Origin of the sequence: [Erwinia] mediterraneensis (assembly GCF_900604315.1) — a bacterium.
GTDB classification, from domain to species: Bacteria; Pseudomonadota; Gammaproteobacteria; order Enterobacterales; family Enterobacteriaceae; genus Pantoea; species Pantoea mediterraneensis_A.
Genome location: NZ_LR026978.1, coordinates 3,808,518 through 3,864,823, shown reverse-complemented (window position 1 = coordinate 3,864,823; position 56,306 = coordinate 3,808,518). Strand labels below are relative to the sequence as shown.

Below are 56,306 nucleotides of genomic sequence, written 5' to 3'. Positions count from 1 at the left end.
GATGTCCTCATGTGGCTTATGAAGACATTACTAACATCGCGGTGTATTAATCAACGGGGAGCAGGTCAGTGCCGGGATTGGAACCCTGAGAAATGTTACAGGCGGCATACGACGCGCCCGCGTCTTTTTTTATGTCGTGCGCTCGGCTATACCTCAATGGTGGGCTGGGCGGGGGCACCGAAAGGTGCGCCGGTTGCCTGTAACGCCGGTAGTTCCAACCCCGTTCAGTCCACCACCATGAGATTGGAACCTCTGGTGGTGGGTTTTTAACCCGTTACAGGAGGATGCCTTTATGGCTACGATCCCCACTCAAGCACACCCGTCACTTGCTGTTCCTTTCAGTGCCACTACGGATTTCACCATACTCGCCAGTCATTGCGAAACCTTTGCCGAAACCCTGATTGAAAGCAACGATCCCGCGTTGAAAATGGCGCTTTGCGGCAGAATCAACACCTGTCTGACGCTGCTGCAACCCACACTGTTAGAGCCTGTTCCTCCCCAGCTGGTTGAAAGCCTGACCGTTGACACGCTTCCTGTCAGTTCTCCGCATTTCGATCCTGAATGTACTGAGCTTTGTCGTTACTGCCTTGCCCTTACGCAAACCCTCTCGGGGCTGGGATTTGCCTCTGAAACGGTGAAGTACCTTAGCTGGCTGCTGTACGACCTGATTAATTACTTCGCTGCGGAAATGAAAGCCCCGCGCTGGCTTGCGTACTGCCGGTGGCGTGAAGTTTATTGACGGTGTGGAGATCAAAGCATGATGCATTCTGACTGGCATCCTGCCGACATTATCGCCGGGCTGAAAAAACGTGGCACTTCGCTGTCAACGCTTTCCCGTCAGGCAGGGCTGGCGTCTTCTACGCTGACCAACGCCCTTAACCGCCGCTGGCCCAAAGGCGGAAGATTGATTGCTGAAGCGTTAGATGTTGCGCCTGAAAAAATCTGGCCTTCACGCTACCGCTGATGCCCGATTGGCGCAGCCCGGATACGGAAGCTGCGCCGCACTTTGTTTATTCGAGCCGCAATAATCCTTTGAGCCGCAAAAACAGTTTTCTATTATCGGCCTTCTTTGTCGCGCACTAAGCTCCCGCCTGCACAAAATGCTTCATGACCTGAAAGAAGCGCCTGATGTATCGGGATGGTCGCCGTTTTACCGGCAATGCCGCCTTTGAAAACTGCCGGATCTGTCCTTAGATGGATAAGGCTTTCTTCACGCGTTCTTACGCTAAGGAAATCACAATGAATCTGATGAATAATTGTGCATCGCCTGAAGTGGATGTTATATTAAAATATAATATTCGGAGGTGCTCTATGTATACAACTCGCCTGAAAAAGGTCGGCGGATCCATCATGTTAGCGGTTCCTCCCGCCGTGCTTAAAACGCTGGAACTGTCGACGGATAGCGAAGTGGGTATGACCATTGATAATGGCTGCCTGATTATTGAACCCCAGAAACGGCCCCGTTATTCGCTTGAGGAACTGCTGGCGCAGTGCGATCCGCACGCCGAAATGAGCGAAGAGGATCGGGAATGGATGGATGCGCCTGCGGTGGGCAAGGAGATCCTGTAAATGGACAGAGGGGAAATCTGGCTTGTTTCACTGGATCCGATTGCTGATCACGAGCAAAGCGGAAAACGTCCGGTGCTTATCGTATCGAAGGCATCGTTTAACAAGCTGACCCGGCTACCCGTTGTTGTTCCCGTCACCAGCGGCGGAAACTTCGCCCGCGCAGCCGGTTTTACCGTCTCACTGGACGGCGTGGGAACTAAAACAATGGGCGTTATTCGCTGCGACCAGCCCAGAACCATTGATATGATAGCCCGAAACGGCAAACGCCTGGAGCGTATACCTGACGCTATTGTAAATGAGGTGCTGGCAAGGCTGGACGCTATTCTGAGTTAAGCTCAACGGCCACAAAAGCAAAAAGCCTGCTTTAAAAGCAGGCTTTTCAAATCTGGCTCCTCTGACTGGACTCGAACCAGTGACATACGGATTAACAGTCCGCCGTTCTACCGACTGAACTACAGAGGAATCGTTGGAACGGAGCGAATATTAACGACGCCGCGCAGCATTGTCAAAACTCTCTTTACCCGATCGCGTTCAAATGCTCGTAAAAGCAGCGGGATGCCGGTTTTTTATCTTGTCTGGCGAGATTTCAAACTGCCAACAGGATCCCACTTTAAACGCTTTTCTCTGCAGATGTTAGAGGCGTGTCAAATTTTTGTCGTTTGCTCATTTTAAAACAAGCATTTCAGTGCTTTTATGATAAACATTCCAAATATGGATTTTTTGAAATAAATAAACTGTTTTGCTCCGTGTCGGGTACGGGTAGCAGAAATAAAAACGCGATTTCAAAAGGAAATCTTCTGAAAACAAGCGATTGCGACAGAGGAGTCAGCAGCAGAAAAAGTGTGACTTTCGTCAATCTACCCCGATAACCAGCTAAAAACCGCCGGTAATGCTGGGTGAATGTAAAAGATATTTTTCATTCGCCGTACCAGTCAGCCTGCATCAGTTAACGATGAATAAGGGTTACTCATGAACTTTAAAAAAGCGATCGTAACATCACTGTTAGCCTGTATGTTGCCTGCCGCCGCCATGGCAAAAGATATTCAGGTTGGCGTCTCTATGGCGCTGTTTGATGACAACTTCCTGACTATCGTGCGTACCGCGATTCAGAAAGAGATGCAGAAAGATGGCGTGACTGGGCAGATTGAAGATGCCAAAAACGACGTCTCACAACAGCTACAGCAGGTACAGAATTTTATCGGCCAGGGGGTAGATGCCATCATCGTTAACCCGGTGGATACCGATGCGGTCAAACCCATTATGGATCAGGCGAAAAAAGCCGGTGTCCCACTGGTCTTCGTTAACCGTCGTCCGGCGGCTGAGCTGACTGACAAAATGGCGTTTGTCGGATCCGATTCCGAGCTGGCAGGACGTTTACAGATGGAAGCGCTGGCCAAAGCGATGAACGGCAAAGGCAATGTGGCCATTTTGCTGGGCGATCTCGCCAATGAATCCACCCGCGCCCGCACCAAAGGGGTGGAAGCGGTAGTGGCAAAATATCCTGATATTAAAATTGTGCAAAAGCAGACCGCAAAGTTTATGCGTAACGATGCCGTGGACGTGGTCAGCAACTGGATGACCGCAGGCGACGACATCAACGCCATCGCCTCCAATAACGACGAGATGGCCATTGGCGCGCTGCAGGCGCTGGGCAAAAACCCCAACAATGTACTGATCGCCGGTGTGGATGGAACGCCTGACGCTCTGCAGATGATCAAAAACGGCAAAATGGTCGCCACCGTCTTCCAGGACGCGAAAGGGCAGGGCGAAGGCGCTGTACAAACCGCCATCAAACTGGCGAAAGGCGAACAGGTGCAGAAGGTTGTGGATATCCCCTTCCAGCTGATCACCAAAGAGAACTACGCGAAATTTGCCAACCTGAATCAGAAGTAACCGTTCCTGAGTCAGCCGTCTGGAGGTGATGTATGACCGCTTTTGCGCTTGAAGCTGAAGGCATCAGCAAGTTCTTCCCCGGAGTAAAAGCACTCGATAACGTGTCATTACGGGTGCGTCCCGGAACGGTACATGCCTTGATGGGCGAAAATGGCGCGGGAAAATCCACCTTAATGAAATGCCTGATCGGGATTTACCGTCCCGATCAGGGCATTATCCGCATTAAAGGAGAGCCGGTACAGTTTCAGGATACGATGGATGCGTTGCGTTCAGGCATCTCGATGATCCATCAGGAGCTGAATCTCGTGCCTTATATGACGGTGGCCGAAAATATCTGGCTGGGCCGCGAGCCGATGAAATATGGCTTTGTGGATCATGGCAAACTCAACCAGATGACGCAGGCGCTGCTGAATAAACTGAATATCCGGCTGAGCGCCGATCGGCTGGTGGGCGATCTGAGCATCGCCGCCCAGCAGATGGTGGAAATTGCCAAAGCGGTCTCCTGGAATGCTGACATTGTGATTATGGATGAGCCCACCTCGGCACTGACGGAAGGGGAAGTGGCCCATCTTTTCACCATCATTCGCGATCTGCGCCAGCAGGGGAAAGCGATCATCTATATCAGCCACAAAATGGATGAAATCTTCGCCATTACCGATGAGGTGAGTATCTTCCGTGACGGGGCCTGGGTCGGCAGCGATCACACCGCGCAATTCACGCGCCAGTCGCTGATTACCCGCATGGTCGGACGTGAGCTGACACAGCTGTTTCCGAAATTCAACAACGCCATTGGAGAGGAGGTGCTGACGGTACGCAACCTCACCCGTAAAGATCTGTTCCATGACGTCAGCTTCAGCGTACGGCGCGGTGAAATTCTCGGCGTGGCGGGCCTGGTCGGGGCCGGACGCAGCGAGGTGATGGAAAGCCTGTTCGGCATGGCCTCGTTTGACAGTGGCGAGATTCTGATTGATGGCGTACCCGCCAATATCGATTCTCCCTCTACCGCCATCGAAAAAGGCATGGCGTTTCTCACCGAAGATCGGAAAAAGTCCGGTCTGTTTCTGGTGCTCTCGGTGCTGGAGAACATGAGCATCGTCAATATGCCGGAATACAGCGGTAAAAGCGGCTTTGTCAGCCATGTGAAAATGGCGCAAGACTGTATGGAGCAAATCCGCCGGCTGAATATCAAGACGCCGACCATGGACCAAATCATCAATAACCTGAGCGGCGGCAACCAGCAGAAAGTGTTGATTGCCCGCTGGCTGCTGGCCCAGCCCAAAATTCTTATCCTTGACGAGCCGACACGCGGCATTGACGTCGGAGCCAAAGCGGAAATTTATCGTCTGATCAGCGAGCTGGCTAACCGCGGCGTCGCCATCATTATGGTCTCTTCGGAACTGCCGGAAATTATTGGCATGAGCGACAGGGTCATGGTGATGCATGAAGGACGGATAACCGGCATCCTCGATAAAGAAGACGCCGATCAGGAAACCATTTTGTCGCTGGCATCTGAGTGAGGCGAGAGAGATCCTATGAGTAATATGAAAGTGACGGCCCCACGGGCACCTGAACAGGCATCCTTCTTCAGTAATCTGCGTCATAAAATGCCAAAAGATACCGGTATTTTTATTGTCATGCTCGGCATCGCGCTGATTTTTGAAATAGCAGGCTGGTATGTGCGCGATCAGTCTTTCCTGCTCAACCCCAATCGACTGGTGCTGATTGTGCTGCAGGTGGCGATCATCGGCATCATTGCCGTGGGGGTCACCCAGGTCATCATTACCACCGGGATCGACCTCTCGTCGGGATCGGTGATCGCCCTGACCGCCGTGGTGGCCGCCAGTCTGGCGCAAACCTCTGACAGTCTTTCTCCGATGTTTCCGGCGCTGGTGGATATGCCCGCCATTGTGCCGGTGACGGCGGGGATTGGCGTCGGGTTATTGTGCGGGCTGGTGAATGGCGTACTGATTACCCGTACCGGTATCCCGCCCTTTATCGCCACGCTGGGAATGATGGTCTCGGCGCGCGGTCTGGCGCAGTACTATACCCAGGGTAATCCCATCAGCTTCCTCTCCGATGGCTTTACCGCCGTGGGCCAGGGCGCTATGCCGGTGATTATTTTTCTGGTGGTGGCACTGGTGTTTCATATTGCGCTGAAACATACCCGCTACGGCAAATATGTCTACGCCATTGGCGGTAATATCACCTCGGCCAAAGTCTCCGGCATCAAGGTGAACAAATACCTGATTATCGTCTATACCATCGCTGGTGCGCTCTCCGGACTGGCCGGGGTGGTGCTGGCGGCACGCGTCAGCAGCGGACAATCCAGTATGGGGATGTCCTACGAGCTGGATGCGATCGCCGCGGCAGTGATTGGCGGCAGCAGCCTGATGGGTGGCGTGGGACGCATTACTGGCACCCTGATCGGGGCGGTGATCCTCGGGCTGATCAAGAGCGGCTTCACCTTTGTCGGCGTCGACGCCTATATCCAGGATATTATTAAAGGCATTATTATCGTCTCGGCGGTTTCCATTGATATGCATCGTAACCGCAGCAAACGCTGATACCTGTACGATAAGCTAACCTGCTGACTCACAGGCGCGTGTGTTGCTGACCACGCGCCTGTTTGCTGCTGTGACAGGGTCCTCATCACTTTTTGCACATCTGGCTGCCATCTCTGCACCAACACAGTGCTTTTTCTGCTGTAAATATCACCACCGGACGCGTTGCGTCATCATTTATTGCCGCCCAGGTAATCAGAAAAGCTTATTTTATCGCCCTTTAGCGCATGCCGCGTAGTTGCCCGCCACAACCTGGCCTGCATATTGCAATGTTTATCCTATGACGCTCACGGGCTGAAAACAGCGCCACTATTTCTGGCATTCGGGGATCCCTGACGGAGGCAATATGAACTTAAGACGACTCAAATATTTTGTAAAAATCGTCGATATCGGCAGTCTGACCCAGGCAGCAGAAGTCCTGCACATTGCGCAGCCTGCGCTCAGTCAGCAGGTGGCCACGCTGGAGAATGAACTGGACCAGCAGCTGCTGATCCGCACCAAGCGCGGCGTCACCCCGACCGAAGCCGGAAAAATCCTCTATGCCCATGCCTGCACGATTCTGCGTCAGTGCGAACAGGCACAAATGGCGGTGATCAACGCCGGTCAGGTGCTGAGCGGCCAGGTTTCCATTGGCCTGGCACCGGGGACGGTGGCGTCCTCGCTGACCATGCCGCTACTCCAGACGGTGCGCGACCACTATCCGGATGTGCTGGTCTATCTCGATGAGAACAGCGGATCAACACTGAATGAAAAGCTGATGAGCGGTCAGCTGGATATGGCTGTGCTTTACGATCGGGGGCCAACTGCCGGGATCAACAGCATTCCGCTGATGAAAGAGGAGCTGTATCTGGTGGGCGCTACCGCCTCGCCGGGTAAAACGGTGGATCTGGCCGAGGTGGCGCAGATGAACCTGTTTCTGCCGCGTGACTACAGTGCGGTGCGCAAACGGGTGGATGAAGCCTTTTCGCTGCGGCGTCTTAGCGCGCGCATCATTGGCGAGATTGAATCCCTCGCCACCCTGACTGCCGCCGTTTCCAGCGGAATGGGCGTTACCGTACTACCGGAATCCGCCGCGCGTGCGCTGGCCAGTACCAGTAACGTCTGGATGGCACGCATCAGCAGTCCGGCGCTGCATCTGCCGCTCTCGCTGAATCTGTCGGCGCGGCTGCCGCTTTCGCCTTCAGCCCAGGCGGTAAAAAATATTCTGCTGTCGCTGCTCAATAAGCCGCTGATGGAAACCCGCGAGCTGATGCTGGTGAGCTAAGGGTGCCGGAGGGAGCCGGCCTTAAGCGGACAATACGCGCGACCAGTTAAGTCTTGCTTATCACTTTTTTGCATAACATCCCTTTTTTTATTATTTGTTGCTATCAATACGGCTTCATAACATGGAGGAAACCGGGGCTGGCAACAGGAGAGCAGGGGATGAATTTCCAGCAGCTTAAAATCATTCGCGAAGCGGCGCGCTGTGAGTTTAACCTGACAGAGGTTGCCAACACGCTATATACCTCGCAGTCGGGCGTCAGCCGTCATATCCGCGACCTGGAAGATGAGCTGGGCGTCGAAATTTTTATCCGGCGTGGCAAACGATTGCTGAGCATGACGGAGCCGGGCAAAGCACTGTTAACCATTGCTGAACGCATCCTCGATGAAGCGGGTAAAGTGCGCCGCCTCGCGGATGTGTTTACCAATGAAACCAGTGGTGTGCTCACCATCGCCACCACCCATACCCAGGCGCGCTACAGTCTGCCGCGCATTATTAAAGCCTTTCGTCAGCTCTATCCCAACGTGCGGCTCGAACTGAATCAGGGTTCGCCGCAGGAGATTGTAAATATGCTGCTGGCGGGCGAGGCGGATGTCGGCATCGCCAGTGAACAACTGGTGAACCACAGCGGTATCGCCGCCTTTCCCTGGTTCAGCTGGCACCATGCGCTGCTGGTGCCGCAAGGCCATGAACTGATACAGAGCGGGCCGGTCACGCTCAGTATGCTCAGCCGCTACCCGTTGATCACCTATCGTCAGGGGATTACCGGACGCTCCCGTGTGGATCGCGCCTTCCAGGAGGCGGACCTGAAGCCCGATATTGTACTCAGCGCCCAGGATTCCGACGTGGTCAAAACCTATGTTGAACTGGGGCTGGGGGTTGGCATCCTGGCCGACCAGGCCTGTCAGACGGAACAGCACGAACAACTGGTGCGTCTGGAGGCGCAGCACCTGTTTGCGGCCAGTACCGTCTGGCTCGGCCTGAAACGTGGACAGTTGCAGCGTAACTATGTCTGGCGGTTCCTCGAACTCTGTAATGCCAACCTCTCGCTGGAGGAGATCAAACGCCAGGCCCTCAGCCAGGAAGGCGAAGAGGAACCGACGCTCGATTTTCAGATCTGACCCGTCTGCGCCAGTACATGCCGCTTATCCTCAGCTACCCTTAAAGTTTCCATGGAAACGACGAGGGAAGATGACGATGAGCACTAAAACCAGTGATTTTTTCGTGCAGCGCCTGAAAGAGTGGGGCGTGACGCGTATTTATGGCTATCCCGGCGACGGTATCAACGGCGTGCTGGGCGCTATCCAGCGAGCCAATAAGGCGGGTGACGGCATCGAGTTCATTCAGGTGCGCCATGAAGAGATGGCGGCTTTTATGGCGGCGGGGCACGCAAAATTTACCGGTGAGCTGGGTGTTTGTCTCTCTACCGGCGGTCCGGGCGCAACCCATCTGCTGACCGGCCTCTATGACGCGAAAATGGACCATGCCCCGGTGCTGGCGATTGCAGGACAGGCAGAGACCACCGCACGCGGCGCCAGTTACCAGCAGGAGATGAATCTCGACCGGGTCTTTTCCGATGTGGCGAACTTTGTCCAGGAAGCAGCAGCACCGGCCCAGGTACGTCACCTGATTGACCGCGGCGTGCGGCTGGCGATGGCCCAGAACGGCGTGGCGGTACTGATTATCCCGAAAGATTTGCAGGATGAGCCCTGGGAAGCGCCGCAACATCTGCACGGCTTTACCCACTCTGGTCCCGGCTATCAGCGACCCCGGGTGGTGCCTTATGAGGCCGATCTGCAGCGTGCTGCGGATATCCTGAATGCCGGCAACAAGGTGGCGATCCTGATCGGCGCGGGCGCACGTGACGCGGCAGTTGAAGTGGTGCAGATCGCGAACCTGCTGGGCGCAGGGGTAGCGAAAGCGCTGCTGGGGAAAGATGTGCTGCCGGATGACGCCCCCTTTGTCACCGGCTCCATCGGCCTGCTGGGTACCAAACCCTCCTCTGAGATGATGCAGCATTGCGACACCCTGCTGATGATCGGCAGCGGCTTCCCCTGGACCGAGTTTCTGCCGAAAGAGGGTCAGGCGCGCGCGGTGCAGATTGATATCGATCCCGCGATGCTCGGCCTGCGCTACCCCAGCGAAGTGAATCTGCACGGTGATGCGGCGGAAACCCTGCGCGCGCTGATGCCGTTGCTGAACCATAAAGCGGATCGCAGCTGGCAGGAGGAGATTGCCCGCCAGGTGCGTGACTGGTGGCAGCTGATGGAAGAGCGGGCGATGGCCCCGGCGAACCCGGTAAACCCGCAGCGTGTGGTGTGGGAGATGTCGCCGCAGCTGCCGGAAGATGCCATCGTCACCTCTGACTCAGGCTCCTGCGCCAACTGGTTTGCGCGTGATTATCGCGTGAAGCAGGGACAGCGCGCCTCGCTCTCCGGCGGGCTGGCCTGTATGGGCGCAGCGGTGCCCTATGCCATCGCCGCGAAGTTTGCTCATCCGCAGAAGCCGGTGGTAGCGCTGGTGGGGGATGGCGCGATGCAGATGAATAATATGGCGGAGCTGATCACCATCCAGAAATACTGGCAGCAGTGGCAGGATCCGCGCCTTATCGTCTGCGTGTTCAACAATCAGGACCTGAATCAGGTGACCTGGGAGCAGCGCGTGATGGAGGGCAACCCGCGCTTTGAAGCGACCCAGTCGCTGCCAGATGTGCGTTACGCGCAGTTCGCCGAATCGCTGGGGCTAATGGGGATCTATGTGGATACGCCGGAGGCGCTGGCGGGTGCCTGGCAGCGCGCCCTGAGCGCCGATCGCCCGGTGGTGCTGGAAGTGAAAACCGACCCGGAGGTGGCGCCGCTGCCGCCCCATATCACCTTCAGGCAGGCGAAAGCCTTTATGAGTTCCATGATGAAAGGGGATCGCGGAGCCGCACAGATTATCGGCGATACCGCCAGCCAACTGTTCAGCAAGAAAAAAAGCTAAGCACAAAGGGATAAGTTTGCCGGGGGCAAATCACTACCCTTAAGCGACGCCTCGCCCGATCGCGTTCGCGATCGGGTTCCTGCTGTTCCGTTACACATACTACGAACTGGGAGAAGAACAATGGCTGCAGAGAAAAGCCCTGTCTGGTTTATTTCAGGATGCTCTACCGGCTTTGGCCGTGAACTGGCGCAACAGACCATTGCGCGTGGCTTTCATGTCGTCGTCACTGCCCGCGATACGGCTAAAATTAACGATCTGGTGAACGGGCAGGAAAATGCGCTGGCGCTGGCGCTGGATGTCACCGACCAGCAGAGTATCGATCAGGCAGTTCAGGCCACGCTGGAGAAATTCGGCACCATCGATGTACTGGTTAATAATGCCGGTTACGGTTATCAGAGTTCGGTGGAAGAGGGCGAAGAACAGGAAATCCGGGCGCAGTTTGATACCAATGTCTTTGGCCTGTTTGCGCTGACCCGTGCCGTGCTGCCCGCCATGCGCCAGGCGCGGCGCGGGCATATTATCAATATCACTTCAGTGGCGGGTCTGGTGGGCTTCGCCAGTTCCGGTTACTACGCCGCCAGCAAACATGCGGTGGAAGGCTGGTCCGATGCGCTGGCGGCAGAAACCGCCCCGCTGGGGATCCACGTCACCTGCGTTGAGCCGGGCCCTTTCCGCACCGACTGGGCGGGTCGTTCGCTGCATCAGACCCCGAGCCAGCTGCCGGAATATGCTGACACCGCCGCCGCACGCATGAAAGCCACCGCGGATATCAGTGGTACGCAGCAGGGCGATCCGGCGCGCGCCGCACGGGCGATGATCGAACTCAGCGAACACATGCAGCCGCCGCGCCATCTGGTGATGGGCGCCTGGGGTTATGAAGCGGTAACCAGCAAGCTGAAAGCGCGGCTGGAAGAGATGGAAGCCTGGCAAGCGGTCTCTGTGGCGACCGATTTTCCGCAGTAACGGGATAGCGGCAGCGATGCCAGGCGGTACAGGGAAAAACCGGGAATCGCGCCCGGTTTTTCTGCGCCGGAACAGCTTACAGCCCCAGCTCACTCAGGCCGGGATGATCGTCAGGACGGCGACCCAGTGGCCAGAAGAATTTACGATCCTCCGCGCGGATCGGCAGATCGTTAATGCTGGCATAACGCCGGGCCATCAGGCCGTTGTCATCAAACTCCCAGTTTTCATTGCCATAAGAGCGGAACCAGTTGCCGGAATCGTCATGCCATTCGTACGCATAGCGCACGGCGATGCGGTGGCTGTCAAAGGCCCACAACTCTTTAATCAGACGGTAATCCAGCTCCTTGCGCCATTTGCGTGTCAGAAACGCTTCCGCCTCCTCACGACTGTTAACAAACTCGGCGCGGTTGCGCCAGCGCGTATCTTTGCTGTAAGCCATGGCGACTTTCGCCGCGTCGCGTGAGTTCCAGCCATCCTCAGCCAGACGCACTTTTTCGATGGCCGTGTCACGGCTGAAAGGGGGCAACGGGGCTCTTTTTTCGGTTTGCTCTGACATCATGACTCCTGCCTGCGCGGCGAGTTAGGGGGTAGTAAGGGTGTTGAGTAAAATTTTTGCCGTTTCCCGCGCATCATCCGCCGCGTCAGGCGATCCCATGATCATCGCGACGGTAATGGCTCCATCAATCAGCAGCAGTAGTTGTCGGGCAAGCAAATCGGGATCCTGCGCGCCGGCGTCCAGCGCCAGCTGGCGGGTCAGATCAAGAATGTGCTGCTTATGCTCGCGGGCAATGACTCTTACCGGATGGGTGGCTGCCGCAGTTTCGCCGGCGCTATTAATAAAGGCGCAGCCGCGAAAGCTCTCGGTTAAAAACCAGGATTTCAGGGTGCTGAAAAGGTTCAGGATATTTTCCCTGGCATCGTCACTGGTGAGCGAGCAGGCGCTGAACCAGGCCATCCAGCGTTTATCGCGGCGCAGCAACGCCTGCGCACAGAGATCGTCTTTATTACTGAAGTAGCGGTAAAGCGTCTTACGCGCAATACCCGACTCTTTGACGATCAGCTCCATGCCTGTTGCCTGCAAGCCATACTGGTAGATCAGGGATTCGGTGACATCCAGCAGCTTTGTTCTGATTTCGGGGGAGTATTTACTGTTCATGTGGCGAGAGTAGAACGATCGTTCTACCTCGTCAACCTTTTTGTCACGGCGCGTTACTGTGCGTTGAGGATGGCGTTCTCCGGCGCGATCAGCGCGGGCAGTTGCTCCAGCGGCACCGCCTGACTGAACAGATAGCCCTGCAACTGATTGCACCCGGCATCGGCCAGTGCCGACATCTGGCTGTCCGTTTCTACGCCTTCAGCCGTCACCGTTAGCCCCATCGCATGACCGAGTTTCACCACCGATTCCACAATCGCCGTGGAGTTCTCCGCGACCCCCAGCGACTGGGTAAAGGAGCGATCGATTTTAATTTTGTCCACCGGGAAGTGGCTGAGGTAGTTGAGGCTGGAGTAGCCGGTGCCGAAATCATCCAGCGCAATGCGGAAGCCCGCCTCGCGCAACGCAATAATGATGGCGCGCGCTTCCCGTTCATCCTCAATCAGCACCCCTTCGGTGATTTCCAGTTCAATATGCTGCGGATCGCTGCCCGCCTCCTGCACAATCTCAATAGTACGCTGCACAAAGCCGCTGGCGCGAAACTGCACGGGGGAGATGTTCACCGCTACCACCAGCTGCGGATAACGCTGCGCCACCTGACAGGCTTCGTGCAGCACCCATTCGCCCAGCGGGATGATCAGACCGGTCTCTTCCGCAATGGCAATAAACTCGCCTGGCGTGATGTCACCACGCGTCGGATGCTGCCAGCGCAGCAGCGCCTCAAGCCCGACCACCTGTTGTCCGTTGATATCCATCAGCGGCTGATACCAGACCGCCAGCCCCTGGTAGTTCCTGAGTGCGTTGCGCAAATCCGCCGCAATCATCTGCCGCGTGCGCACTGACTCATCCATGGCCGCTTCAAACTGACGATACTGACCGCGCCCGCCGTTTTTAGCTTCATACAAGGCGATATCGGCCTTACGCATCAGCTCCTGGCGATCCATACCATCCTGCGGTGCCAGCGTCAGCCCGATACTGGCACCGATCCAGGCTTCGCTGCCCAGCACCACCACCGGTTGCGCCAGCGCCTCGATAATACGTTTGCTGAGCGCCTGCACCTGGGCGAGGTGTTCAACCGCTGGCATCACGATAATAAACTCATCGCCACCGATGCGGCCTACGGTATCACTGGCACGCACCAGCGCGCAGAGACGGTGACTGACTTCGATAATCAAATCGTCACCGGCCTTATGTCCGTAGGTATCGTTAATGCTCTTAAAGCGATCAAGATCAATCAGCAGCAGCGCAACCTGCTGCTGCTGACGCGTCGCCAGCGCCAGCGCCTGGGTAAGGCGATCTTCCACCAGCGCGCGATTGGGCAGACCGGTCAGCACATCATGAAACGCCAGGTGCTGCGCCTGCGCCTCGCTGGCCGCGAGCTTTAACATCGACTGCGACAGATGCAGAGACGAGGTCCAGATGCGACGCGACATATAGAGACAGAGCAGGGTGATGACCAGCACCGCCAGCGCGGTGATGGGGCCGACGGTGCGCAGCATCTGCTGACCGGGATGCACAGGCAGCCAGCTGATATACCCCACCGGCTCCCCCTGCTGCGACAACAGCTGATAATGCGCTTTATGGTCGGAGCGCATATTGCTGTCGGTAAAGTGCAAATCCTGCAGCTGGCTGCGCGAGGCCAGCGCGCGCAGATAAGCTTCATCAAGGAATTTCAGGCTCACCAGACGGTAGCGGTCGGTGTGCGCCTGGCTGGACGCAATATTACTGACAGCCACCACCGCCGCCTGCTGGCCGATGCGGACTAAATCCACCGTATCGCTGTCGGGCAGGGCGCTGTCCTGTAACGCCCGCTGCTTTTGCAGCAGCTGCTGCAGCGCCAGCCCGCTGTGCTTATCCGCCTGCGCCTGACCGTTACGCCAGAGGCCGATGACCTGACCGTGTGCGTCCAGAGCCAGCGTCAGCTGATGACCAAACATGCGCCAGAGCCAGTCGCCCACATTCTCATTCAGCCAGGCTTCATCCCTCTGGTTAAGGTGCAGCTTTTTATCCAGCTCATTCCAGCGGGTCAGGCTGCGCAGCTGACGCAGATGTTCTGCCTGGGTTTGCGCAAAGGAGGCTTCAATCATGTGTTGCTGCTGGCGCTGTGCCTCCTGATTACTCAGCGCTGCGCTCGAATACATACCAAACCACGCCCCTGCAAATGTCAGAATCAGTATCGCCAGCAGCGGCAGTAAGACTTCACGCCAAAAATTGCGCCGGAACCCGGCAGTACAGTGGGTGGGATTTATCATGCGTTTCTGGATTTACCTGAAAGAGAGGCACCCTGTTTAAAGTAGCAGAAAACCCTGGACCTGCCTGGCCCGGGGAAAAGTCCGGCCCCGCCTTACATCGCTGCTGCAATTTCATCTTTGCGTCATTAAGCCGTAACCCGCTTGTCATCTCGCTGCGTCAAGGTAATGCCGTCACGCAGACAGGGCATTCGCTGCGTTCCTGCAACCTTTACTGTTTGAGGTCTTCATGGCGACGGAGTTATCCAGACATCCGACCACTCTCTACCAGGCGATTGCCGCGCAGCTGGAGCAACGGTTGCGCGAGGGCTATCGCTGTGGTGACTATCTCCCGTCTGAACACCAGCTGGCGGCGCAGTACGCCGTGAATCGCCATACGCTGCGTCGTGCGGTGGATGAGCTGGTCAACAAAGGGCTGCTGCAGCGCCGTCACGGAGTAGGCACCCTGGTACTGATGCGTCCTTATCACTATCCCCTGCACGCCCAGGCGCGCTTCAGTCAGAACCTGCTGGAACAGGGCAGCCATCCCACCAGCGAACGCCTGCTGGCCGTAGTGCGACCAGCCGGCGCGGAGGTGGCTCAGGCGCTGGCGTGTCAGGAGGGTGCCCGGGTCATCCATCTGCGCACGCTGCGCCGGGTAAATGGCGTGCCGATGAGCCTGATTAATCACTACCTGCCCGAGCTCTCCTGGTGGCCAGCGCTGCAACAGTTTCACAGCGGCTCGCTGCATGCGTGGCTGCATCAGCAGGTCGGCGTGCAGCTGCGGCGCGCGCAGACCAGTATCAGCACCCGCAGTGCGCAGGCGAAAGAGTGTAAGCAGCTGGAAATTGTCCAGCAGCTGCCGCTGCTCTGCGTGCGCACCCTGAACAAAACCACCGATGGTCAGCTGGCGGAGTATTCGGTCAGCCTGACGCGCGGCGACATGATTGAACTCACCCTGGAGCATTAATGGAACAGCTAACTGCACGTCAGCACTGGCTTTCAGTCCTTGCCCACAGCGATGCCGACACCCTGAAGGCGCGCTGGCAGGCGCTGAATCTCAACCCGTCATTTCGTCTGATACGCCCGGCGGAAACCGGCCTGACGCGTCTGCAGGGGCGGATGGGTGCTACCGGACAACGCTTTGTGCTGGGCGATGCCACCCTGACACGCGCCGTCGTGGCGCTGGAAGACGGCACTCTGGGCTACAGCTATGTGCTGGGACGCAACCGGCCGCATGCCGAGCGCTGCGCCCTGATCGATGCCCTGTTGCAACAGGCGGAAACCCGTTTGCTGCTGCAGGAGCAGATTATCGCGCCGCTGGCGGCGCTGCGTGCTGAGCAGCGTCAGCTACGCGCCCGGGAAATTGCCGGCAGCAAGGTGGACTTTTTTACGCTGGTTCGTGGAGATAACTGATGAGTTTACTGGCAAGTTTTAACCATCCGGTAGCCGATGCGCAAAGCGCCTTTCGCCGCCTGTTAAAAGCAATGAGTGAACCGGGCGTCGTGGTATCGCTGCCGTTGCAGCAGGGCTGGGAAACGCTGTCACCGGCGGCCACCGCCGTACTGCTGACGCTGGTGGATCAGGAGAGTCCGCTGTGGATCGATCCCGCCCTCGACAACCAGACGCTACGCACCAATCTGCGCTTTCACACCGGCGTGCCGATTGCGTCGCACAGCGACGCCCCTTTTGCGCTGCTGGCGGGCGCCAGCAATCCCGACCCCGGCCTGTTTGCCGCAGGCGACTCTCTCGCGCCGGAAAAAAGCAGCACCCTGATCATTGACGTGGCCGGGCTCAGCGGCGGCCTGACGCTCCGGCTTAGCGGACCGGGGCTGCGCGAGCCGCGGGCTATCGCCCCCAGGTTGCCTCAGCGCGTGCTGGCTTATCTGTGTGATCGCCCGCATCCCTTTCCGCAGGGCGTCGATTTTATTTTTACCTGTGGCGAAACGGCAATGGCCGTGCCGCGCACGACCCGGGTGGAGGTGTGCGCATGTATGTAGCAGTCAAAGGCGGTGAAAAGGCCATTGCCCACGCCCATCAGTTGCAGGCTGATCTGCGCCGGGGCAATCGCAACATTGCTGAACTGACCTGTGACCAGATTGCGGCACAGCTCGGCCTGGCGGTGGATCGGGTGATGACCGAAGGGGGCATTTACGATGCCGAACTGGCTGCGCTGGCGATTAAACAGGCGAGCGGCGATCTGGTGGAAGCGATCTTTCTGCTGCGCGCCTACCGTACCACGCTGCCGCGCCTGACCGGGAGCCAGCCGCTGAATACGCAGTCGATGCGCATTGAGCGGCGCATCTCCGCCGTCTACAAGGATCTGCCCGGTGGTCAGGTGCTGGGACCCACTTATGACTACAGTCACCGCCTGCTCGATTTTACCCTGCTGGCGAATGGCGAAACGCCCGCGTCGCCGCGTGATGACCAGCAGCTGCCGGAAAACTGCCCGCACATGTTCAGCATGATGAGCGCAGAGGGCCTGGCGGCGGCAGAAGAGGATGATGGCAGCGAGCCGGGTGATATCACCCGTGAACCGCTGCAGTTTCCGGCCTCGCGCGCTGTCCGGCTGCAGCAACTGGTGCGCGGCGACGAAGGCTTTCTGCTGGCGCTCGGCTACTCTACGCAGCGCGGTTATGGCCGCACCCATCCCTTTGCTGGCGAGATCCGCACCGGCTACGTCACTGTCTCGGTTTGCCCGGAAGAGCTGGGTTTTCCGGTCGAAATCGGTGAGCTGCTGCTCACGGAGTGTGAAATGGTCAACGGCTTTACCGACAAGGGGGAACGCCCGCCGCACTTTACGCGCGGCTACGGACTGGTATTTGGGCGGGCCGAGCGCAAAGCGATGGCGATGGCGCTGGTGGAGCGCGCGCTGCAGGTGCGGGAACAGGATGAACGCATTACCAGTCCGGCGCAGGATGAAGAGTTCGTGCTGTCGCACGCGGATAACGTTGAAGCCGCTGGCTTTGTGTCTCATCTCAAGCTGCCGCACTACGTCGATTTTCAGGCGGAACTGACCCTGCTGAAGCAGCTGCGTCAGGCCTGGCAGGAGCAGAATCATGAGTGAACTAACGGGTTATAACAGCGGTTATCTCGACGAGCAGAGCAAACGTACACTCCGGCGCGCCATGCTGAAAGCGGTGGCGATCCCGGGCTATCAGGTGCCTTTTGCCGGACGCGAAATGCCGATGCCCTACGGCTGGGGCACCGGCGGCATTCAACTCACCGCCAGCCTGATTGGCGAGCAGGATGTACTGAAGGTGATCGACCAGGGGGCGGACGACACCACTAACGCGGTCTCTATTCGCCGCTTTTTTCAGCGCGTCAGCGGAGCCGCCACCAGCGAGCGCACGGCGGAGGCTACCCTGATTCAGACGCGCCACCGTATTCCGGAAACGCCGCTGCAGGAGGATCAAATCCTGATTTATCAGGTGCCGATCCCGGAGCCGTTGCGTTTCATCGAACCGCGCGAGACGGAGACGCGCAAAATGCATGCGCTGGAGGAGTACGGCGTTATGCAGGTGAAACTCTATGAAGATATCGCCCGCTACGGCCATATTGCGACCACCTATGCCTACCCGGTGAAAGTGAACGATCGCTATGTGATGGATCCTTCGCCCATCCCCAAATTCGACAATCCGAAAATGCACATGATGCCCGCGCTACAGCTGTTTGGTGCCGGGCGCGAGAAACGCATCTACGCGCTGCCGCCGTATTGCAAGGTAGAGAGCCTCGACTTTGAGGATCACCCCTTCCAGATCCAGAGCTGGGAAGCGCCCTGTGCGCTCTGTGGTTCACGCCACAGCTATCTCGACGAAATTGTGATGGACGATCAGGGCACGCGCCTGTTTGTCTGCTCCGACACCGATTTTTGCCATCAGCAGCAGGAACAGAAAAATGCACAGTGAACGACCGCTGCTTGCGGTGAATAACCTTACCCATCTTTATGCTGCGGGAAAAGGCGTTGAAGAGGTCAGTTTTGAGCTCTTTCCGGGAGAAGTGCTGGGCATTGTGGGCGAATCCGGATCCGGCAAAACCACCCTGTTACACGCGATTTCCGCCCGCCTGCCACCGCAGCAGGGCAGCGTGCATTACTGCGACCGCGAGCTTTACAGCATGAGCGAGAGCGATCGCCGACGCCTGCTGCGTACCGAATGGGGCGTGGTGCATCAGCATCCCCTTGACGGCCTGCGTCCCCAGGTTACGGCTGGCGGCAATATCGGCGAGCGGCTGATGGCGGTAGGGCAGCGTCACTACGGCGACATCCGTCAGCAGGCCAGTCGCTGGCTGCATGAGGTAGAGATCCTGGCCGGACGTATCGACGATCTGCCGGTCACTTTTTCCGGCGGCATGCAGCAGCGCCTGCAGATTGCCCGCAACCTGGTGACACAGCCCAGACTGGTCTTCATGGATGAACCCACCGGCGGCCTGGATGTGTCGGTACAGGCGCGTCTGCTTGACCTGCTGCGTACCCTGGTACGCGAGCTGAATCTGGCGGTGGTGATCGTAACCCACGATCTCGGCGTGGCCCGTCTGCTGGCGCACCGGCTGCTGGTGATGAAACAGGGCCGGGTCGTGGAGAGCGGATTAACCGACCGCGTGCTGGACGACCCACAACACGCTTACACCCAGCTGCTGGTTTCTTCGGTACTCAATTAATGACGGAAACAATAATGAATACTCAGCTGCGCGTAGAGAACCTCAGCAAAACCTTTGTACTGCATAACCAGAACGGCGTTGCGCTGCCGGTGCTGCAGGCTGTGAGCCTGGCGGTAAACAGCGGCGAATGCGTGGTGCTGCATGGGCATTCCGGCAGCGGTAAATCGACGCTGCTGCGCGCCCTTTACGGCAATTATCAGGCTAACAGCGGCCATATCTGGCTGCGCCATCAGGGGGAGTGGGTCGATATGGTCAATGCCCCGGCACGCCAGATCCTCGCTATCCGGCGTGACACGCTGGGCTGGGTCAGCCAGTTCCTGCGCGTGATCCCGCGCGTGCCGACACTGGAAATTGTGATGCAGCCGCTGCTGGAGCGTGGCGTGGCGCGCACCCGTTGCGAAGCGCGGGCGAAAGCGCTGCTGACGCGCCTTAACGTACCGGAGCGGCTCTGGACGCTGCCGCCTGCCACCTTTTCCGGCGGCGAGCAGCAGCGCGTCAATATCGCCCGCGGCTTTATTGCAGAATATCCCGTGCTGTTGCTGGATGAACCCACCGCCTCGCTCGACAGCGCCAACAGTGCCGCGGTGGTGGAACTGATTGAGCAGGCGCGTGCCCAGGGGACGGCGATTGTCGGCATTTTTCATGATGAAGCGGTGCGTGAGCGCGTCGCGGATCGCCTGCACGTTATGCAGCCGCTGCAGACGGGGGTCGAAGCATGATCGTCAATAATGTCAGGATGGTGCTGGAACATGAAGTGGTAGCAGGCTCGCTGGAGATACGTGACGGCATCATTGCCAGCTTCAGCGACAGCGCCAGTCAACTGCCCGCGGCGCTGGACGGCGAGGGGGGCTGGCTGTTACCGGGGCTGGTCGAATTGCATACCGACAATCTCGACAAATTTTTTACCCCACGCCCGAAAGTGGACTGGCCGGCGCACTCTGCGATGAGCAGCCATGATGCGCTAATGGTCGCCAGCGGCATTACCACGGTGCTGGACGCCATTGCGGTCGGGGACGTGCGCGACGGCGGTCATCGCCTCGACAATCTGAACAAGATGATCGGCGCCATCCGCGACAGTCAGCGCAAGGGGCTGAACCGCGCCGCACATCTGCTGCATCTGCGCTGTGAACTGCCGCACCACAGCACGCTGCCGCTGTTTGAAGCGCTGATGGCGACGCCGGAACTGGCGCTGGTGTCGCTGATGGACCATTCGCCCGGTCAGCGCCAGTTCGTCTCGCTGGAAAAATACCGCGAATACTACCAGGGCAAATACCAGCTTAACGACCAGCAGATGGCGGCGTTTGAGCATGAGCAGATGCAGCTGGCCGCCAGCTGGTCGCAGCCCAATCGTGAAGCGATCGCGGCGCACTGCCGGGCGCGCGCCATCGCCATCGCCAGTCATGATGATGCCACCGTGGCGCAGGTCCAGGCCTCGCGGGCCATTGGCAGCGCCATTGCTGAGTTCCCGACCACGCTGGAAGCCGCAGCTGCCTCGCGTGACTGCGGAATGCAGGTGCTGATGGGCGCGCCTAACATTGTGCGCGGCGCCTCGCACTCCGGCAACGTGGCCGCCTGGCAGCTGGCAGAACGCGGTCTGCTGGATATTCTCTCCTCCGACTATTATCCCGCCAGCCTGCTGGACGCGCTATTCCGGCTGGCGGCCGATGAGCGCAATACGCTTGATCTGCCGCAGGCCAGCGCACTGGTGAGCCGTAATCCGGCACGCGCGCTGGGGCTGACGGATCGCGGGCGCATTGCGGAAGGGCTGCGTGCCGATCTGCTGCTGGTCCATACTGAACATGGGCATCCTCATGTCAATCATGTCTGGGTGCAGGGCAGGAGAGTCTACTGATGGCGCGCCTGATCTGGCTTTGTGGCCCTTCGGGGTCGGGCAAGGACAGCCTGCTCTCCGCCCTGGGTGAAGCGCCGCCCGCCCGCCTGGTGGTGGCCCATCGCTATATCACGCGTGCGGCCCATGCCGGGGGCGAAAACCATATTGCGCTCAGCGAGCAGGAGTTTCACCGCCGTCGCCAGCTGGGGTTATTCGTCCTTTGCTGGCAGGCGCACGGCTATCACTACGGGCTGGGGCTGGAAATTGAGTACTGGCTGGCACGCGACTGCCACGTACTGGTGAACGGATCCCGTCTGCATCTGCCCCAGGCGCGTGAACGCTACGGCCAGCGGCTGCTGCCGCTCTGCCTGCAGGTCACGCCGGAGGTGCTGGCGGCGCGCCTGCGACAGCGCGGACGCGAGAGCGAGGCGGAAATCGCGCAGCGCCTGCAGCGGGCGGCGCAGCCGCTGCCCGCCGGTTGCCTGGCTCTGAATAATAACGGCTCGCTGCAGCAGACGTTGCAGCAGCTGCGTCTGCTGCTGGAGAACGCACCATGAAGCTGACTTTTCTCGGCACCGGCGGCGTCCAGGCGGCACCGCTGTTTGGCTGCGACTGCAGCGCCTGCCTGCGTGCGCGGCATGAACCCTGGCGCCGCCGTACGCCCTGTAGCGCGCTGATTCAGGCGGGCAGCGAAACTATTTTGCTGGATGGCGGGCAGCCGCTACTGGAGCAGCGCTTTCGCCCCGGCGAGCTGTCGGGCATTTTACTCACTCATTATCATATGGATCATGTACAGGGTCTTTTCTCCCTGCGCTGGGGGTGCGGCGCGCGCATTCCGGTCTGGGGACCGCCCGATGAGCAGGGGTGTGACGATCTGCTGAAGCATCCTGGTCTGCTCGATTTCCGCCCGGCGCTGACCCCTTATGTGGCCTGGGCGTTTGGCGAACTGTGGGTCACGCCGCTGTTGTTACAACATTCAAAACTGACGTATGGCTATCTGTTCGACTGGCAAGGTACGCGGCTCGCCTGGCTGTGCGACACCTGCGGGCTTCCCGCTGCGACAGCGGAATTTCTCAGCACCCTCACCATCGATCATCTGGTGATTGACTGCAACGACGCGCCGCGTGACGGGCCGGGTAACCATAATGATGTGACGCAGGCGCTGGCGATCGCGCGGAGTCTGGCCGCACGCCAGACCTGGCTGACGCACCTGAGTCACGATGTCGATCGCTGGCTGCTGAGCCACGCGCTTCCGCCCGCGGTTTCGGTGGCGCGCGATCACCTGCAGCTGGATCTTGCGCGCTGAAGCCGCTGTCACCGTTTGATCATCTCGCTGTCATCAACCCTTCATCCGGCAACCCCTTAATAAGCGTGAAAATGATCGCTTTCCCTGAAGATATGGAGTGCAACATGGCACAGGCCCTACTGAAAACCGTGGTCGATAATGCGTTTGAACCTGTGGCGTCCGGCGCGCGCAAAGTGTTATCGGTACAGCAGCTCAGCAAGGCGTACGGTGAGCACCAGGTGCTGAAAAACATCAGTTTCGATCTGCATGCGGGCGAACTGGTGGCGGTGATCGGACGCTCGGGGGCGGGGAAATCCACGCTGTTGCATATGCTTAACGGCACCGTCAGCGCCAGTCAGGGCGCGGTGCTCAGCCTGCGTGACGGGCAGGTCGATCGCAATCTGGTGACGCTGAACAGCCGCCAGCTGCGCAAATGGCGCAGCGAGTGCGGCATGATCTTCCAGGACTTCTGTCTGGTGCCGCGGCTGGATGTGTTAACCAACGTGCTGCTGGGGCGGCTGAGCCAGACCCCGACGCTGAAATCCTTTCTGAAAATTTTCTCTGAAGCCGATCGCGCGCGGGCGATTGCGCTGCTGCAGTGGATGAACATGCTGCCGCAGGCGCTGCAGCGGGCGGAAAACCTCTCCGGCGGACAGATGCAGCGCGTCGCCATCTGTCGCGCGCTGATGCAGAACCCAAAAATCCTGCTGGCCGATGAGCCGGTCGCCTCGCTCGATCCGAAAAACACCCGGCGCATTATGGAAGTGCTGCGTCAGGTGAGCGAGCAGGGCATCAGTGTGATGGTCAACCTGCACTCCATTGAGCTGGTGAAAAGCTGGTGCACGCGGGTGATTGGCATTCAGCGCGGCGAGATCCTGTTTGACGGCCATCCTTCGCACCTGACCGACACGCTGTTGCACCAGCTGTATGGCGATGAAATCAACCAACTTCATTAAACGATCGGGAAACAATAAGGCAATGAATATAAAAGCAAAAGTAGTGGCAATTTTTACTGGCGCGCTGATGGCGTTTGGCGCACATGCAGCGGATGCACCGAAGGAGTTGAACCTCGGTATTCTCGGCGGACAGAACGCTACCCAGCAGATTGGCGACAACCAGTGTGTGAAAGCGTTTTTCGATAAAGAGCTGAATGTGAATACCCGGCTGCGTAACGCCTCTGACTACTCCGGGGTGATTCAGGGATTGCTGGGCGGAAAGGTGGATCTGGTGTTGAGCATGTCGCCCGCCTCTTTTGCCTCGGTCTATCTGCAGGACCCTGATGCGGTGGATATTGTGGGTATCGCCGTGGATGACAAGGATCAGTCGCGAGGCTACCACTCGGTAGTGATTGTCAAAGCGGACAGCCCCTATCAGACGCTGAACGATCTGAAAGGGAAAGCGTTTGGCATGGCCGATCCCGACTCTACCTCCGGCTTTCTGATGCCGAACCAGGCGTTCAAGAAAGCTTTCGGCGGCAGCGTCGATGATAACTACAACGGCTTCTTCTCCAGCGTCACCTTCTCCGGGGGGCACGAACAGGACATTCTCGGCGTGCTCAACCAGCAGTTCGAGGGCGCCGTTACCTGGGCTTCGCTGGTGGGCGATTACGACCAGGGCTATACCGCGGGCGCCTTTAACCGCCTGATTCGCATGGATCACCCTGACCTGATGAAACAGATTCGCATTATCTGGCAGTCGCCGCTGATCCCCAACGGCCCAATTCTGGTAAGCAATAAGTTACCCGCTGATTTTAAACAGCAAGTGGTTGCCGCCATTAAGAAGCTGGACACGGAAGAGCATGACTGCTTTATCCGGGCGATGGGCGGCACGCAACATATCGGTCCGGCGACCCTGGCGGACTACCAGAACGTTATTGATATGAAGCGCGAGCTGATGAAGGGCAGCCGCGGATAATCCTGAGCCTCACGCTGCCGCTGCGGCGCGTGAGGCCGTCACCACTCTGCGAGAAATTCACGTTGAGCGACTTCGAACGTTACTACCAACGCATCCGCAGCCAGCAAAAGCGCGCTAATCTGCTCTGGTCGTTGCTGCTGGTGACGCTCTGGCTGAGCGCAGGCCAGCTGGCGGAATTTGATTTGCTGACCATCTGGCAATCGCTGCCGCAATTTTTTGATTATATTCTGCAGACCCTACCGGTGCTGCATCTGCCGCTGCTGTTTGCCGACGGCAAAACTGCAGGATCGCTGGCGTACTGGGGCTACCGCCTGCCGGTGCAGCTGCCGCTGATCTGGGAAACGCTGCAGCTGGCGATCGCCTCAACGCTGATCGCCGTTGTGGTGGCCGCCGTGCTGGCCTTTTTTGCCGCCGGAAATACCCAAACCCCGGCCAGCGTGCGGCTGGCGATTCGCTCGCTGGTGGCGTTTCTGCGTACCATGCCGGAACTCGCCTGGGCAGTGATGTTTGTGATGGCGTTTGGCATCGGGGCGGTTCCGGGCTTTCTGGCGCTGGCGCTGCATGCCATCGGCAGCCTGACGAAACTGTTTTATGAGGCGATTGAGAGCGCCTCCGATAAACCGGTGCGCGGCCTGGCCGCCTGTGGCGCCAGCAAACTGCAGCGGATGCGCTTCGCCTTCTGGCCGCAGGTCAAGCCGCTGTTTCTCTCCTACAGTTTTATGCGGCTGGAAATTAACTTTCGCTCTTCCACCATCCTCGGGCTGGTTGGCGCTGGTGGCATAGGCCAGGAGCTGATGACCAATATTAAACTGGACCGCCACGACCAGGTCAGCATCACGCTGCTGCTGATCGTGCTGGTGGTGTCGCTGCTGGATACCTTTTCCGGCTGGCTGCGGCGACGCGTTGTAGAAGGAGCAGGTTAAATGATGGCAGTTACTCCCGATATCACCACGCTGAAACAGCAGCACGCTGAGCTTTTCGCCGTCCAGCGCTGCTATCTGCGCCGTATCGCCCTGCTGACACTGGTCGTCCTGCTCTATTACCTGTTCTTTTTTCACCAGTTCGGTATTGAGTGGGGAAGGGCCATCCAGGGCTGTCAGCAGCTTGGGCGCTACTTTATGCGCATGTTTGTCTGGCATAACTTTGCCAGCTGGCCTTTTGCTTACTACTTCACCCAGATCGGCATTACCTTAGGCATTGTGTTTGCCGGGACGCTAACCGCAGCACTGCTGGCGCTGCCGCTGTCGTTTTTCGCGGCCCGCAATGTGATGCAGCACCGCATCGCGCGGCCGCTGGCCTTCCTGGTACGCCGCCTGTTTGATGTGCTGCGCGGCGTCGATATGGCGATCTGGGGACTGATTTTTGTGCGCGCGGTAGGGATGGGGCCGCTGGCTGGGGTGCTGGCGATCATACTGCAGGATGTCGGTCTGCTGGGTAAGCTGTATGCGGAAAGCCACGAGGCGGTGGATCGCTCGCCGGGCCGGGGTCTGAGCGCCGTCGGGGCCAACAGCCTGCAGAAACACCGCTACGGTATCTTTACGCAATCTTTTCCGGCTTTCCTGGCCCTCAGCCTGTATCAGATTGAATCCAATACCCGCTCGGCGGCGGTGCTGGGTTTTGTCGGGGCGGGCGGCGTCGGCCTTATTTATGCCGAAAATATGCGCTTATGGAACTGGGACGTGGTGATGTTTATTACCCTGATCCTGGTGGCGATTGTCATGACGATGGATATCATCTCCGCCCGGCTACGTAAGCGCTATATCAGCGGAAAAGCGGTGCCGCTCTGGCAGCCTGTTGAGTCTGCCTGAGACGCTGGCTGCGCTGCCAGGCGCGCTGTAACGCCTGCACCAGCTGCGGCTGGCTCCAGGGTTTAGCCAGCCGTTCGCACAGCGGCAGCATCACCGGTTGATGACGCAGATCCTGACCGCTGATCAACAGCGTGGCGAGCGCGGGCCACTGTTGCTGCGCCTGGCGAATCACATCGGCACCGCTCAGCTCGCCCTCCAGCATCAAATCGCTGATCAGCAGATCGATATCGGGCGTCTGGCGCAGCAGGCGGAGCGCCTGCTCGCCATTTCCGCACTCCAGCGTCAGATACCCCAGGGCGTGCAGATGTTCGCACAGCGTCTGGCGCACGGCCGGTTCGTCATCCAGCACCAGCACCAGCCGCTCTTCCGCCGCATCAGCCACCGGCAGTGGCGGGGGTGTTGCGGGCAGCGTCTGTTCCGTGGCGCGCGGCAGCAGCAGACGCACGGTGGTGCCCTGGCCGGGCGCGGTTTCCAGCTCAATCTGGCCGCCCGACTGGCGCACAAATCCCCAGACCATCGACAGTCCCAGCCCGCTGCCGCTGCCGATGGGCTTGGTGGTGAAAAAGGGCTCAAACACCTGCGCCCGTACCTCCGGCGACATGCCGCAACCCTGATCGATCACCTCAATAGTGACATGGTCACGTTTACCCTGCGCCTCCTGACGGCGCTGGTTCCAGATGCGTAAACGGATTTCGCCGCTGCGTTTTTGCATCGCATCGCGGGCGTTCACCACCAGATTCATCAGCGCATTCTCCAGCTGGCTGGCATCAATCCAGGCGGGCCAGCCGGGGCGTTGCGCATCGATCACCAGCTGCTGCCCCGGCAACAGCGAGTGCTGCAACAGCGACTGCAGGTTATCCACCAGCGCGACTACCGACACGGCGCGCGGAAACAGCGTCTGCTTGCGTGAGAAGGCGAGCAGACGCTGGGTAAGCTGGGCCGCGCGTTCGGCGGCCTGACGCGCCCGCTCAACCCGGCTGGCGACCGTGCCGGCCGGCAGCTGTCCCACCGTCAGCTCCAGGCTGCCGATAATCACCGCCAGCAGGTTATTGAAGTCGTGCGCAAGGCCGCCGGTCAGCTGACCCACAGCCTTCATTTTCTGGCTGTGCACCAGCGCTTCCTCCAGCGCCTTGCGCGCCGTGCGCTCAAGGACGGTACTTACCATGCCGCGCTGCGGCACCGGGCTGAAGCGCAGCTCCAGGGTACGGCCATCCGCCAGCCGCACTTCCTGGGGCTCCAGCGGGTCATGCAGCGTAACGCCGAGCCGCGCCAGCAGCGGCTGATAGTGCTGACCGCGTTGCAACGCCTGCGGCGGCAGGCCCAGCAGCAGGGGATATTGCGCGTTCCAGACCACCAGATGGCCGTCATGATCGAACAGGGCAAAGCCGTCACGCATCGCCAGAAAAGTGGATTCCAGCTGACTGCTTTTCTCTTTCAGCAGGCGTGAGGTGTGCTCCAGCGAAGCGGTATTGCGGGCGAAGACATTGAAAGCGCGCGCCAGATCCCCCAGTTCATCGCACCGCTGCAGACCCGGTACGCCCACCTGTTTCTCCCCCTGCGCCAGCCGGGTCATGGCGTGGGCGATGGCGGTGAGGCTGGAGCCGAGATTGCGGTAGATGTAGTAACCGGCATAGCAGGTAATCGCCAGCGCCAGCAGCACAAACAGGGCGATAAACAGAATAATGGAGTCGAGTTCGCGATGCGTTTCCTGCATGCGCGCATCGCTCTGCTGCGCCACCTGCTGCACGCAGGCGGTAATGTCGATATTCAGCATCGCCACCAGCGCCTTGATGCGATAGGTGGCGTAAGCGATCGCCAGATCGCTCTCTTCCAGCTGCTGCGCCAGCGGCACCAGCGCCCGTTCATTGGCGAACAGCTGATCGATTTTGCTGGCCAGCACGCTGCCGCTTCTGCGGGTTGGCCACTGCTGCATCACTGCCTGCCATTGATCGATGGCGGCGCGCGGAGAGGCGGTGCGAATCGCGACTTCAATCAGCCGCATCGCCTGTTCGCGCAGCGCGGCGGAGGGAGCATCGGGGTAACGCGGGGCGAGGGTATTGATATGTTCCAGCAATATCTGCGACTGCCAGAGGCCGCTGAGCATCTGGTTGCGCTGCAGATGACGCTGATGACCGCGCAGCAGCAGCTGATTTACTGCCTGTTCCAGCATCAGGCTGCGCGTATGAATACGCGCCACGCGCTCCGGCTGACGGGCGGCCAGTGGCGCCTGCGCCACCAGCGCCAGCGAATGTTGCAATGCCTGCTGCTGCTGTTGCAGACGCGCCGATTCACTCTGATACTCCAGCGCGCCCACCACCTGCGCCAGCCGTACGGCGGCGGTGGCCACGTTCGCCGTGTCGCGCGCCAGCGCCAGACTACCGTTCATATCTGCCAGCGTCTGCGCCTGCGCCTGCTCCTGAATCTGACCCGCATGACGAAAGCCGAGAATCGCCACTACGCTCACCATCAGCGTCACGCTGACCACCAGCAGATTAAACAGCAGCAGGCGTCCGCGCGCGCCGGCCTGCCACAAATACGCGCGTTGCGTCATCAGCGATCTCCCCTGAACCCGTAGCGCGAGTATAAAAGCGTGAGCAACGGCAAATATGACAATTATGAATGGCAGCTGTCATTTTCCATTTATCTGCGGCTGATTAACTCGCCTGATAACCCTCAGCAGGAGCGGGCAGATGACAGCGAAACCGATACTGGAAATGAGAGGCATATCGCGCCGTTTCGGCAACTTTTACGCCCTGAAAGCGGTGGATTTAACGGTGTGGCCAGGAGAAGTCCATGCGCTGATGGGAGAAAACGGCGCGGGTAAAAGCACGTTGATGAAAATTTTGGCCGGTGCTTATAGCGCCAGCAGCGGGGAAATTATTATTGATGGTCAGCCCACCGTGATTAAAGGGCCGAAAGAGGCGCTGGCGGCGGGGATTACCCTGATCTATCAGGAGATCAATCTGGCGCCCAACCTCACGGTGGCGGAGAACATCTTTCTGGGCAGTGAGATCAGGCATCTGGGTCTGGTGCGGCGTCGCCAGATGGCACAGGAGGCGCAGCGGGTGATTGATCGGCTCGGGGCGCAATTTTCCGCCACCGACCTGGTCAGCACCCTGAGTATTGCCGAACAGCAGCAGGTAGAAATTGCGCGTGCGCTGCAGCGCAACAGCCGCATTCTGGTGATGGATGAGCCCACTGCAGCGCTCTCTAACCGGGAAACCGGGCAGCTGTTTGCCCTGATCAAACGCCTGCGCAGCGAGGGCATGGCGATCATCTATATCAGTCATCGTATGGCAGAAGTGTATGAACTCTCCGATCGCGTCAGCGTGCTGCGCGACGGTTCTTATGTCGGCAGCCTGACGCGGGACAACCTGAATGCCAGCGAGCTGGTACGCATGATGGTCGGCAGGCCGCTTAACGATCTGTTCAATAAAGATCGCAGCATCAGCTTTGGCGCTATCCGTCTGGCGGTGAATCATCTTACCGACGGCGGCAAAATTCATCCCGGCAGCCTGACGGTACGCGCTGGTGAGATTGTCGGCCTGGCGGGGCTGGTGGGGGCCGGACGCAGCGAGCTGGCGCAGCTGATTTTTGGCGTGCACAAGCCAGGCAGCGGGGAAATCTGGATTGACGGCGAAAAGGTGCGCATTAACTCCCCGCGCGAAGCTATAGCGCACGGCATCGGCTTTCTCACCGAGAACCGCAAAGAGCAGGGGCTGTTTCTGGAACTGGCCGCCCATGAAAATATTGTGATGGCCACGCTGGAACGTGACGCCAGTTACGGCATGCTGAACCGGCGCAAAGCACAGAAGATCTCCAGCGAGGCGATTCAGTCTCTCAACATTCGTGTGCCCCATGCGCAGGTGCGCGCGGGCGGCCTCTCCGGCGGCAATCAGCAGAAGCTGCTGATTTCGCGCTGGGTCTCCATTAATCCGCGTATTTTGATCCTCGATGAACCGACGCGCGGGGTGGATGTGGGCGCCCGCAGTGAAATCTACCGCATGATGAATCAAATGGCGCAGCAGGGCGTGGCGATCCTGATGATCTCCAGCGAGCTGCCGGAAGTGGTGGGCATGAGCGATCGGGTGTATGTCATGCGCGAAGGCGCTCTGGTGGGCGAACTGAGCGGTGACAACATCAGTCAGGAAAACATTATGACGCTGGCCACCGGCGCGCATGCGTCGCAGCCGACAGACGCTGAGGAGAGAGCAGTATGACCAGTGAAACCGCACGAGCCAAATCACCCACCTTAAAGCGCGCCCTGATGGGCGATATGCTGCAGACGGTGGGCATTTTGCCGATTCTGATCCTGATTGTGGCGGTATTTGGTTTTGTCGCCCCGAACTTCTTCACCGAAAGTAACCTGCTGAATATTACCCGTCAGGCCTCGATTAATATTGTGCTGGCGGCGGGAATGACCTTTGTCATCCTTACCGGCGGTATCGACCTCTCGGTGGGCTCCATGCTTGGCACCACGGCGGTGGTGGCGATGCTGACCTCGCTCGATCCGGCGCTGGCCTCGATGACCATTCCCGCCGCGCTGGCCGCCGGGCTGCTGATGGGGCTGTTTAACGGCATTCTGGTGGCCTGGGCCGGATTGCCGCCGTTTATCGTTACGCTCGGTACCTATACCGCGCTGCGCGGCGCGGCCTATCTGCTGGCGGACGGCACCACTGTGATTAACTCCGACATCAATTTTGAGTGGATAGGCAATGCTTACCTCGGACCGGTGCCCTGGCTGATTGTGATCGCGTTTGCAGTGATTGCCCTGTGCTGGTTTGTGCTGCGTCGCACCACCCTTGGCGTGCATATCTATGCGGTGGGCGGCAATATGCAGGCGGCACGCCTTACCGGGATCAAAGTGGGCGCGGTGCTGGTGTTTGTCTATGGCGTCAGCGGACTGCTCTCCGGCCTGGGCGGGCTGATGAGCGCCTCGCGCCTCTACAGCGCTAACGGCAACCTGGGCGTCGGTTATGAGCTGGACGCCATCGCGGCGGTAATCCTCGGCGGGACCAGCTTTGTCGGCGGCATCGGCACCATTACCGGCACGCTGATCGGCGCGCTGATTATCGCCACCCTGAACAATGGCATGACGCTGATGGGCGTCTCCTACTTCTGGCAGCTGGTGATTAAAGGGGCGGTGATCATTATTGCCGTGCTGATCGATAAGTACCGTACACGGCATCATGTCAGCTAATTCTACCCTCCGGGCCCGCCACGCGGGCGCGGGGGAAGAGTCATGTTTCACAACGACCCGACGCCATTACGCAGTTGGCAACGATGAAAACAAAAGCAGGAGAAGAACTATGCGTTTCAATCCGATTGTTTGCGGGCTGCTGGCGGCGACGCTGTTCAGCGCACCGCTGGTGCAGGCGAAAGAGTTGAAGTCGATTGGCGTTACCGTCGGCGATCTCGCCAACCCGTTCTTTGTACAGATTACGAAAGGGGCAGAGATGAAGGCGCGCGAGCTGGCCGGTGACAAGGTCAACGTGACGCTGGTTTCCAGTGGTTACGACCTGGGTCAGCAGGTGGGGCAGATCGATAACTTTATTGCCGCCAAAGTGGATATGATTATCCTCAACGCGGCCGATTCCAAAGGCATTGCTCCGGCGGTGAAACGTGCGCGTGATGCCGGCATCGTGGTAGTGGCGGTGGACGTGGCGGCCGACGGTGCCAACGCGACCATTACCTCCGATAACACCCAGGCGGGGGAGATGGCCTGTAAGTACATCTCCGATCGCCTGAAAGAGAAAGGCAACGTTGTGATCATCAACGGGCCGCCGGTGTCTGCCGTGCAGAACCGCGTCGAGGGGTGCCGCAATGAGCTGCAGCGCCATCCGGAGATCAAGCTGCTCTCCTGGAACCAGAACGCCAAAGGCAGTCGTGAAGGGGGGCTGGAAGTGATGACCTCGCTGCTTTCTGCCAACCCGAAAATTGATGCGGTATTTGCCATCAACGATCCTACCGCTATCGGGGCGGATCTGGCGGCCAAACAGGCGCAGCGTAACGAATTCTTTATTGTCGGCGTGGATGGCTCCCCCGATGGCGAAGAAGCGCTGAAACGGAAAAACTCGCTGTTTGCCGCAACCCCGGCTCAGGATCCCCAGGTGATGGCGGCGAAAGCGGTGGAGATTGGTTACGATATTCTGCAGGGCAAAGCTGCGCCGGATAAGCCAGTACTGATTCCGGTAACCCTGATCGACCGGGAGAGCGTGAATAACTACAAAGGCTGGACGGTGAGATAAACCGCTTCCGGCGCGCGTGACAGGCGCGCCGGGATGCCTGACTGGCGATGTAACGGGGACTCAGGCGATTTGCGAAGAGAGCTGCGCCATACCCGGTCGCACCACGTCGGCAGAAAAGACGTAGCCGAGGCCGCGAATGGTGCGGATCAGCACCGGCTGATGCGGGTTCACCTCGATTTTACGCCGCAACCGCATAATCAGGACATCAATGGTGCGATCGAACACATCAAGGCTTTCGCTGTGGGTGAGTTCAAGCAGCTGATCGCGCGTTAACACTTTGCGCGCATGGCGCACCAGCGCGCGCAGCAAGGCGTATTCCCCCTGCGTCAGCGGCACGGCTTCACGCTGCGGGTTTAGCAACTGACAGCGCGTTTCATCCAGCTGCCAGCCGTTAAACTGCCAGCCGCTATCATGCTCCGGCGCGGGCAGAGAGAGACGACCGCAACGGCGCAATGCCGCCCGCGCCCGCGCGACCACCACGCGCGGATTAAAGGGTTTGGCGATATAGTCATCGGCACCCATTTCCAGACCCACAACCATATCCGCCTCCGATCCCATTCCGGTGAGCATAATCACCAGCAGATCCGGCCGCAGACGCTGCATCTGTTGCAGCACCAGCAGACCGTTGGTGTCCGGCAGCATCATATCCAGCATCACCAGCGCAATATCCGGATGCTTTGCCAGCAGCGGCACCACCTCTTTCCCCTGATGACAGGTATACACGGTAAAAACATGCTCGCTGAGTACGTCGCGGAGCAGTTCACACACAGCGCGTTCATCATCGACCACTAATATCGCGGGCTTCATTATCAGGCTCGTAGGTTGCGAAAAAGTTAAAGGTCAGTGTACACAGGCTGTTAATGCCAGCATGGGATGAAAATGCGGAAGTGTGAGAAATATCGCCCGTACACTGCCGAAAGCGTGCAGTGGCGCAAAAATCAACAGCAAATGCCTCAAAAAGGTGCAATGCGCCAGAATGGTGCCCTGTTTTGGTTAAGATTATTCCTGGGTGCGGCGCGCTGACGGGCCGCCTGCCTTTTGTACGGGATGTCGTCATGGCATAGCAATTGCTATGTGACCCGGGCGAGTAAAGGTTACGGCATCCGGTAACCTGACGGCAGAGCATGCAGCCGCCACGCTTTTCGCGCCCGCAACACAATAATGCGCATGCAAATCACTTTAGCAAGGAGAACGCACGTGAGTGACGTCTCCATGGTTACGAGAGATGATGATGTTAGAAAAACTGTTCAAGCTCAAGGCTCACCAGACCACGGTCCGTACGGAGATCATTGCGGGGATCACCACCTTCCTCGCTATGGCCTACATCCTGTTTGTTAACCCCAGCATTCTCAGCGCCACCGGCATGGATAAAGGTTCGGTGTTTGTCGCCACCTGTCTGGCGGCGGCGATCGGTTCGTTACTGATGGGCCTGATCGCCAACTATCCTATCGCGCTGGCCCCCGGCATGGGACTGAACGCCTTCTTTACCTATACCGTGGTACTGCACATGGGATACAGCTGGCAGATCGCGCTGGGGGCCGTGTTTCTGTCCGCAGTGATCTTCTTTGTGCTGTCGATTTTTAAAATCCGGGAATGGATTATTGCCAGTATCCCACTGCCACTGCGCGCCGGTATTGCCGCCGGTATCGGCCTGTTTCTGGCGCTGATTGCGCTGGAAGGGGCCGGTATCGTGGTAGACAACCCGGCGACGCTGGTGGGCATTGGCGATCTGACACAGCCGGGGCCGCTGCTGGCGATGCTGGGCTTTATCATTATCGTGGTGCTGGAAGCGCGTCGCGTGACCGGTGCGGTACTGATTGGCATCCTGCTGGTGACCTTTATCTCCATGGGGATCGGGCTGTCACCCTTTGCGGGCGTCTTCTCCGCGCCGCCCTCGATTGCGCCGACGCTGATGCAGCTGGATATTGCCGGTGCCTTTAATGTGGGCCTGGTCAGCGTGATCTTCGCCTTCCTGTTTGTCGATGTGTTTGATAATACCGGCACCCTGTTGGGCGTCACCAAACGCGCCGGACTGGCGGATGAGCAGGGCAATGTACCGAAGATGGGACGTGCGCTGATCGCGGACAGTGCCGCAGCGCTGTTTGGTTCGCTGCTGGGGACCTCTACCACTACCAGCTACGTGGAATCCGCCGCAGGCGTCAGCGCTGGTGGCCGTACCGGCCTGACGGCGATTGTCGTGGCGATTCTCTTTCTGCTCAGCCTGTTCTTCTCGCCGCTTGCCTCCAGCGTTCCGGCGTATGCAACCGCGCCAGCGCTGCTGTTTGTCGCGGTGCTGATGGCGTCAGGGCTGGCGGAGATTGACTGGAAAGATATCACTACGGCTGCGCCGGTAACGGTGACGGCACTGACCATGCCGCTGACCTACTCGATCGCCAACGGTATCGCTTTTGGTTTTATCACCTGGACGGTGGTGAAGTTGCTGAGTGGCCGCACGCGCGAGTTGAATGCTGCGCTGGTGGTATTGTCGATTCTGTTTGTGATTAAACTTGGCTGGCTGAGCGCCTGACGGCGGCACTGAAAAGGTAACAGGGGGCCGGAATACGGCCCCTCTGTTATCAGCGGGAAACCCGGTTAACGCGGCTCAGGCCAGGCCACTGCGGTAATCCCATGAAGCACAGGTGCAGCGAATAGCGGCCCCTGGAAAGTCGAAATGCCTGCCGCTTCAAGCCACATCCATTCCTCCGCTTTCTCCACCCCTTCGGCGGTGACCGCGATTTCCAGCGAGGAGCAGCATTTCAGAATCGCCTGCACCACTGCCTGTTTCGGCCCGCTTTTATGCACATCACGAATAATATTACTGTCAATCTTGATGCGATCCGGCTGCACGCGTGTCAGCAGCAGCAGACCGGCGGAACCGGCACCAAAATTATCAATCGCCAGGCTGATCCCGGCTGCTTTCAGCTGTTTTATCGCCTGTTCAAAATCTTCGGTGCGGGAAATGGCCTCGTTCTCGGTCACTTCTACCGTAATCTGCTGAGGAATCAGCCCGTTAGCCTGGATTTCTCTGAGCAGAAAATCGACCGCATCCGGCACCTCTACCAGCGCCATCGGCAGCAGATTCACCGACAGTTTCATCGCCTCAATACCCAGACGGCGCGCCTGAGCAAACGCCTGGGCTTTGGCGCGCAGATCAAGCGCATGCATCTCCTGCGACGTCAGGGGGGCGAAAAGCTCACGCAGCGGGGTATCCTGCGCACCGCGCATGCGCGCTTCCACGGAGACCACTTCGCGCGCCAGCGGATCAACCACCGGCTGGAAGGCAAAACTGTACGGCTCCGCTGTGCGGGTGTCCGGCAGTGTGAGCTGGCTATCCGACTCGTCAGTAAGAAACTGCCACTGCTCTGACGGCGGCACTTCAAAATAGTTTTCTTTTTCCGTGGCTTCGACAAAGGTTCGCAGGAACTGCAGCGCCCGGTCATCGTAGGTCAGCCGGTAGCGGGAGGTTCCGCGGTCGAGCACCGCCTGTAACAGTGATGATTTTTCATGTTCGCGCAGATCGAACAGCTCCATGCCCGCATTACCAAAGCGGCGCGATGGCGCATAATCGCGCATCAGTTCCACCAGGTTATAGTGCTTTTGATCGGCGCAGATGCGTTCATAAGCGGCAAGCACGCCCGCTTCAGGACCTTCGAGCAGCTGGAAGAAATGGGTGCCGTTAAACAGCAAAATACCTGTGACGTCAAACTCAGCATTAAACTGGCTGGCCCTGCTGACCATGCCGCCCAGAATTTTAACAGGAACGTCTTCAGAAATATGACTGCGATAAAGAAGGGTAGTCAGCATGAAATAGCTCCGGCTGCGTGATGATTACGCACACCTTACCAGAAATTACCGGAGCCGTATTCAGTGGCGTTTCGCTGTCAACCAGGCAGAAAAACGTCAAATTCTTTTTACATATAAGGAGAGTTTTAGCGTTGCGATCCGGGAGTGACGCTGGCTGGCGCGTGAAGAAAGCGTAGCGGCGCTGACCGGGCGGTCAGCTTGTTTACCCGCGCATGCAAAAGGTAAGACTCAGACAAATCTCATCAGGGGCAGCGGCGAAAAGTGGTGCGCCGCTGCCCTTTGTGTCTGGATAAAACGGGTGTCAGACAGGCAGATCGTCAGGAGTGCGCCATACCACCAGTTCCAGCGCCTGGCGCAGTATATCCTGCCTGACGACATCTGTGGTGCACTCCAGCAGCCCCAGCAGATGCAGAATAATAGCTTTGTTGGTAACCTGGCCGCGTGTGGCGATGAGATGGCGTATGGCAGCGCCCAGCACTTCAGCCTCACTGGTATACAAATCGTCCACATTAATAAAGTGCGCAAGAATTTCGCTTTCGGACGTCTGCTGCTGCATGTTCTTATTCCTTATAAAGCCGGCGTGGCGTTAAAAATATCTCTTAAATGAGGGGGTAATTAATGTTTATTACTCTCGTTTGACGGACCGTCGCGGGTAAACAGATGCGGCCGGTTTTCACCGTCGCGCATTTCAAGCGCACGGCTCTGTCGGGTAGTAGCAAGACTGTTACGTACCTCAATGATCGCGCGCTTGCAGGCCTGGCGGCGTTCATCGTCTTTTTCGCTGGCGGCAAGGGCCTGTAGTTTTTTAATCAGCCCGGTGGCGGAAACGGCACCACCGCCATGCAGCAGATCAAGCAGGGCTTCACCCATCATGATATCTGTCAGTTTCTGGTCATTTCTTTTCATATCTACTTATTTGGCGGTCTGTCGGCCTGCCAGGGCGCTCGCCGGGGAGAGCATTACGTGCACATAACGTCGGTCTCAGCGCGCAAACAGCAGGCGAAGCAGCTCCTGATAATGTTTTTCTTCTTCAGTGTTGCCCGCCCCTTCAAGGCGCAGCAAAAGTTTGGTACAAAGGGACTTACGGTTAAGCGTTTTGCCGGCGCGCAGGATCTCCACCACAATGCGGCCCAGCGTTTCCTGCTGTGAGGGCAGGGAAGCGGTGCTGAAGTAACGGGCGATATCGCTCCTGGATAAGGCACTATATTCGACCTGGCGCATAGGGCATCCTTAATCGGGTTAAAAGGCATCGGCTTACAGAGCGTAAAGTTATACAAAATTTGAAAAGTTGTACAGCTTTTCCCGGGCCGTACAACGTTGTTTTTATACGTTAAAGAAATTAACCCTTTCTTATCAAAGAGTTGGTAAAAGAGACGGAAGTAAGAATTTTCGGAATTTGACGGGTGACGCCAGTCCGCTGCGATACGGACTGGCGTGATCTTTAGCGAAAAGGCGGTTCGTTGAAGGTGCGCAGCTTGCGTGAATGCAGTTTATCCCCCTCGGCGCGCAGCAGGTCTACCGCGCAAATACCGATCTGCAGATGCTCGGAAATCGCCCCCTCATAAAAACGATTCGCCTGTCCGGGCAGCTTAATCTCGCCATGCAATGGCTTATCCGATACGCACAGCAGGGTGCCGTAGGGCACACGAAAACGGTAACCCTGAGCGGCGATAGTTGCGCTCTCCATATCCACCGCCACGGCGCGACTGAGATTAAAGCGCAGTGCGGAAGCGGAATAGCGCAGCTCCCAGTTACGATCGTCGGTGGTCACCACCGTGCCGGTGCGCAACCGCTGCTTCACCGCCTCGCTGTCCATGCCGCTCACCGCTTTGGTGGCATCGTACAGCGCGCGCTGCACTTCGGCGATGCTGGGAATCGGAATATCTGGCGGCAGCACGCTGTCGAGCACATGGTCATCGCGCAGATAGGCGTGCGCCAGCACATAATCGCCAATTGTCTGGCTTTCACGCAGTCCGCCACAGTGACCAATCATCAGCCAGGCATGGGGGCGCAATACCGCCAGATGGTCGCAAATGGTTTTCGCATTCGAGGGCCCGACGCCAATATTCACCAGCGTAATGCCGCTCTGGCGCGATGAGGTCAGATGCCACGCCGGCATCTGATGTTTCTTCCAGGCAAAGTCAGACATCATCGCCTCGGCATCCGGTGTCTCAGCGGTAATAATCACCTCTCCGGAGCAGACCAGACTCTCATAGGGCGACTGCGCATCGCGCACCTGGGCAATGGCCCAGCGTACAAACTCATCCACATAGCGGGTGTAGTTGGTAAACAGCACAAAGGGCTGAAAGTGCTCAACCGCGGTGCCGGTGTAATGACGCAGGCGCGCCAGCGAGAAGTCGGTACGCAGCGCATCGAAATGGGAAAGGGGGAAAAAGCTGCTGGCGTTAAACAGCCCGTCGGCGGTTTCATCACCAATCTGCGACAACTCGGTGGTGGGGAAATAGCGCGCAATGCTGGCGCTCATCGAGCGGTCAAGGGTCAGATCGGCACCATCAATCACGTAAGGATAAGGGATCTCCTGCTGCGACGGACCGACCTCAATGGTGACCGCATATTCTTTGTCCAGCATCTGCAGCTGTTCACTGAGATAAGGGCGCAGCAGCGCCGGACGGGTAATGGTGGTGCTGTAACTGCCGGTATGGGTAAAGCGCCCCCAGGCGCGGGAACGATTTTGCTGGCGGCCATCTTCCTGCCAACTGATACGCAGTTCCGGATAGACAAACAACCCCTGCGCGCGCGCGGCGGCATCGGGCAGCGTACCCTGTTCGCTAAAGACTTTAATCGCTGTGCGCAGGGCGTTCACCGCATTAGCGTAAAGGTTTTCCAGTTGATCCAGCGCCTGCTGAGGGGTCAGGCCATTGCGTTGTATTTCCATAAACTCTCCCGCTTCTTGAACCTCTGTTCTGAGCCTAAGCTTAGCTGCCGTGATCGCGCTACTGAAAAAGAATCTGTGATCGACCGCATTTTGCACCAAACGGGTGCTGGTGTGCGTCGTGACAATCGGTATTGTGAGTGAGCAAACCGGCAGTTTGATGCTGTTACGCCGTGCCCGGGAGGGAAGTGCCACCGGGCCGGGCCTCTTCTGCTGTCGCCTCGCCAGCCGTGCGATGCGATGCCGGACTGCGCGACACAGCCGAATTCTGCTATCCGTTGTGACCTCTGGCGAGCTTTTTGCTTGCTGATTAACCGTGGCCCCACTGGCCGCGCTTGCACTCCAGTCGTTGATTCAGAAATTGATTTCTTCCAGACCGCGGTCTGGCATTTGCTCGTGAACCAGTTGAGGATTGACAGCATGTCTATGAAATTAATGAAATTAAGCGCGAAAGTTGTGTTGGCAGGGTGTTTAGGTGCAGCCTTCTCTGCGCAGGCAGATATCAAAATCGGTGTTGCCGGACCTTTCTCCGGGCCCAATGCAACTTACGGGGCGCAGTACTGGAAGGGGGCGTCGCAGGCGGCGGCGGATATTAATGCGGCAGGAGGGGTTAACGGTGAGAAAATTGTGCTGGTGCAGGGCGATGACGCCTGCGAACCCAAACAGGCAGTCTCGGTAGCGAACCGTCTGGCGGATCAGGATAAGGTGATGGCGGTGGTGGGACACTTCTGCTCCTCCTCCACCATGCCCGCCTCGGAAGTCTATGATGAAGCGGGTATTATCGCCATTACCCCCGGATCCACCAACCCGCAAATTACCGAACGCGACATGAGCGGTATGTTCCGCATGTGTGGTCGTGACGATCAGCAGGGCACCATTGCCGCCAACTATATGCTGGATTCCCTGAAAGCGAAGAAAGTGGCGGTGATTCATGACAAGGATACCTATGGCCAGGGGCTGGCGGACGCCACCAAAGCGCAGCTGCAAAAACGCGGCGTGAAGGAGGTGCTCTATGAAGGGCTGTCACGCGGCGAAAAAGACTTTAACGCGCTGGTGACCAAAATCGCCGCGCTGAATCCCGACGTGGTCTATTTCGGCGGCTGCCATCCGGAAGCGGGTCCGCTGGTGCGTCAGATGCGCGAGCAGGGCATGCAGGCGAAGTTCTTCTCCGGTGACTGCATCGTGACTGAGGAGATGGTCACTGCCGCTGGCGGGCCGCAATACACCAATGGCGTCTATATGACTTTTGGCAGCGATCCGCGCCAGATTGCCGAAGGTAAACCGGTGATTGAGAAGTTCCGCGCCAGCGGCTTCGAGCCGGAAGGTTATACCCTCTACGCCTACGCGTCGATTCAGGCGCTGGCTGCCGCCTATAAAGCGGCAGGCAAAGACAACGAAAAAGCGAGCGCCTGGCTGAAAGCCAACAGCGTCGATACCGTCATGGGTAAAAAAGCCTGGGACAGTAAAGGCGACCTGAAAGTCTCCGACTATGTCATCTACCAGTGGGACGACAAAGGCAAATATCGTCAGCTTTAGTCTGCAGTGACCGGTCCCGCCTGCATCAGGCGGGACATCGCCATCTCTGTGCACGCAACTACGTGCTGGCCCCATCTTCGATGAGACTGATCTATGGATGCGTTCTTTCTGCAACAGCTGGTCAATGGCCTGACGCTGGGTGCGGTTTACGGCCTGATCGCTATCGGCTACACCATGGTTTACGGCATTATCGGCATGATTAACTTTGCCCATGGTGAGGTCTACATGATCTCCGCCTATCTCTGCGCTATCGCGCTGGCGCTGCTCTCCTTTTTTGGCGTGCAGTCGTTTCCCTTACTGATTTTCGGCACCCTGCTTTTTACCATCGCGGTGACCGCCATCTATGGCTGGGCGATTGAGCGCATCGCCTACCGACCACTGCGTAACTCAACGCGCCTGGCGCCGCTGATCTCCGCCATCGGCATGTCGCTGATCCTGCAAAACTATGTGCAGCTCAGCCAGGGGCCGAATCAGCAGGGGATCCCCACGCTGCTCACCGGGGCGGTACGCATGGAGATTGACGGCGGGGTGGTGCAAATCACCTGGACGAAAATCTTTATCCTGCTGGCGGCGTTTTGTGGTATGGCGCTGCTTACCTGGATTATCCAGTACACAAAGCTGGGGCGCATCTGCCGTGCCGTGCAGCAGGATCGGCGTATGGCGTCGATTCTCGGCATCAATACCGACCGGGTGATTTCGCTGGTGTTTATGATTGGCGCAGCGATGGCGGGGCTGGCGGGGGTGCTGGTGACCATGAACTACGGCACCTTTGATTTTTATGCCGGTTTTATTATCGGGATCAAAGCCTTTACCGCGGCGGTGCTGGGCGGCATCGGCTCGCTGCCGGGGGCGATGCTGGGCGGGTTGCTGCTCGGGGTAGCAGAGGCGCAGTTCGCCGGGCTGGTGAACTCCGATTACAAAGATGTGTTTTCGTTTACCTTGCTGGTGGTGATCCTGATCTTCCGCCCGCAGGGGCTGCTGGGACGTCCACTGGTCGCGAAAGTATGAGGGCATAACGATGACAGAAAGGATACAAGGTTTCGATCTGCGCCAGGTGCTGCTGGATACGGTTCTTGCCGGGCTGGTGGCGCTGGTGGTGTTTGGCCCGATTGTGGGCATTGTGCTGGAGGGTTACAGCTTCCATCTTTCCGCCGCGCGCGTGGCGCTGCTGGTCGCCATCGTGATGGCCGGACGTTTGCTGCTGAGTCTGGCGCTGCAGAGCGGCATCGGTCAGCGTCTGCAGCGTCAGATGGAGGGGGCCGATCAGGGCGTTTATGTGCGTGCGCCGGGTCAGCGCTCATCGCTGCGCTGGATCATTCCTCTGCTGCTGATGGTGGCCATTATCTTTCCGGTGTTCTCCAGTAAATACCTGCTGACGGTGGCGATCCTCGGCCTGATCTATGTGCTGCTGGGACTGGGGCTCAATATTGTGGTCGGGCTGGCCGGGCTGCTCGACCTCGGCTATGTGGCGTTTTATGCCATTGGCGCCTATGGGCTGGCGCTCGGCTACCAGTACCTGGATCTGGGCTTCTGGAGCATGCTGCCGCTGGCGGCGCTGATGGCGGCCATGGCCGGCGCACTGCTCGGCTTTCCGGTGCTGCGTATGCATGGTGACTATCTGGCGATTGTTACCCTCGGCTTTGGTGAGATTATTCGCCTGGTGCTGAATAACTGGCTGGAATTTACCGGCGGACCGAACGGCGTCTCGGTGCCGTCGCCCACCTTTCTCGGCCTGGAGTTTGGCCGTCGCGCCCGCGAAGGGGGCACCCCTTTCCATGAGTTTTTCGGTCTCAGCTACAACCCCAACATGAAGTTTATTTTTATTTACGCCGTTCTGGTGCTGGTGGTACTGCTGGTGCTGTTTATCAAGCAGCGGCTGACGCGGATGCCCATTGGTCGCGCCTGGGAAGCGCTGCGCGAAGATGAGATCGCCTGCCGCGCCATGGGGCTGAACCATGTGCTGGTCAAGCTCTCCGCCTTTATGCTGGGGGCCTCAACCGCTGGCATCGCCGGGGTCTTTTTCGCCAGTTATCAGGGATTCGTTAACCCCACCTCCTTTACCTTTTTTGAGTCCGCGCTGATCCTGGCGATTGTGGTGCTGGGCGGCATGGGCTCGACGCTGGGGGTGGTGCTGGCCGCTTTTGTCCTTACCGTGGCACCGGAGCTGCTGCGCAGCTTCGCCGAATATCGCGTGCTGCTGTTTGGCATGCTGATGGTGCTGATGATGATCTGGCGGCCACGCGGGCTGGTGCGCACCAGCCGCGTCGGCGTCGCGCTGCGTAAAGGAGTACGCCATGAGTGATGCCATTTTGCAGGTGGAAAACCTGATGATGCACTTTGGCGGTATCCGTGCGCTGAATGATGTCAGCCTGGAGGTCGAGCGCGGCTCAGTGACGGCGCTGATTGGCCCGAACGGCGCAGGGAAAACCACAGTGTTCAACTGCCTGACCGGGTTTTATCGCGCCAGCGGCGGACGCATTATGCTCAATGCCCGCCAGCGCAGCACCGATGTGATTCAGGTGCTGGGACAAAAAATTCGTGCCAGCGACCTGGTCAGGCCGACGCAACTGGGATCGCGCCTCTGGTACAAAATGTTTGGCGGGGCGCACCTGGTGAACCGCGCCGGATTGGCGCGCACCTTCCAGAACATCCGTCTGTTCCGCGAAATGTCGGTGGTGGAGAACCTGCTGGTGGCGCAGCATATGCAGGTGAACCGCAACCTGCTGGCCGGCGTGTTTAATACCCGTGCCTACCGTGAGGCAGAGAATCGTGCCCTTGATCGCGCGTTTTACTGGCTGGAGTTGGTGGATCTGGTGGAGAGTGCCAACCGGCTGGCGGGCACGCTCTCTTACGGGCAGCAGCGACGGCTGGAAATCGCCCGCGCCATGTGTACCCAGCCGGAGCTGATTTGCCTGGACGAGCCGGCGGCGGGGCTGAACCCGGTGGAGACCGAAGCGCTGAGTCGCATTCTGCACCGGCTGCGTGCCGATCACCGCATTACTGTGCTGCTGATTGAGCACGACATGGGCATGGTAATGAGCGTTTCCGATCAGATTGTGGTGCTTGACCATGGGGATGTGATCGCACGCGGCACGCCGCAGCAGATCCAGCATGATGAACGGGTTATTGCCGCCTATCTCGGTGTAGACGAAGAGGAGATCAAAGATGGCTGAGCCAATACTGGCATTTGAGGAGGTGGATGTGTTTTACGGCCCGGTGCAGGCGCTAAAACAGGTGTCGCTGCGCGTCGAGGAAGGGGAGACGGTGGCGCTGATCGGCGCCAACGGGGCTGGAAAATCGACGCTGCTGATGTCGATTTTTAGTCAGCCGCGTATCGCCGCCGGACGTATTCTTTACCGCGGCGTAGATATCAGCCGTAAGTCGACCCATTTTATCGCCAGTAACGGCATTGCCCAGGCACCGGAAGGCCGACGTATCTTCCCGGATATGACGGTGGAGGAGAATATGCTGATGGGCACTATTACCCTGGGCAACCGCTACGTGCAGCAGGATAAAGAACGCCTCTATCAGCTTTTTCCGCGCCTGCTGGAGCGGCGTAAACAGCGTGCAATGACTCTCTCTGGCGGCGAGCAGCAGATGCTGGCGATTGCACGCGCCCTGATGAGTCGTCCAAAACTGCTGCTGCTGGATGAGCCCAGTCTCGGTCTGGCGCCCATCGTTGTACAGCAAATCTTTACTATTCTGCGTGAACTGGCGCAGCAGGGCATGACGCTGTTTCTGGTGGAGCAGAACGCGCGCCATGCCCTGAAGCTCTCCGATCGCGGCTATGTGATGATGAATGGAGAGATTCGCCTGAGCGGCAGTGGGGCGGAATTGCTGGATAATGAAGAGGTTCGCAGCGCCTACCTTGGCGCAGCGGCACGGGTGGCGGCCGGGACGCTGAAAAGTTCGTAATAAAAATTTAACTGGAGCCGGAAAGGCTTTGCATAATTTCTGGCCTCCTATCATGATTATATTTCCTGTCCGATTTCTTCTGAATTGGTATTCCCTTGCAAAATCCTGGCGTAGCAGTGATGCGGGCGATCAAAGGCACGGCGTGGTATCCGAAACGTCGTGCTTATCGCACGCTGTTCTGGCGTGAGATCACGCCGCTGGCGGTACCTATCTTTATCGAGAACCTCTGCGTCATGCTGATGGGGGTACTGAGCACCTTCCTGGTGAGCTGGCTGGGTAAAGAAGCGATGGCTGGCGTTGGTCTGGCCGACAGCTTCAACATGGTGATCATCTCCTTTTTTGCCGCTATCGATCTGGGGACCACGGTGGTGGTAGCGTTCAGCCTGGCAAAACGCAACGGCAAGCGCGCACGCGCGGCGACGCGTCAGTCCCTTGGCCTGATGACCATACTCGCCTTTCTGCTGGTGATCATCATTGAGTTCTGGGGACACCTGATTATCGATGTGATTGCCGGTAGTGCCGAGCCTCAGGTGAAAGCGCTGGCGCTCAGCTACCTGCAAATCTCCGCCTGGAGCTATCCGGCGGCGGCCATTGCGCTGATCGGCAGCGGCGCGCTGCGCGGGGCGGGCAATACCAAAATCCCGATGCTGATTAACGGCGGTATGAATATTCTCAATATCGTGATCAGTACCGTGCTGATTTATGGCTGCTTCTCCTGGGAAGGGCTCGGTTTTATCGGTGCCGGGCTGGGGCTGACCATATCGCGCTATATCGGCGCTATTGGCGTGATTTATGTGCTGATGATCGGCTTTAACGCCTCGCTGAAGATTACGCTGACCAGCTATTTTCGCCGCTGGAACAGCAATATTCTGCGCGAGGTACTGAGCATTGGCGTACCGGCCAGTATCGAGTCGGTGCTGTTTAACGGCGGCAAGCTGCTGACGCAAATCTTTGTGGCGGGCATGGGCACCAGCGAAATCGCCGGTAACTTTATCGCCTTCTCCATTGCCTCGCTGATTAATCTGCCGGGGAATGCGCTGGGCTCGGCCTCTACCATTATTACCGGCACCCGCCTCGGGAAAAATCAGGTCTTTCAGGCGGAACGGCAGATCCGGCACGTCTACTGGCTGGCGACCTTTTCCCTCTGCTGCCTGGCGTTTCTTACCGTGCCCTTTGCCGGGCTGCTGGCGCGCTTTTATACCAGCGATCCTGAGGTGATTCGGGTTACAAAACACCTGATCTGGCTTAACGCCGCCTTTATGCCCATCTGGGCCGCCTCCTGGGTTTTACCCTCCGGGCTGAAAGGGGCGCGCGATGCGCGTTACACCATGTATGTCTCAATGTTCAGCATGTGGGGCGCGCGCGTGGTGGCAGGTTATCTGCTGGGGATTGTACTCGGCATGGGGGTGGTTGGTGTCTGGCTCGGCATGTTCCTTGACTGGGCGGTACGCGGCGCCTGCTTCTGGTGGCGGCTGAACAGCGGCAAATGGCTGAATAACTATCGTAAGATGGTGGCGAAAAGCCAGAGTGGTTAACGCAGCGCACCTGGCAACAACGCCCCGGCCTTGCGGAAAGGCGCGGGGCAGAGTAAGCGGGCGTCAGGGAAACGCCCGTGTGGTTAACTCACCAGCGCCTGACCATCTTTGCGGCTCTCGGTTGCCGCCACATAGTGGCCCTCCGGCAGCCGATAAATCACCTGTGCGCCGCCGAAGTTGTACTCCTGCAACGGATCTTCCACCACAATCTGATGGCCCCGTTCACGCAGTCCCGCAATGGTGTTGCGACTGAATGTGGACTCCACAATGACTTCACGTCCCTGCACCACGCGCCAGCGCGGCGCATCAATCGCCGCCTGGGGGTTTTGTCCGTGCAGCATAATGCGCAGCGCCAGTTGCATGTGTCCCTGCGCCTGCATCGGCCCGCCCATCACGCCAAACGACATCAACGGCTTACCTTCACCATCCAGCGCAAAGCCGGGAATAATGGTGTGGAAAGGACGTTTACTGCCCGCCAGTGCGTTCGGATGTTCAGGATCAAGCACAAAGCCGCAGCCGCGGTTTTGCAGGCTGATGCCGGTCTCCGGCACCACGACGCCGGAACCGAATCCCATATAGTTCGACTGAATAAAAGAGACCATCATCCCGCTGGCATCGGCGGTGGAGAGATAGACGGTGCCGCTCTGGGTCGGTGCGCCATAGGTGAAGTCAGAGGCGTGATCGGGATCGATCAGCGCGGCGCGGGATTGCAGGTAGTGATCGCTGAGTAGCTCGCGCGCCGCAAACGGCATATGGGCTTCATCGGCCACATAGCGATCGAGATCCGCCAGCGCCAGCTTCATCGCTTCAATGGAAAGATGCAGCGACTGTACCGAATCGGGATCGTAGCGACCGATATCGCACTGCTCCAGGATGCCGAGCGCAACCAGCGTGGCGATCCCCTGGCCGTTTGGCGGCAACTCCTGCACCGAGCCACCGGCAAAATCGCGTGACAGCAGCTCGACCCAGTCGGCACGGTGGCTCGCCAGATCATCCAGCGTCAGGTGCGCGCCATGTTCGCTGGCGAATGCGGCGATTTTTTGCGCCAGTTCGCCGTGATAAAAGGCTTCGCCACGGGTCTGCGCGATAAGTTCCAGAGTAGCGGCCTGGGCCGGATTACGGAAAATTTCGCCGATATGCGGGGCGCGTCCCTGCGGGGCAAAGCAGGCGCTGAATCCCGGCTGATCTTTCAGTTTTTCATAACCGCGCTGCCACAGGTGACCAATCAGCGGCGAGACGGGAAAACCGTTGCGCGCGTACTCAATGGCGGGCTGCGCCAGGGTGGTGAGGGGCAGGGAGCCAAAGCGCTCCGCCAGCGCCACCCAGCCGGAGACCGCGCCGGGAACGGTGACCGCATCCCAGCCGGTTTCCGGCACCGCCGTTTTGCCGGCAAACAGATCGGCGTGCCAGCTGGCCGGTGAGCGACCCGAGGCGTTCAGGCCATGCAGTTTGTTACCGTCCCAGACAATGGCGAAGGCGTCGCTGCCGATGCCACAGCCGGTCGGCTCCACCACCGTCAGCGCCATGGCGCTGGCGATGGCCGCGTCCACTGCGTTGCCGCCCTGTTGCAACATGCGCATGCCTGCCTGCGCCGCCAGCGGCTGTGAAGTCGCTACCGCATTGTGCCCCATCATCGGCGGGCGTCTTGAAGAATAGCCCGTGTTAAAATCAAGCGCTTTCGTCATCATGACTCCTTAGTCGTGGCGCGGATCGAGCGCATCGCGCAGCCCGTCGCCGAGTAAATTAAAGCCCTGCACCGCCAGAAAAATGGCGACGCCGGGGAAAACAGACATCCAGGGGGCCTGCTCCAGAAACCCTTTTGCTGTATTCAGCATGGAGCCCCAGGAGGGATTAGGCGGCTGCTGACCGAGGCCAAGAAAGGAGAGGCTGGCTTCGGCAATAATCGCCGAGGCGATCGCCAGCGTGGCCTGCACCAGGATCGGTGACATCACGTTGGGCAGGACATAGCGCAGGATAATCCAGCGATCCGGCAGACCAATCGCCCGTGCGCCGTCGATATACTCTTCGTTGCGAATGGCGATCACCTGACCGCGCGTAAGGCGGGCGAAAATCGGCATTGCCGAGAGGCCAATGGCGATCATTGCGTTGGAGAGGCTGGGGCCCAAAAAGGCACCGAGGGCGATAGCCATAATCAGAAAAGGGCAGGCGAGCAGCGCTTCGATCACCCGTGAAATCACCCCGTCCCAGATTTTCTGAAAGTAGCCCGCCACCAGACCGAGCGGTACTCCGATAACTACCGCAATCACCACCGACACGCAGCCCGCCATCAGCGAGGTACGCGCCCCCCAGATAATGCGCGAAAAAATATCGCGCCCCAGTTCGTCGGTGCCGAACCAGTAAAGCGCTGACGGCGCCTTGCGCACCGCCAGAAAATTCGCTTTGACCGGATCAAGCGGCGCGATCCAGGGAGCCAGCAGGGCGAGCAGAACGAAGAAGGCCACAATCACCGCGCCAGTGACGGCGCTTTTATTGGCGAGAAATTTTTTCAGCACCCGGTTTTGCCTGCGTGGCGGCGCTGCCGCCACCTGTTGCGTCGTCATTTCCGCCATCATCAGCCTCGCATTTTGGGGTTAATCAGTATGTAGAGCACGTCGGCCAGCAGGTTCAGCAGCAGGAAACCTATCGCCACCACCAGCACCACGCCCTGCACCACTGCGTAATCACGGTTGAAGACCGAATCGACGATCATTTTGCCGAACCCCGGAATGGTGAATACCTGCTCGGTAAGCACCGCGCCGCCCAGCAGCTCGCCGAACAGCAGGGTGGTCAGGGTGATCACCGGCACCAGCGCGTTGCGAAAGGCGTGTTTCAGGATTACTGCCCTGGGCAACAGCCCCTTCGCCCGTGCAGTGCGGATATAATCCGCCTTTAACACCGCAATCATCGAGGCACGCGTATGACGCATCAGGGTGGCCGCCAGTCCGGTGCCCAGCACCAGCGCGGGCAGCAGCAGGGTGCGCAGGTTCTGCAGCGCATCTTCGCTGAACGGCACATAGCCGGAGGCGGGCAGCCACTGCAGATTGACCGAGAACACCAGAATCAGCAGGATCCCCAGCCAGAAGTGCGGTATCGAAATGCCGGAGATGGCCACAAAGTTCGCGCCGTGGTCGATCCAATTGTTCTTATGCACCGCCGCCAGAATGCCCATACTGATGCCGAACAGTAGCGCAATCACCATCGCCAGCAACGACAGCTCCAGCGTCACCGGCAGCTTGCTGGCGATCAGGGTGGTAACCGGTTCGTGCGTGCGTAAAGAGACGCCGAGATCGCCCTGTAGCGCGCGCGTCAGCCAGTCGTAGTACTGCAGCGGCAGGGGATCATCCAGATGCAGATCCGCACGCAACTGGGCGAGCACCGCCGGATCGCGCTCCTCACCTGCCATGGCAAGCAGCGGATCACCGGGCAGCAGTTTCTGCAGCCCGAACACCATAATGCTCACCAGCAGCAGCGTCGGAACGGCGAGCAGCAGGCGTTTGCAAATCAGTTCCAGCATGGTGGCTCCTTACGCCCTGGGTTATTGCGCTACCGACAGGCCCGCCAGGCGTACAATGCCGTCCGGGTAAGGAGTGAAGCCCTGCACTTTCTTGTTCATGCCAAAAATGCGCGGTTCAAAATAGAGATAGGCGATGGGCATATCGCTCTGCAGTTGCGTGACCACCTGGTTGTACAACGGCTGACGCTGCGCCTGATCGTTATGCAGACGCGCCTGCGTCAGCCACTCATCGACCTGCGGGTTGCTGTAGCGGCCGTCGTTCAGGGTACCTTTGCTGTGAATAAAGCCGTAGATGCTGCCATCGGGATCGGGACGGCCGGACCAGCCGGAGAAGCTCAGCTGATAATCGCCGCTTTGTTGCCTGTCGAGCAGCGTGGCGAACTCGGTCATCTGCAGGTTAAGGTTAATGCCCGCTTCCGCCGTCATCGCCTGCAGCACCTGGCCCACCTGCTGCGAGGTGGGGTTATTCGGCACCAGCAGGTTGACGTTCAGCGGCGTGGTAACGCCCGCCTCTTGCAGCAGGGCTTTGGCTTTCTCCACATCACGCGGCGCGACCGGGATATTGACATGGTACGGACTCACCGGGGAGAAGGCCTGATTGGCGGGCGTGTAGAGACCTTCGAACACCACCTGGTTCAGCGCCTCGCGGTCAATGGCCAGGGAAAAGGCTTCACGCACGCGCGCATCTTTAAAGGGATCGTTAGCGGGCACCTTGCCGTTCCGGATATTAAAGGTGATGCCCTGATAACCCAGCCCGGTGACTTTGGCCAGCGCCAGCTTGCTGTCCGCTTCCACGGTTTTGACGTCGCTGGCGGCGATGCCTTCGGTGAGATCCAGATCGCCCGCGCGCAGGTTCGCCAGGCGCACCGAGGCATCGGGAATCGGCAGATAGATGACTTTATCAAAGTGATAGGCCGCTTTGTTCCAGTAGTTATCGAAGCGGGTCAGCACGATGCGATCCTGCGACACTCGGTTGTCAAATTTATAGGGACCGGAGCAGACCGGATGGGCGGCAAAATCGGGCTTTTTCGCCGCCTCCGGTGCCAGCATCGCCCCGGCGCGATCGGTAAGCTGCATCAGCAGCGCCGCGTCGGGCGTTTTCAGGTGCAGGGCGATCCGCGTCGGGCTAACCACTTCTACCGATTCAATAGAAGAGATTTCACTTTTGCGCAGCGAGCCTTTCAGCGTCATGGCGCGGTCGAGGTTAAATTTCGCCGCCGCCGCATCAAATTTTTCCCCATCGTGGAAGGTCACCCCTGCGCGCAGATCCAGGGTCAGGGTTTTCCCGTCCTCGCTCCACGACCAGGCGGTGGCCAGGCCCGGCACGATCTTCAGATGTTCGTCCACATTCACCAGCCGGTCGCACAAGGAGGCAAACACAAAACGGCCATAGTAGGTGCGTGCCAGATGCGGATCGAGCATGTCCGGGTCGGCACCCAGGCCCACGCGCAGCACGCTTTCGGCCTGCGCAGGCAGCGCCGCGCCAAGTAACATCACACTTCCCAGAACGGTCAAAAGAGAATTACGCATTGTCATTATCATGAATTCCTTGCTGGCAGAGATGAGTGAGAAGCCGCCTGTTCAAACAGCGCACGGCGGCGCAGAAACGCGGCGGAGGGGGGAGCTGGCTGAATCACGCCACGATCGCGATTAATCTCCTGCCAGCGATGGCAGGCGACCTGACGACCACCGTCAAGAACCTGGTTAATCGGCTCCTGCTGGCGGCATTCATCGGTAACCCAGGGACAGCGGGTATGAAAACGGCAGCCGGAAGGCGGGCTGGACGGGTTCGGCAAATCGCCCTGTAACAGCGGCTGGGTGCGCGGCGCGCCCGGCTCCATCTGCGGTGCCGAGGCGATCAGCGCCTGGGTATAGGGGTGCAACGGCGCATCAAAGAGAGCGTCAACCGGCGCCAGTTCCACAATCTGCCCGAGGTACATCACCGCCACGCGGTCGCTCATATGGCGGATCACCGGCAGGCCGTGGGCGACAATCACCATGGTCAGACCAAACTGGTGTCGCAGGCTCTCCAGCAGATTAACCACCTGCGCCTGCACCGAAACATCCAGCGCCGAAACCGGCTCGTCACCCAACAGCAATTTCGGCCCGGACGCCAGCGCGCGGGCGATGCCGATACGCTGACGCTGTCCGCCGGAGAACTCATGGGGATAGCGATGCGCCCAGGCGGCGGGAAGTCCGACGGTATTCAGCAGCGTGGTGACACGATCGCGCCGGTCGGCCCTGTTCATTTTTTCATGCAGCCAGAGCGGCTCGCCGACAATTTGCTCCACCGTCATCCGCGGATTGAGCGAAGCAAAAGGGTCCTGAAAGATAATCTGCAGTTCGCGCCGCAGCTGATTAAGGCGTGCGCCGGAGGCATGGGTAATCTCTTCCCCCTGATAAAACACCCGTCCTTCGCTCGCCGCCAGCAGGCGCAGCAGCAGGCGGCCAAGGGTCGATTTGCCGGAGCCGGATTCACCGACAATCGCCAGGGTTTCGCCCGGCATTACCGCGAGCGAGACCCGATCCACCGCGGTGACATAGCGGGCAGGGGAGAACAGCTTTTTCGGCCCGGGAAACAGTTTACTCAAATCCTGAGCTTCGAGGATGGGGGCGGTCATGCAGTTTCTCCCGGTGCAATATGGTGTTCCAGCGGAACGCGAAAACAGGCAACCTGATGTCCCGGTGCCAGCGCGTTAAGGGGCGGTTTCTCAACATGGCAGCGCGGCAGGGCGAACGGGCAGCGGGTAGCAAAGCGGCACCCTTCTGGCATCGCTTCCGGCAGGGGGACCGCGCCCGGAATGGTAGAGAGGGACCCGGCGCGTGCGGCAAAGGAGGGGATCGAGCCCATCAGGCCGATAGTGTAGGGGTGTTGCGGATCGGCAAATATCGCCGCGACGCTGCCCTGTTCCACCACCTGCCCGGCATACATCACCGCCACCTGTTGAGCGACTTCCGCGACCACGCCCAAATCATGGGTAATCAACAGTACCGCCGTGCCGGTATCAGCTTTCAGGGTGTTCAGCAGACTGAGAATTTGCGCCTGAATGGTGACATCCAGCGCGGTGGTGGGCTCATCGGCGATCAGCAGACGCGGGTGATTGATCAGCGCCATGGCGATCATCACGCGCTGGCGCATCCCGCCGGAAAGCTGATGCGGATACGCCTTCAGCCGCATCTCTGCGGCCGGGATCTGCACTTTTTCCAGAATCTGCAGCGCAGTGGCTAACCCTTCAGCGCGCGAGACCTGCTGGTGGCGCATCACCGCTTCGCTCAGTTGATCGCCGAGGGTAAAGGCGGGATTAAGGGAAGTCATCGGCTCCTGAAAGATCATCGCCAGTTCGCTGCCGCGTAAATCGGCATAAGCGCGCGGCGACAGCTGTCGCAGATTATGATGACGAAACTGCATTTCACCGCTGATAATCTGCGCGCTGGCGGGCAGCAGTCCCATCAGCGCCAGCGAGGTGATGCTTTTACCGCAGCCCGATTCTCCTACCAGCGCCAGGGTTTCCCCAGGCCGCACGCTGAGCGAGATACCGTCGAGTACGCTGACCGGCGAGCCGGTGAATTTAACGTTGAGATTATGCAGACGCAGTACCGGGGCTGACTCCTTAAAGGGGATCGTCGTCATAGCGTGATATCGTCCTCAAGGTGGATGGCCTGGATCAGGGCATTTTGCAGGCAGAGCAAATGCTCACGCATCGCAACCGCCGCTTCGTTGGGCTGGCGATGCAGAATGGCATTCATGATTTTCTGATGCTGCGCGTTGTAGTTATCGACGCGCTCTGCGGTGCGCGCCTGTTCACGCAGATGTTGCCAGGCGGGTTCGCGGCGTACCGCGTCAATGGCTTCAAACAACCCCAGCATCAGCCGGTTGCCCGCCGCTTCGGCAATCACCCGGTGAAAGGCGCTGTCCCAGAGTTCGTTAAGATCGCGATCCTCCGGGCCGACGTTATTGATGCGTTGCAGCATACGCTGCATCAGAGCCAGATTTTCCTGCGTGGCGCGCAGCGCCGCGAGGCGGGCGAGGGCGGGTTCCAGATGCAGACGCGCTTCCATCACTTCCAGCAGGTTGGTTTGTTGCACCAGGCCCTGCAGCATCAGCGGCTCCACCGGCGCGGCGGGACCGATAAAGGTGCCTTTGCCCTGCTTGCGCCAGATACGTCCTTCTTCTTCCAGCACATCCAGCGCGCGACGCACTTCGCGCCGCCCGACGCCGAGTTTTTCCGCCAGTTCGCGCTCGGCGGGCAACGGCGTACCCGGCATGGATTCGTACTGGTTAATCAGACCGCGTAACTGCTCAAGCGCGGTACTGGAGTTGGCCAGAAATCGTGACTGTTTTTCCATCAGGATCCGCCTGTTGTCATCATGAGTCGGGTCGGATGAGCAATAAGTTCCGGTTAATTACTTAATCAGCTAATGATTTAGCAATTAACGAACCAATTCCGCATTGGTTTGCTTTTTTTGCTGATTTTAAATTTTATCTCTTTGATTAATAAGATGAATATATTTCTTAGCGGTACAGGCGCATACAGCGAGGGAAGGCAGGGGGAAGAATTTCTGCTTATAAATGGTGCAATAAATGCACTAAAGCTGTGCAATTGTTAATAAATTGCACGTTTATTGTTAATTTATTGTTTCGCTGGAGCCGTGGATAAGTGCAGAGACAGGCGGAAATGAGGGGTTCGTTACCCGTGATGGCCGGAGCAACACTGCCTGTCTTGTTGCGTCAGGATAGCTGACGCCTCTTCTGCCAGTTAAAGGAAGAAAAGGCGGGCATCAATGCGTAAGGAAAAAGGAGGGAAAGGAAGCCCGCAGCCAGCCGCTAAAAGCCTCCCTCAACCAGCGCTGTTTTTTTGCTGTTGTGCCAGGATTTTTAACGCTACTTCGCAGGCATTCGCCACATGTAACGAGGCGGTCTGTTGGGCTGCCTGTGCATCACGTCGTTGCAGCGCCAGTGATAGCTGATCGATCTCCGCCAGACTGGATGGCATACGCTGTGGCTCCATCAGGGAGGTGGCGCGCAGCAGATTCACCCGGGAGTGGAGGCTGGTCAGGATCTCTTTCACCAGATGATTACCACAGTTGTCCAGCATGATGTCATACAAGGCGGTTTTCGCCTGTAAGACGTCGTTTTGATTGCCCCTTTCCGCCGCATCCCGCAGCGCCTGCGCGCCTTGCGCAAAACGGGCGATGGCGGAATCGCTGCCGTTGCGGGCGAATTCATACGCAGCAAACCCTTCCAGCACGCCGCGCAGGGCGTAAAGTTCTTTTGCCTCCTGCAGCGAAATCATCGCCACCATTGGGCCTTTATGCGGCACAATATGAACCAGCTTTTCTGCTTCCAGTTTGCGCAGCGCCTCACGAATGGAGGTTCGGCTGACCCCCAGCGATTCACAAAGCTCACGCTCAATCAGCCGCTCTCCCGGAGAAAAGCGTCCCGAGGTAATGGCTGCCCGCAAGGCATTTTCTACCTGATGGCGCAAGGTTTCCGGTCTGATCAACCCCATATCAGCGGTCATGATTGTGTTCCTGTATGACAAAATAATATGCGCTGTTTTTAGCACAGCTCCTGTCACGCAGCAAGGATTACCCGGTGCAGCAGGGAAAGCCAGCCCGTTAAGATCCGCCTGGCGGGTTGACTCTCCAACCCGCCAGGCGTCACCTGTCGCGCTTTCTGGCTCTGCAGAGGATTCAGTTAACCGGTCGGTTGCGCATAATCCCGATCGGAGACTTCCTCTTGCCAGTGGGTTTTCCCCAGAGAAATAGCGGTATGCAGTAAATAGCTATCTGCCGCCGCGCCGTGCCAGTGACGCTCGTTCGCCGGAATCCAGACGCTGTCGCCGCTACGGATCTTTTGAGGTTGCTCGCCTGCCACACAGATCCATCCCTGACCAGCCACCACCTGCAGAATTTGCCCTTGCTCATGGCTATGCCACCAGGTGCGTGCGCCCGGTGTGAAAAAGACATTATTCATCGTGACGCCATCCGTCGTCGGCATGACCGGATCGGCCCAGACTTCGCCGGTGAAAGTAGCGCCGCGCTTTTCTGACAACGCCTGTTGTTGACGACCATGGTAAATTTGCATCGTTGACTCCTGTTAATTAATCGGGGGTATGCAGGCGTACGCCGCCGGAAATATCGCCAATCGCATCGACCACGCGGTTACTGATGGCATCACCATAGCCCAGCGCAGTCGCCAGCCCGAAGCTGGCCAGCGGTCCGGCGCTGTTCAGTGACGCGATGCCCAGTTCATGTAGCAGGTCCGTGTACAGCACCAGATCTTTCGTCATCAGTTTGCCGGTGAGACCGCCTTCCAGATAATCGCCCTCGACAATATGCGGAAAACGGTTGAGGGTAGCGAAATTAACGCCACTGCTGCTGTTAAACACCTCCAGCAGACGATGCATGTCGAGGCCCGCTTTTTTCCCTGCCACCATCACTTCGGCAGTGGCCGCGAGGCTGACGGCGTTGAGAAAGTTATTCAGTAATTTGGTGGTGTGACCGGCACCGCTGCCTCCCATTACCACAACTTTGCTGGCAATAGGGTCAAATGCCCATGCGATGCTTTCAATGGCGGCACCATCCCCGCCAACCATCAGAGTTAGCGTACCTTTCTCTGCCGCCGCCGCGCCGCCGGATATCCCGGCATCAATATAGTGGACGCCTTTCGCTGCCAGCAGGCCGTATAAACGCCGGGTTGAACTGGCGGCGGCAGTGCTTAAATCCACCACGGTCTGGCCTGGCTGACAAT

54 protein-coding genes, 1 tRNA gene and 1 pseudogene (1 of these 56 only partly in view) are annotated in these 56,306 nt (G+C 58.6%); 35 read left to right on the top strand and 21 right to left on the bottom strand.

The window, feature by feature from the left end; all coding sequences use genetic code 11:
- The first annotated feature begins 292 nt into the window (after window positions 1-292).
- The 4 genes and pseudogenes from E0E17_RS18265 (at window position 293) to E0E17_RS18245 (ending at window position 1,902) form a co-directional block, all read left to right on the top strand.
- Window positions 293-761: pseudogene (locus tag E0E17_RS18265) on the top strand (hypothetical protein).
- Window positions 758-964, top strand: coding sequence for a helix-turn-helix domain-containing protein (locus tag E0E17_RS18260; RefSeq protein ID WP_130835401.1), 207 nt, complete (start codon window positions 758-760; stop codon window positions 962-964). The pseudogene E0E17_RS18265 and the gene E0E17_RS18260 overlap by 4 nt, the downstream one beginning before the upstream one ends.
- Window positions 965-1,311: 347 nt before the next feature.
- Entirely contained in the window at window positions 1,312-1,569 is a 258-nt protein-coding gene (locus tag E0E17_RS18250; protein ID WP_130835400.1) for an AbrB/MazE/SpoVT family DNA-binding domain-containing protein, read from the top strand.
- Window positions 1,570-1,902, top strand: coding sequence for a type II toxin-antitoxin system PemK/MazF family toxin (locus tag E0E17_RS18245; RefSeq protein ID WP_130835399.1), 333 nt, complete (start codon window positions 1,570-1,572; stop codon window positions 1,900-1,902). It abuts the gene before it with no gap.
- A 53-nt stretch (window positions 1,903-1,955) separates the two neighbouring features.
- Here the strand turns inward: E0E17_RS18245 and E0E17_RS18240 are convergent.
- Window positions 1,956-2,031, bottom strand: a tRNA-Asn gene (locus E0E17_RS18240).
- 507 nt (window positions 2,032-2,538) lie between these two features.
- Here E0E17_RS18240 and E0E17_RS18235 point away from each other — a divergent pair.
- From E0E17_RS18235 to E0E17_RS18205, 7 genes are all read left to right on the top strand, one after another.
- Entirely contained in the window at window positions 2,539-3,462 is a 924-nt protein-coding gene (locus tag E0E17_RS18235) for a sugar ABC transporter substrate-binding protein (RefSeq protein ID WP_130835398.1), read from the top strand.
- A gap of 32 nt (window positions 3,463-3,494) precedes the next feature.
- Window positions 3,495-4,979, top strand: a complete 1,485-nt coding sequence (locus E0E17_RS18230) for a sugar ABC transporter ATP-binding protein (protein WP_130835397.1) — start codon at window positions 3,495-3,497, stop codon at window positions 4,977-4,979.
- 24 nt (window positions 4,980-5,003) lie between these two features.
- Window positions 5,004-6,026: an ABC transporter permease gene (locus E0E17_RS18225; protein ID WP_207302099.1), complete on the top strand. Its 1,023-nt coding sequence runs from the start codon at window positions 5,004-5,006 to the stop codon at window positions 6,024-6,026.
- 343 nt (window positions 6,027-6,369) lie between these two features.
- Window positions 6,370-7,287, top strand: a complete 918-nt coding sequence (gene nac / locus E0E17_RS18220) for a nitrogen assimilation transcriptional regulator NAC (protein ID WP_130835395.1) — start codon at window positions 6,370-6,372, stop codon at window positions 7,285-7,287.
- Between the two features lie 158 nt (window positions 7,288-7,445).
- Window positions 7,446-8,405, top strand: a complete 960-nt coding sequence (cbl, locus tag E0E17_RS18215) for an HTH-type transcriptional regulator Cbl (protein WP_130835394.1) — start codon at window positions 7,446-7,448, stop codon at window positions 8,403-8,405.
- A 76-nt stretch (window positions 8,406-8,481) separates the two neighbouring features.
- Window positions 8,482-10,266, top strand: coding sequence for a thiamine pyrophosphate-requiring protein (locus E0E17_RS18210; protein ID WP_130835393.1), 1,785 nt, complete (start codon window positions 8,482-8,484; stop codon window positions 10,264-10,266).
- A 120-nt stretch (window positions 10,267-10,386) separates the two neighbouring features.
- Window positions 10,387-11,229: an oxidoreductase gene (locus tag E0E17_RS18205; protein WP_130835392.1), complete on the top strand. Its 843-nt coding sequence runs from the start codon at window positions 10,387-10,389 to the stop codon at window positions 11,227-11,229.
- A gap of 76 nt (window positions 11,230-11,305) precedes the next feature.
- Here the strand turns inward: E0E17_RS18205 and E0E17_RS18200 are convergent, their stop codons facing one another.
- The 3 genes from E0E17_RS18200 to E0E17_RS18190 are packed head-to-tail and all read right to left on the bottom strand — an operon-like array spanning window position 11,306 to window position 14,634.
- Entirely contained in the window at window positions 11,306-11,785 is a 480-nt protein-coding gene (locus tag E0E17_RS18200; protein ID WP_130835610.1) for a nuclear transport factor 2 family protein, read from the bottom strand.
- A gap of 24 nt (window positions 11,786-11,809) precedes the next feature.
- Window positions 11,810-12,385 (bottom strand): TetR/AcrR family transcriptional regulator, encoded by a 576-nt coding sequence (locus E0E17_RS18195; protein WP_130835391.1) that lies wholly within the window; start codon window positions 12,383-12,385, stop codon window positions 11,810-11,812.
- Between the two features lie 53 nt (window positions 12,386-12,438).
- Window positions 12,439-14,634 carry a putative bifunctional diguanylate cyclase/phosphodiesterase gene (locus E0E17_RS18190; protein WP_130835390.1) on the bottom strand — a complete coding sequence of 732 codons (2,196 nt, stop codon included), beginning with the start codon at window positions 14,632-14,634 and terminating at the stop codon, window positions 12,439-12,441.
- A 226-nt stretch (window positions 14,635-14,860) separates the two neighbouring features.
- Here E0E17_RS18190 and phnF point away from each other — a divergent pair, with 226 nt between their 5' ends.
- The 14 genes from phnF (at window position 14,861) to phnE (E0E17_RS18120) (ending at window position 26,107) form a co-directional block, all read left to right on the top strand.
- Window positions 14,861-15,580 carry a phosphonate metabolism transcriptional regulator PhnF gene (phnF, locus tag E0E17_RS18185; protein ID WP_130835389.1) on the top strand — a complete coding sequence of 240 codons (720 nt, stop codon included), beginning with the start codon at window positions 14,861-14,863 and terminating at the stop codon, window positions 15,578-15,580.
- Complete coding sequence (gene phnG / locus E0E17_RS18180) at window positions 15,580-16,026, top strand: phosphonate C-P lyase system protein PhnG (protein ID WP_130835388.1); 447 nt, start codon at window positions 15,580-15,582, stop codon at window positions 16,024-16,026. The genes phnF and phnG overlap by 1 nt, the downstream gene beginning before the upstream one ends.
- Window positions 16,026-16,610 (top strand): phosphonate C-P lyase system protein PhnH, encoded by a 585-nt coding sequence (gene phnH / locus E0E17_RS18175; protein WP_130835387.1) that lies wholly within the window; start codon window positions 16,026-16,028, stop codon window positions 16,608-16,610. The genes phnG and phnH overlap by 1 nt, the downstream gene beginning before the upstream one ends.
- Complete coding sequence (locus tag E0E17_RS18170; RefSeq protein WP_130835386.1) at window positions 16,601-17,677, top strand: carbon-phosphorus lyase complex subunit; 1,077 nt, start codon at window positions 16,601-16,603, stop codon at window positions 17,675-17,677. The genes phnH and E0E17_RS18170 overlap by 10 nt, the downstream gene beginning before the upstream one ends.
- The gene (locus E0E17_RS18165) at window positions 17,670-18,518 is read left to right on the top strand and encodes an alpha-D-ribose 1-methylphosphonate 5-phosphate C-P-lyase PhnJ (RefSeq protein WP_130835385.1); all 849 of its coding nucleotides are present in this window, start codon (window positions 17,670-17,672) and stop codon (window positions 18,516-18,518) included. The genes E0E17_RS18170 and E0E17_RS18165 overlap by 8 nt, the downstream gene beginning before the upstream one ends.
- On the top strand, window positions 18,508-19,269 hold the full coding sequence (gene phnK / locus E0E17_RS18160) for a phosphonate C-P lyase system protein PhnK (RefSeq protein WP_130835384.1): 762 nt from the start codon (window positions 18,508-18,510) through the stop codon (window positions 19,267-19,269). The genes E0E17_RS18165 and phnK overlap by 11 nt, the downstream gene beginning before the upstream one ends.
- Before the next feature lie 14 nt (window positions 19,270-19,283).
- Window positions 19,284-19,988 carry a phosphonate C-P lyase system protein PhnL gene (gene phnL, locus E0E17_RS18155; RefSeq protein ID WP_130835383.1) on the top strand — a complete coding sequence of 235 codons (705 nt, stop codon included), beginning with the start codon at window positions 19,284-19,286 and terminating at the stop codon, window positions 19,986-19,988.
- Entirely contained in the window at window positions 19,985-21,121 is a 1,137-nt protein-coding gene (phnM, locus tag E0E17_RS18150; RefSeq protein ID WP_130835382.1) for an alpha-D-ribose 1-methylphosphonate 5-triphosphate diphosphatase, read from the top strand. Before phnL ends, phnM begins: the two co-directional genes overlap by 4 nt.
- Window positions 21,121-21,657, top strand: a complete 537-nt coding sequence (gene phnN, locus E0E17_RS18145) for a ribose 1,5-bisphosphokinase (protein ID WP_130835381.1) — start codon at window positions 21,121-21,123, stop codon at window positions 21,655-21,657. Before phnM ends, phnN begins: the two co-directional genes overlap by 1 nt.
- Window positions 21,654-22,406, top strand: a complete 753-nt coding sequence (phnP, locus tag E0E17_RS18140; RefSeq protein WP_130835380.1) for a phosphonate metabolism protein PhnP — start codon at window positions 21,654-21,656, stop codon at window positions 22,404-22,406. Before phnN ends, phnP begins: the two co-directional genes overlap by 4 nt.
- A 104-nt stretch (window positions 22,407-22,510) precedes the next feature.
- Window positions 22,511-23,341, top strand: coding sequence for a phosphonate ABC transporter ATP-binding protein (phnC, locus tag E0E17_RS18135; protein ID WP_130835379.1), 831 nt, complete (start codon window positions 22,511-22,513; stop codon window positions 23,339-23,341).
- A 22-nt stretch (window positions 23,342-23,363) separates the two neighbouring features.
- Window positions 23,364-24,299: a phosphonate ABC transporter substrate-binding protein gene (gene phnD / locus E0E17_RS18130; protein WP_130835378.1), complete on the top strand. Its 936-nt coding sequence runs from the start codon at window positions 23,364-23,366 to the stop codon at window positions 24,297-24,299.
- Window positions 24,300-24,361: 62 nt separating this feature from the next.
- Window positions 24,362-25,222: a phosphonate ABC transporter, permease protein PhnE gene (gene phnE / locus E0E17_RS18125; protein ID WP_130835377.1), complete on the top strand. Its 861-nt coding sequence runs from the start codon at window positions 24,362-24,364 to the stop codon at window positions 25,220-25,222.
- Window positions 25,223-26,107 (top strand): phosphonate ABC transporter, permease protein PhnE, encoded by an 885-nt coding sequence (gene phnE / locus E0E17_RS18120; RefSeq protein WP_130835376.1) that lies wholly within the window; start codon window positions 25,223-25,225, stop codon window positions 26,105-26,107.
- Here phnE (E0E17_RS18120) and E0E17_RS18115 read toward each other — a convergent pair.
- Complete coding sequence (locus E0E17_RS18115; RefSeq protein ID WP_130835375.1) at window positions 26,061-28,658, bottom strand: ATP-binding protein; 2,598 nt, start codon at window positions 28,656-28,658, stop codon at window positions 26,061-26,063. The genes phnE (E0E17_RS18120) and E0E17_RS18115 overlap by 47 nt on opposite strands.
- Before the next feature lie 139 nt (window positions 28,659-28,797).
- Between E0E17_RS18115 and E0E17_RS18110 the strand changes: the two genes are divergently transcribed.
- From E0E17_RS18110 to E0E17_RS18100, 3 genes are all read left to right on the top strand, one after another.
- On the top strand, window positions 28,798-30,327 hold the full coding sequence (locus E0E17_RS18110) for a sugar ABC transporter ATP-binding protein (protein WP_130835374.1): 1,530 nt from the start codon (window positions 28,798-28,800) through the stop codon (window positions 30,325-30,327).
- Entirely contained in the window at window positions 30,324-31,307 is a 984-nt protein-coding gene (locus tag E0E17_RS18105) for an ABC transporter permease subunit (protein WP_130835373.1), read from the top strand. The genes E0E17_RS18110 and E0E17_RS18105 overlap by 4 nt, the downstream gene beginning before the upstream one ends.
- A gap of 109 nt (window positions 31,308-31,416) precedes the next feature.
- A complete protein-coding gene (locus E0E17_RS18100; RefSeq protein ID WP_130835372.1) occupies window positions 31,417-32,355 on the top strand; it encodes an ABC transporter substrate-binding protein in 939 nt (312 codons plus the stop codon).
- Window positions 32,356-32,415: 60 nt separating this feature from the next.
- Here E0E17_RS18100 and E0E17_RS18095 read toward each other — a convergent pair whose 3' ends face one another.
- Window positions 32,416-33,162, bottom strand: coding sequence for a response regulator (locus E0E17_RS18095; protein ID WP_130835371.1), 747 nt, complete (start codon window positions 33,160-33,162; stop codon window positions 32,416-32,418).
- Window positions 33,163-33,583: 421 nt separating this feature from the next.
- Between E0E17_RS18095 and E0E17_RS18090 the strand changes: the two genes are divergently transcribed.
- Window positions 33,584-34,882: an NCS2 family permease gene (locus tag E0E17_RS18090; protein ID WP_237680838.1), complete on the top strand. Its 1,299-nt coding sequence runs from the start codon at window positions 33,584-33,586 to the stop codon at window positions 34,880-34,882.
- A gap of 65 nt (window positions 34,883-34,947) precedes the next feature.
- On the opposite strand, the gene E0E17_RS18085 is transcribed toward E0E17_RS18090, so the two are convergent.
- From E0E17_RS18085 to E0E17_RS18065, 5 genes are all read right to left on the bottom strand, one after another.
- The gene (locus tag E0E17_RS18085) at window positions 34,948-36,159 is read right to left on the bottom strand and encodes a diguanylate phosphodiesterase (RefSeq protein WP_130835370.1); all 1,212 of its coding nucleotides are present in this window, start codon (window positions 36,157-36,159) and stop codon (window positions 34,948-34,950) included.
- A 301-nt stretch (window positions 36,160-36,460) separates the two neighbouring features.
- Window positions 36,461-36,715, bottom strand: coding sequence for a biofilm/acid-resistance regulator YmgB/AriR (locus E0E17_RS18080; protein ID WP_130835369.1), 255 nt, complete (start codon window positions 36,713-36,715; stop codon window positions 36,461-36,463).
- A gap of 59 nt (window positions 36,716-36,774) precedes the next feature.
- Complete coding sequence (locus E0E17_RS18075; protein ID WP_130835368.1) at window positions 36,775-37,065, bottom strand: hypothetical protein; 291 nt, start codon at window positions 37,063-37,065, stop codon at window positions 36,775-36,777.
- 75 nt (window positions 37,066-37,140) lie between these two features.
- Complete coding sequence (gene ycgZ / locus E0E17_RS18070) at window positions 37,141-37,380, bottom strand: regulatory protein YcgZ (protein WP_130835367.1); 240 nt, start codon at window positions 37,378-37,380, stop codon at window positions 37,141-37,143.
- A gap of 220 nt (window positions 37,381-37,600) precedes the next feature.
- A complete protein-coding gene (locus E0E17_RS18065) occupies window positions 37,601-39,055 on the bottom strand; it encodes an AMP nucleosidase (protein ID WP_130835366.1) in 1,455 nt (484 codons plus the stop codon).
- Window positions 39,056-39,472: 417 nt separating this feature from the next.
- Between E0E17_RS18065 and E0E17_RS18060 the strand changes: the two genes are divergently transcribed.
- The 6 genes from E0E17_RS18060 to E0E17_RS18035 all read left to right on the top strand — a co-directional run bounded on the left by E0E17_RS18060 (window position 39,473) and on the right by E0E17_RS18035 (window position 46,038).
- Complete coding sequence (locus E0E17_RS18060; protein ID WP_130835365.1) at window positions 39,473-40,588, top strand: branched-chain amino acid ABC transporter substrate-binding protein; 1,116 nt, start codon at window positions 39,473-39,475, stop codon at window positions 40,586-40,588.
- Window positions 40,589-40,681: 93 nt separating this feature from the next.
- On the top strand, window positions 40,682-41,596 hold the full coding sequence (locus tag E0E17_RS18055) for an ABC transporter permease subunit (RefSeq protein WP_130835364.1): 915 nt from the start codon (window positions 40,682-40,684) through the stop codon (window positions 41,594-41,596).
- 10 nt (window positions 41,597-41,606) lie between these two features.
- A complete protein-coding gene (gene livM / locus E0E17_RS18050) occupies window positions 41,607-42,890 on the top strand; it encodes a high-affinity branched-chain amino acid ABC transporter permease LivM (protein ID WP_165446245.1) in 1,284 nt (427 codons plus the stop codon).
- Window positions 42,883-43,761: an ABC transporter ATP-binding protein gene (locus tag E0E17_RS18045; protein ID WP_130835362.1), complete on the top strand. Its 879-nt coding sequence runs from the start codon at window positions 42,883-42,885 to the stop codon at window positions 43,759-43,761. The genes livM and E0E17_RS18045 overlap by 8 nt, the downstream gene beginning before the upstream one ends.
- On the top strand, window positions 43,754-44,503 hold the full coding sequence (locus E0E17_RS18040) for an ABC transporter ATP-binding protein (protein WP_130835361.1): 750 nt from the start codon (window positions 43,754-43,756) through the stop codon (window positions 44,501-44,503). Before E0E17_RS18045 ends, E0E17_RS18040 begins: the two co-directional genes overlap by 8 nt.
- Window positions 44,504-44,622: 119 nt before the next feature.
- Complete coding sequence (locus E0E17_RS18035) at window positions 44,623-46,038, top strand: EmmdR/YeeO family multidrug/toxin efflux MATE transporter (RefSeq protein WP_130835360.1); 1,416 nt, start codon at window positions 44,623-44,625, stop codon at window positions 46,036-46,038.
- An 83-nt stretch (window positions 46,039-46,121) separates the two neighbouring features.
- Here the strand turns inward: E0E17_RS18035 and E0E17_RS18030 are convergent, their stop codons facing one another.
- The 10 genes from E0E17_RS18030 to E0E17_RS17985 form a co-directional block, all read right to left on the bottom strand.
- On the bottom strand, window positions 46,122-47,723 hold the full coding sequence (locus E0E17_RS18030) for a gamma-glutamyltransferase family protein (RefSeq protein ID WP_130835608.1): 1,602 nt from the start codon (window positions 47,721-47,723) through the stop codon (window positions 46,122-46,124).
- Between the two features lie 9 nt (window positions 47,724-47,732).
- Window positions 47,733-48,608 carry an ABC transporter permease gene (locus E0E17_RS18025; RefSeq protein ID WP_130835607.1) on the bottom strand — a complete coding sequence of 292 codons (876 nt, stop codon included), beginning with the start codon at window positions 48,606-48,608 and terminating at the stop codon, window positions 47,733-47,735.
- A gap of 2 nt (window positions 48,609-48,610) precedes the next feature.
- On the bottom strand, window positions 48,611-49,552 hold the full coding sequence (locus E0E17_RS18020) for an ABC transporter permease (RefSeq protein ID WP_130835359.1): 942 nt from the start codon (window positions 49,550-49,552) through the stop codon (window positions 48,611-48,613).
- Window positions 49,553-49,573: 21 nt separating this feature from the next.
- A complete protein-coding gene (locus E0E17_RS18015; protein WP_207302067.1) occupies window positions 49,574-51,088 on the bottom strand; it encodes an ABC transporter substrate-binding protein in 1,515 nt (504 codons plus the stop codon).
- 2 nt (window positions 51,089-51,090) lie between these two features.
- Window positions 51,091-52,173 (bottom strand): ABC transporter ATP-binding protein, encoded by a 1,083-nt coding sequence (locus tag E0E17_RS18010; RefSeq protein ID WP_130835358.1) that lies wholly within the window; start codon window positions 52,171-52,173, stop codon window positions 51,091-51,093.
- Window positions 52,170-53,183 carry an ABC transporter ATP-binding protein gene (locus E0E17_RS18005; RefSeq protein ID WP_130835357.1) on the bottom strand — a complete coding sequence of 338 codons (1,014 nt, stop codon included), beginning with the start codon at window positions 53,181-53,183 and terminating at the stop codon, window positions 52,170-52,172. Before E0E17_RS18005 ends, E0E17_RS18010 begins: the two co-directional genes overlap by 4 nt.
- Window positions 53,180-53,899: a FadR/GntR family transcriptional regulator gene (locus tag E0E17_RS18000; RefSeq protein ID WP_130835356.1), complete on the bottom strand. Its 720-nt coding sequence runs from the start codon at window positions 53,897-53,899 to the stop codon at window positions 53,180-53,182. Before E0E17_RS18000 ends, E0E17_RS18005 begins: the two co-directional genes overlap by 4 nt.
- A gap of 491 nt (window positions 53,900-54,390) precedes the next feature.
- Window positions 54,391-55,074: a GntR family transcriptional regulator gene (locus E0E17_RS17995; RefSeq protein ID WP_130835355.1), complete on the bottom strand. Its 684-nt coding sequence runs from the start codon at window positions 55,072-55,074 to the stop codon at window positions 54,391-54,393.
- A 176-nt stretch (window positions 55,075-55,250) separates the two neighbouring features.
- The gene (locus tag E0E17_RS17990; RefSeq protein ID WP_130835354.1) at window positions 55,251-55,640 is read right to left on the bottom strand and encodes a cupin domain-containing protein; all 390 of its coding nucleotides are present in this window, start codon (window positions 55,638-55,640) and stop codon (window positions 55,251-55,253) included.
- A 16-nt stretch (window positions 55,641-55,656) separates the two neighbouring features.
- Window positions 55,657-56,306, bottom strand: the 3' portion of a protein-coding gene (locus E0E17_RS17985; RefSeq protein WP_130835353.1) for an NAD(P)-dependent oxidoreductase. It continues 247 nt past the right edge of the window; only the last 650 of its 897 coding nucleotides appear in the window; the start codon falls outside the window, past its right edge — the gene reads right to left on this strand; it ends in the stop codon at window positions 55,657-55,659.

Excerpts from the sequence above, each read along its gene's own strand:
- E0E17_RS18260 (WP_130835401.1), top strand. The coding sequence starts at position 758 with ATGATGCATTCTGACTGGCATCCTGCCGACATTATCGCCGGGCTGAAA.
- E0E17_RS18250 (WP_130835400.1), top strand. The coding sequence starts at position 1,312 with ATGTATACAACTCGCCTGAAAAAGGTCGGCGGATCCATCATGTTAGCG.
- E0E17_RS18245 (WP_130835399.1), top strand. The coding sequence starts at position 1,570 with ATGGACAGAGGGGAAATCTGGCTTGTTTCACTGGATCCGATTGCTGAT.
- E0E17_RS18235 (WP_130835398.1), top strand. The coding sequence starts at position 2,539 with ATGAACTTTAAAAAAGCGATCGTAACATCACTGTTAGCCTGTATGTTG.
- E0E17_RS18230 (WP_130835397.1), top strand. The coding sequence starts at position 3,495 with ATGACCGCTTTTGCGCTTGAAGCTGAAGGCATCAGCAAGTTCTTCCCC.
- E0E17_RS18225 (WP_207302099.1), top strand. The coding sequence starts at position 5,004 with ATGAAAGTGACGGCCCCACGGGCACCTGAACAGGCATCCTTCTTCAGT.
- nac (WP_130835395.1), top strand. The coding sequence starts at position 6,370 with ATGAACTTAAGACGACTCAAATATTTTGTAAAAATCGTCGATATCGGC.
- cbl (WP_130835394.1), top strand. The coding sequence starts at position 7,446 with ATGAATTTCCAGCAGCTTAAAATCATTCGCGAAGCGGCGCGCTGTGAG.
- E0E17_RS18210 (WP_130835393.1), top strand. The coding sequence starts at position 8,482 with ATGAGCACTAAAACCAGTGATTTTTTCGTGCAGCGCCTGAAAGAGTGG.
- E0E17_RS18205 (WP_130835392.1), top strand. The coding sequence starts at position 10,387 with ATGGCTGCAGAGAAAAGCCCTGTCTGGTTTATTTCAGGATGCTCTACC.
- E0E17_RS18200 (WP_130835610.1), bottom strand. The coding sequence starts at position 11,785 with ATGTCAGAGCAAACCGAAAAAAGAGCCCCGTTGCCCCCTTTCAGCCGT.
- E0E17_RS18195 (WP_130835391.1), bottom strand. The coding sequence starts at position 12,385 with ATGAACAGTAAATACTCCCCCGAAATCAGAACAAAGCTGCTGGATGTC.
- E0E17_RS18190 (WP_130835390.1), bottom strand. The coding sequence starts at position 14,634 with ATGATAAATCCCACCCACTGTACTGCCGGGTTCCGGCGCAATTTTTGG.
- phnF (WP_130835389.1), top strand. The coding sequence starts at position 14,861 with ATGGCGACGGAGTTATCCAGACATCCGACCACTCTCTACCAGGCGATT.
- phnG (WP_130835388.1), top strand. The coding sequence starts at position 15,580 with ATGGAACAGCTAACTGCACGTCAGCACTGGCTTTCAGTCCTTGCCCAC.
- phnH (WP_130835387.1), top strand. The coding sequence starts at position 16,026 with ATGAGTTTACTGGCAAGTTTTAACCATCCGGTAGCCGATGCGCAAAGC.
- E0E17_RS18170 (WP_130835386.1), top strand. The coding sequence starts at position 16,601 with ATGTATGTAGCAGTCAAAGGCGGTGAAAAGGCCATTGCCCACGCCCAT.
- E0E17_RS18165 (WP_130835385.1), top strand. The coding sequence starts at position 17,670 with ATGAGTGAACTAACGGGTTATAACAGCGGTTATCTCGACGAGCAGAGC.
- phnK (WP_130835384.1), top strand. The coding sequence starts at position 18,508 with ATGCACAGTGAACGACCGCTGCTTGCGGTGAATAACCTTACCCATCTT.
- phnL (WP_130835383.1), top strand. The coding sequence starts at position 19,284 with ATGAATACTCAGCTGCGCGTAGAGAACCTCAGCAAAACCTTTGTACTG.
- phnM (WP_130835382.1), top strand. The coding sequence starts at position 19,985 with ATGATCGTCAATAATGTCAGGATGGTGCTGGAACATGAAGTGGTAGCA.
- phnN (WP_130835381.1), top strand. The coding sequence starts at position 21,121 with ATGGCGCGCCTGATCTGGCTTTGTGGCCCTTCGGGGTCGGGCAAGGAC.
- phnP (WP_130835380.1), top strand. The coding sequence starts at position 21,654 with ATGAAGCTGACTTTTCTCGGCACCGGCGGCGTCCAGGCGGCACCGCTG.
- phnC (WP_130835379.1), top strand. The coding sequence starts at position 22,511 with ATGGCACAGGCCCTACTGAAAACCGTGGTCGATAATGCGTTTGAACCT.
- phnD (WP_130835378.1), top strand. The coding sequence starts at position 23,364 with ATGAATATAAAAGCAAAAGTAGTGGCAATTTTTACTGGCGCGCTGATG.
- phnE (WP_130835376.1), top strand. The coding sequence starts at position 25,223 with ATGATGGCAGTTACTCCCGATATCACCACGCTGAAACAGCAGCACGCT.
- E0E17_RS18115 (WP_130835375.1), bottom strand. The coding sequence starts at position 28,658 with ATGACGCAACGCGCGTATTTGTGGCAGGCCGGCGCGCGCGGACGCCTG.
- E0E17_RS18110 (WP_130835374.1), top strand. The coding sequence starts at position 28,798 with ATGACAGCGAAACCGATACTGGAAATGAGAGGCATATCGCGCCGTTTC.
- E0E17_RS18105 (WP_130835373.1), top strand. The coding sequence starts at position 30,324 with ATGACCAGTGAAACCGCACGAGCCAAATCACCCACCTTAAAGCGCGCC.
- E0E17_RS18100 (WP_130835372.1), top strand. The coding sequence starts at position 31,417 with ATGCGTTTCAATCCGATTGTTTGCGGGCTGCTGGCGGCGACGCTGTTC.
- E0E17_RS18095 (WP_130835371.1), bottom strand. The coding sequence starts at position 33,162 with ATGAAGCCCGCGATATTAGTGGTCGATGATGAACGCGCTGTGTGTGAA.
- E0E17_RS18090 (WP_237680838.1), top strand. The coding sequence starts at position 33,584 with ATGATGTTAGAAAAACTGTTCAAGCTCAAGGCTCACCAGACCACGGTC.
- E0E17_RS18085 (WP_130835370.1), bottom strand. The coding sequence starts at position 36,159 with ATGCTGACTACCCTTCTTTATCGCAGTCATATTTCTGAAGACGTTCCT.
- E0E17_RS18080 (WP_130835369.1), bottom strand. The coding sequence starts at position 36,715 with ATGCAGCAGCAGACGTCCGAAAGCGAAATTCTTGCGCACTTTATTAAT.
- E0E17_RS18075 (WP_130835368.1), bottom strand. The coding sequence starts at position 37,065 with ATGAAAAGAAATGACCAGAAACTGACAGATATCATGATGGGTGAAGCC.
- ycgZ (WP_130835367.1), bottom strand. The coding sequence starts at position 37,380 with ATGCGCCAGGTCGAATATAGTGCCTTATCCAGGAGCGATATCGCCCGT.
- E0E17_RS18065 (WP_130835366.1), bottom strand. The coding sequence starts at position 39,055 with ATGGAAATACAACGCAATGGCCTGACCCCTCAGCAGGCGCTGGATCAA.
- E0E17_RS18060 (WP_130835365.1), top strand. The coding sequence starts at position 39,473 with ATGTCTATGAAATTAATGAAATTAAGCGCGAAAGTTGTGTTGGCAGGG.
- E0E17_RS18055 (WP_130835364.1), top strand. The coding sequence starts at position 40,682 with ATGGATGCGTTCTTTCTGCAACAGCTGGTCAATGGCCTGACGCTGGGT.
- livM (WP_165446245.1), top strand. The coding sequence starts at position 41,607 with ATGACAGAAAGGATACAAGGTTTCGATCTGCGCCAGGTGCTGCTGGAT.
- E0E17_RS18045 (WP_130835362.1), top strand. The coding sequence starts at position 42,883 with ATGAGTGATGCCATTTTGCAGGTGGAAAACCTGATGATGCACTTTGGC.
- E0E17_RS18040 (WP_130835361.1), top strand. The coding sequence starts at position 43,754 with ATGGCTGAGCCAATACTGGCATTTGAGGAGGTGGATGTGTTTTACGGC.
- E0E17_RS18035 (WP_130835360.1), top strand. The coding sequence starts at position 44,623 with ATGCGGGCGATCAAAGGCACGGCGTGGTATCCGAAACGTCGTGCTTAT.
- E0E17_RS18030 (WP_130835608.1), bottom strand. The coding sequence starts at position 47,723 with ATGACGAAAGCGCTTGATTTTAACACGGGCTATTCTTCAAGACGCCCG.
- E0E17_RS18025 (WP_130835607.1), bottom strand. The coding sequence starts at position 48,608 with ATGGCGGAAATGACGACGCAACAGGTGGCGGCAGCGCCGCCACGCAGG.
- E0E17_RS18020 (WP_130835359.1), bottom strand. The coding sequence starts at position 49,552 with ATGCTGGAACTGATTTGCAAACGCCTGCTGCTCGCCGTTCCGACGCTG.
- E0E17_RS18015 (WP_207302067.1), bottom strand. The coding sequence starts at position 51,088 with ATGACAATGCGTAATTCTCTTTTGACCGTTCTGGGAAGTGTGATGTTA.
- E0E17_RS18010 (WP_130835358.1), bottom strand. The coding sequence starts at position 52,173 with ATGACCGCCCCCATCCTCGAAGCTCAGGATTTGAGTAAACTGTTTCCC.
- E0E17_RS18005 (WP_130835357.1), bottom strand. The coding sequence starts at position 53,183 with ATGACGACGATCCCCTTTAAGGAGTCAGCCCCGGTACTGCGTCTGCAT.
- E0E17_RS18000 (WP_130835356.1), bottom strand. The coding sequence starts at position 53,899 with ATGGAAAAACAGTCACGATTTCTGGCCAACTCCAGTACCGCGCTTGAG.
- E0E17_RS17995 (WP_130835355.1), bottom strand. The coding sequence starts at position 55,074 with ATGACCGCTGATATGGGGTTGATCAGACCGGAAACCTTGCGCCATCAG.
- E0E17_RS17990 (WP_130835354.1), bottom strand. The coding sequence starts at position 55,640 with ATGCAAATTTACCATGGTCGTCAACAACAGGCGTTGTCAGAAAAGCGC.